Source organism: Micrococcus sp. 116 (assembly GCF_902506395.1).
Classification (GTDB): Bacteria; Actinomycetota; Actinomycetes; order Actinomycetales; family Micrococcaceae; genus Micrococcus; species Micrococcus luteus.
In genome coordinates this window covers 1,481,822-1,526,320 of record NZ_LR732370.1, presented here as the reverse complement: position 1 = coordinate 1,526,320, position 44,499 = coordinate 1,481,822, and the positions used below count along the sequence as shown (strand labels likewise).

Here is a 44,499-nt window from a genome sequence, read left to right as displayed (position 1 = left end):
CGCGTGCGCGGATCACGCGCGGCGGGCCCCCGGGGGCTTCGACGCGCGGTTCAGCGCGCTGTGGCGCGAGTACGAGTACCGGATCGACGACGCACCCGCCGCGCGTGATCCGCGCACGCGGGGCTTCACCCACTGGCACGGCGCCGCCCTGGACGATCGCCTCATGGCGCTGGAGGCCGACGCCGTCCTCGGACTGCACGACTTCCTGTCCTTCTGCCGGCCCCGCGCGGGTGCCACGACCATCCGCGAGGTCCAGCACCTGGAGGTGCGACGCGATGAGGACGGCGTCGTGCGCGTCCGGATCCGGGCCGACGCGTTCTGCCACAACATGGTCCGGGCGATCGTCGGGGCGCTGCTCCAGGTGGGGGAGGGGGCACGCGAGCCCGGTTGGCTCGCGCACCGGGTGGCGAGGCCGGCCCGCGACTCCGAGGTGCGCCTCGCCCCGCCCGGGGGGCTGACGCTGCACGCCGTCGGCTATCCCGACGAGGAGAAGGAGCTGCGCCGGCGCGCCGAGGACACCCGGGCGAAGCGGACCCTGTGAGCCGGGTGGCCCGCGGTGGCGGCTTTTGGCTCCGGGGCCCGCGTTCGGTAGGATGGGTGGACGTTGCGCATGCCCGCACCCGGATGCGTCGTGCCGCGAGTGGCTCAGTTGCATGGCCTTCAGCTCGCGCCGCACCCCCGGGGCATCGGGCCCGGACGCCTTCCAGCCCTCACCTGGGGGACCGGCGCGCACGGAGAACTGACAGCGCGAGCGCGCCGGAATCACGACCCGGCGGGCAGGTGCTGTGGACCACCACCGACCCTGAAGGCAGACAACGTGCGTACGTACTCTCCCAAGCCTGGCGACGCCGACCGTCAGTGGCACATCATCGATGCCACCGACGTCGTCCTCGGCCGCCTGGCCTCCCACACCGCCACCCTCCTGCGCGGCAAGCACAAGCCGACGTTCGCCCCCCACATGGACATGGGCGACTACGTCATCATCGTGAACGCCGAGAAGGTCGCCCTCACCGGCGCCAAGCTCGAGAAGAAGCGCGCCTACCGCCACTCGGGCTACCCGGGCGGCCTGAAGTCGCAGTCCTACGCCGAGCTGCTCGAGACCAACCCGGTCCGCGCCGTGGAGAAGGCCGTCAAGGGCATGCTCCCGAAGAACTCGCTGGCCGCCCAGCAGCTCTCCAAGCTGAAGGTGTACAAGGGCGCCGAGCACCCGCACACCGCCCAGCAGCCCCAGACCTTCGAGATCGGCCAGGTCGCCCAGTGACCCCGGCGGGCCACTGACGCAGACCTTCCCTGAGGAGAACCATGAGCATCAACGAGAACGACGACGTGGAGCTGACGAGCTACACCTCTGAGTCCACCGCCACCGCCGAGGCCCCCGCCGCCTCCGAGCGCCCGGCCCTGACCGTGCCCGGCTCCGCCGTCGGCCGCCGCAAGGAGGCCGTGGCCCGCGTGCGCCTCGTCCCCGGCTCCGGCCAGTGGACCATCAACGGCCGCGCCCTGGAGAACTACTTCCCGAACAAGCTGCACCAGCAGGAGGTCTCCGACCCCTTCACGCTGCTGGAGCTGACCGGCGCCTACGACGTGATCGCCCGCATCCACGGCGGCGGCCCCTCCGGCCAGGCCGGTGCGCTGCGCCTGGGCATCTCCCGCGCCCTCAACGAGATCGACCGCGAGCACAACCGCCCGGCGCTCAAGAAGGCCGGCTTCCTGACCCGCGACGCGCGCGTCATCGAGCGCAAGAAGGCCGGCCTCAAGAAGGCCCGCAAGGCCTCGCAGTTCTCGAAGCGCTGATCCTGCGCCGCACGGTGTCCCCACCGTGCCCCCGCCGACGCCCCGTCCCGCTCCTCACGAGCGGGGCGGGGCGTCCGCGGTCTCCGTGGGCCGGCGGCACCTGACCCAGAGGTAATATGAAGACGCATGGCGACGACGCCATGACGGGCCGCTCGCCCGTCCGGTGCGCGGTCCGGTCGAAGACACCCTCAGGAGCCGCCGTGGCCGAGAACACGAGTCCTACGCCCGACCCCCGCACCCGTGGCGAGCACGGCACGGAGCACACCGCGCAGGCCCCCTTCGCCGTGACCCGTGACGACGCCGCCGAGGTGGACGAGATCCGGGAGCTCGGCCGCAAGCTCGGCGGGGAGAAGAAGACCCCACCCCGGACCCGCAGGCCTGGCGTGAGGGCTACCCGTACAAGCCCAAGCTCAGCCTCAAGAGCGACGAGCGACACAAGCGTGAGCTGCAGATCGAGCTGCTGAAGATGCAGCTCTGGGTCAAGCAGACCGGCCAGAAGGTCCTGATCATCGTCGAGGGCCGCGACGCCGCCGGCAAGGGCGGCGCCATCAAGCGCTTCAACGAGCACCTCAACCCCCGCGGCGCCCGGACCGTGACCCTGGAGAAGCCCACGGAGGAGGAGGCCCCGCAGTGGTACTTCCAGCGCTACATCCAGCACCTCGAGTTCATGCGCGAGACCCCTGAGCTGGAGCGCATGCTCGTCAACTCCGGCGTGCACATCATCAAGTTCTGGTTCTCCGTGTCCCAGCGTGAGCAGCTCAACCGCTTCGCCGCGCGGGAGACCGACCCCGTGCGTCGCTGGAAGCTCTCGCCCACCGACCTGGCCTCCCTGGACAAGTGGGACGACTCCACGAACGCGAAGGAGGCCATGTTCTTCTACACGCACACGGCCGACGCCCCGTGGACCGTCGTGAAGTCGAAAGACAAGAAGCGCGCCCGCCTCGAGGCCATCCGCCATGTGCGGCACACGCTGCCCTACCCGGACAAGGACGAGCGCATCGTCCACCGCCCCGCCCCGCAGGTCTGCGGCCCGGCCAACGAGCTGGCCGAGTACGGGGAGGTCTTCGGCGGATCGTTCCCGCGCGTGCGCTGACCGGGCCGCACACGACGGCGCCCCTCATCTTCCGGTGAGGGGCGCCGTCGTGTGCGGGGGCGGGTGCGGGTTCAGCCGCGCTCCTCCTCCAGGTACTCCGGGGTGACGTGTGCGTCGTCGAAGAGGTTGTCCGCCCCGAAGTCCTCCGAGACGTGGTACTCGCCCGAGGCCAGGGAGAGGCGGACGTCCTCGCGCAGGATCGGCAGCTTGGCGTAGAACGCGTCGCCGCAGCAGCTGGTGGCGGTGACGTCGCGGTGGCCGATGATGCGGGACGGCGGCAGCTCGTACTGCTGGCAGATGTAGGCGGCGAGCGGCACCAGGCCGGCGTAGAGGCTCTGCGGCGGCGGGTTGAGCATGTACAGCCCCTCGCACTCGATGCCGAGCGCATACGCGTTGAAACCGAGCGCGTGGACGCCGAGCATGAACGTCTGTCCGCCCTCGAGCGCGTGCCGGGAGCCGTGGCGGCCCTCCATCGCGAAGCCGCCGCGGGAGACGGTGAAGTGCTGCCCGGTGTCGCCCCAGTCGTTCGCGGAGCCCATGTGCGCGTTCTGGATCACCTGCGCGATGCTCTCCGCCGCCTCCCGGGAGCCGTCCGTGACGTTCGGAGTGGTGGTGTGGTGGATCACCAGGTAGGAGGGGCGCTCGTTCAGGGTCTGCAGGTAGTAGTTGGGCTGCATGGCGCCCCACTGCGCGGTGGTGATGATGTCCGGGGCGGGCAGGCGGGTGGCCTGCTCGTCGCCCTCCGAGCTCTGCTCGGCCTGCTCATCACGCCCGCAGCCGGCCACGCCGGCGGCGATCGCCAGGCCCGTGCCGCCCAGCACGCTGCGGCGCGTCCAGGAACGGGAGGGCGGGGGCGGGGTCACGTCGGGCATGGATCGAGGTCCTTCGGGTTCGGGGCGGGGCCTCCCGGGCGGATGTGAGCGGACGGGCGCGGCCGCGGGGGCTCGACCGGTCCGATGCTACCGCCCCCCGGCCCGTTTCGTGACCCTCCCGTGATGCAGGCCGCAGGGGCGGCCCCTACACTGACTGATCATGTCGAGATTGTTCGGAACCGATGGCGTCCGTGGCCTGGCCAACGAGACCCTCACCGTGGAGTTGTCCGTCCAGCTGGCCCAGGCCGCCTCGCCCGTCCTCGGCGCGGAGGCCTTCGACGCCGGCCGACGCCCGGTCGCCGTCGTGGCCCGGGACCCGCGCATCAGCGGTGAGTTCATCGCGGCCGCCGTGCAGGCGGGCCTGGCGTCCTCGGGCGTGGACGTGTGGGATGCGGGCGTGCTGCCGACCCCCGCCGCCGCCTATCTCGTGGGGGACCTGGACGCCGACTTCGGCGTGATGATCTCCGCCTCCCACAACCCGGCCCCGGACAACGGCATCAAGTTCCTCGCGCGCGGCGGCGAGAAGCTGACCGACGCGCAGGAGGACGAGATCATCCGTCACCTCGAGGGCGTGACGCCGCGGCGGCCCCAGGGCGCGGACGTGGGCCGCGTGCGCGTCTTCGCGGACGCCGAGGACCGCTACGTCCTCCACCTCCTGCAGACCCTCCCGCACCGGCTGGACGGGCTCAAGGTCGTCTTGGACTGCGCACACGGTGCGGCCGCCGGCTGCTCGCCCGAGGCGTTCCGCGCCGCCGGCGCGGAGGTCGTCGTGATCGGCGCGTCCCCGGACGGGCTCAACATCAACGACGGCTACGGCTCCACCCACCTCGAGAAGCTCCAGGCGGCCGTGCGCGAGCACGGCGCGGACCTCGGCATCGCGCACGACGGCGACGCCGACCGGTGCCTCGCCGTGGACGAGCGCGGCGAGGTCGTCGACGGCGACCAGATCATGGGCGTCATGGCCGTGGCCCTCAAGGACCGCGGCGTCCTGCGGGACGACACCCTGGTCGTGACCGTCATGTCCAACCTGGGCCTGAAGCTGGCCATGGGCCGGGAGGGCGTCCAGCTCGTCGAGACCCAGGTGGGCGACCGCTACGTCCTGGCCGGCATGAAGCTCGGCGACTACTCGCTCGGCGGCGAGCAGTCCGGCCACGTGATCTTCTCGGACCACGCCACCACCGGTGACGGTGTCCTCACCGGCCTGCAGCTCGCCTCGCGCGTCGCCGAGACCGGCACCCCGCTCTCCGAGCTGGCCGCGGTGATGGACCGGCTGCCCCAGGTCCTCGTGAACGTGCGCGGCGTGGACAAGTCCCGCGCCGCCGAGGACGAGGCCGTCCAGGCGGCGGTCGCCGAGGCGGAGGCCCGCCTCGGCGAGACCGGCCGCGTGCTGCTGCGCCCGTCGGGCACGGAACCGGTCGTGCGCGTCATGGTCGAGGCCCCGGACGAGGAGACCGCCGGCCGGGAGGCCCAGGTGCTGGCCGACGTCGTGCAGCGCGAGCTGCGCCTGCACGACTGACCGGACCGATGACGTCGGACGCGGCCCCCCGGCCCCGCCGCTGGACCCTGTTCGCGGGGCTGCTCGCGGGGCTGGCGGTCCTGTGGTCGGCCGCGTTCCTCGCCGTGGACGCGCCCGTGTGTGCGCGGCAGAGCGCCCCCGTGGAGTGGTTGCCGTGCCTGGATCCGGACCGGCAGGACTCGGAGGTCGCCCCGGACGCCGGGTCCAGCGCGGACCGGACGACGTCGCGGCCCTGAGGGCACGGCCCCGGTGCCGCCGAGGGCATGAAGGAAGGGCCCGGGGCGACTCGCGTGAGTCGTCCCGGGCCCTTCGGCGTCGGACAGGGGGAGATCAGAGGGCGGTGGTCCCGGAGGTGGGGCCGCCGCGGCGCTCGGCGAGCAGGTCGCGGATCTCGGTGAGCACGGCGACGTCGGCGGGCACCTCCTCCTCGGCGGGGTCGATGCCGAGGCGGCGGTTGCGGGCCTCGACCATCTTGTTCATCGGCATCACGATGGCGAAGTACACGGCCGCGGCGATGAGCAGGAAGTTGACGATGGCGGTGAGCAGCACACCGAACTTCACGTCGTTGCCGTTGACCGTCAGCACGGCGAACGAGTCGAAGTTCGGCGAGCCCACGGCGGCGGCGATGAGCGGCATGAGGACCGCCTCGACGAGCGCGTTCACGATCTTGCCGAAGGCGGCGCCGATGATGACGGCGACGGCGAGGTCGAGGACGTTGCCCTTCATGATGAAGTCTTTGAATCCCTGGAGCATGGCGAGAATCCTACGTGTGACGAAGGCGGCGCGGTACAGCGTCGAGCGAGCCGTGCGTCTCAGTCCGCGTAGTCCGGCGCCGGAGGCAGGCCCCATGCGGTCTCGAGGACGCCGCCGACCGCCTCGACCCGGGCCGCCTCCGCGGACCCGACATAGCGCAGGTGCCAGGGCTCGTGGGCGAAGCCCGTCACGTCCTCGGCCCCGCCGGGGTAGCGGATGACGAACCCGTGCTCGGCGGCGTGCGCGGCCACCCAGCGGCCCGCGGCGGTGTCGCCGAAGCACGCTTCCAGGTCACACGCGGGGGTCGCGGCGTCGCCCACGTCCCAGGCCAGGCCGGTCTGGTGCTCGGAGTACCCCGGACGCGCCGAGACGCGGTCGGCCTCGGCGCGGCCCAGCTCGTCGACCCAGTGGCCGTACGTCCGGACCTGGTAGTCGTACGAGCGGTAGGCGCTCAGGGTGGTGAGGCGGTGGCCCGCCGCCGCGGCGGCATCCAGCAGGTCACCGGCCGCCGTCGCGGCCTCCGCCCGCAGGGACAGCTCGCTGCCGGGCACGGCCACCAGATCCGAGGGCGCCCAGTCGGGCGGAGCCACGGGGCGGGTCTTGTTCACGACGACGTCGAGGGCGGCCGGGTCGGCGTGCGTGCTCGACGACGGCGCCGTGCTCGAGGCGGCGCGGGACGACGCGGCCGCGCTCGCGGAGCCGGAAGCCGGCGTCGCCGAGGACGGGCCCGCGGCGGGCGTGCCGCAACCGGCCACGAGCAGCGCGAGCGCGGCCAGCGCGGCGAGAGGGAGGGTGCGACGCATGGGTCAGACCTTCCTCAGCAGCACGCGGGTCACCTCGTGTTGCGCGTTCTTCGTGAGCACCAGCCGGGCGCGCCCGCGGGTCGGGCGCACGTTCTGCTCGAGGTTCGGGCCGTTGATGGAGTCCCAGATGGACTCGGCCGTCGCCTGAGCCTCGGCGTCCGACAGGGAGGAGTACCGGTGGAAGTAGCTGCGCGGGTCGGCGAAGGCCCCCGAGCGCAGACCCATGAACCGGTCGATGTACCAGGACCGGATCCAGGACGCGCGCGCGTCCACGTACACCGAGAAGTCGAAGAAGTCGGAGACGGAGAGCCCGGCGGTGCCGTCGGCCCGGGTGCGCGGCGGGGCCAGCACGTTGAGTCCCTCCACGATCAGCACGTCGGGACGGTGCACCACCTGTTCCTCGCCCGGCACGATGTCGTAGGTGATGTGCGAGTACACGGGCGCGCGCACCTCCTGCGCCCCGGACTTGACGTCCGCCATGAAGCGCAGCAGCGCGCGGCGGTCGTAGGACTCGGGGAAGCCCTTGCGGGACAGGATGCCGCGCTCGTGCAGCACCGCGTTGGGGTGCAGGAAGCCGTCCGTGGTGACCAGCTCGACGCGCGGCGTCGTCGGCCAGCGGCGCAGCATCTCCTGGAGCACACGCGCCGTCGTCGACTTGCCGACGGCGACCGACCCGGCCACCCCGATCACGTACGGGGTGCGCCCCGTCCGCTCGCCGAGGAACGCGTTGGTCGCGCTGCGCAGGGCCGCGGAGGCCTCCACGTTGATGCTCAGCAGGCGCGAGAGCGGAAGGTAGACCTCGGCAACCTCGCGCAGGGACAGATGCTCGCCGAGGCCGCGCAGACGCTCCACGTCCGCCTGGTCGAAGGGCTGCGCCATCTCCGAGGCGAGACGGGCCCAGGTCTGGCGGTCCAGCTCCACGAAGGGGGAGCGCTGGTGGCCGTCGGGCACGGCGTCCGCGGGCTCCTCGGGGCCCACGAGGGGCAGCTCGGAGGTCGGGGGGGTGTAGGTCACCCGATCCATTATGGCCGCGGCCCGCCCGGAGCGGGCCCCCGCGTGACGTCACAGGGCCCGGATAGGATCGGCCCATGCGCGTTCTCGTGACCGGCGGTGCCGGATACCTCGGATCCCACACCGTGCTCACGCTGCTCGAGGCGGGCCACGACGTCCTCGTCCTGGACAGCCTGGTCACGGCGACGACGACGGCGCTCGAGCGCGTCGCCGAGCTCGCCGGGACGCGTCTGGGCGGGTCGCGGCTGCGCCTGCACGTGGCCGACATCCGCCGCCCCGAGGACTACCGCGGGGCGCTCGCGGACTTCGGCCCGGCCGCACTCGTGCACTTCGCCGGGCTGAAGTCGCCCACCGAGTCGATGACCCGCCCCGCCGCCTACTACGACGTGAACGTGGGCGGCACGGCCGCCGTCGCCGAGGCCGCGCTCGCGGCCGGCGCCCGCACGGTCCTGTTCTCCTCCTCCGCGACCGTGTACGGCGACCGCGCGCCGGTGCCGGTCGCCGAGGACGCCGCCACAGACCCGGTCTCGCCCTACGGGCACTCCAAGCTCATGGCGGAGCAGGTGCTGCGCGACGTCTGCGCCATGATCGACGGCGGCGGGCTGGCGATGCTGCGCTACTTCAACCCGGTCGGCGCGCATCCCTCCGGGCGGCTGGGCGAGGACCCGAGCGGGGTGCCGGCGAACCTCATGCCCTTCGTGGCGCGGGTGGCCTCCGGCGCGTACCCCGAGCTGCGGGTGTTCGGCGCGGACTTCGACACGCGCGACGGCAGCGCCGTGCGCGACTTCATCCACGTGATGGACCTCGCGGAGGCGCACGTGGCCGGGCTCGAATGGCTCGCGGCCCGGGTGGCGACCGGGGGCGGTACGACGACCCGGGTCTGGAACATCGGCCGGGGTGAGGGCGTCACCGTGTTCGAGATGGTGCGCGCCTTCGAGGCGGTCACGGGCGGCCGCATCCCCTACCGCGTGGTCGAGCGCCGGCCCGGGGACATCGCCGAGTCGTGCGCCGCCGTGGACGCGATCGGCGCCGAGGTGGGCTGGCACGCCCGACGCGATGTGACCGCGATGGTGCGGGACCTCTGGGCCTGGCAGGAGGCCAACCCCGCGGGGTTCTCGTCCCGGACGGAGTGACCCGGCCCGCCGTGCGCCGAAGTCGGGTCCGGCCCGGTATTCTCGTGCGCATGTGCGGAATCGTCGGATACATCGGCCAGCCCCAGTCGGATCGTGAGCACGGCGCTCTCGACGTCCTGATGGAGGGCCTGCGTCGTCTTGAATACCGCGGATACGACTCCGCCGGTGTGGCCGTGGTGGACGGCGGTCAGCTGTACCACCGGAAGAAGGCGGGCAAGCTCGCCAACCTCGCCGAGGAGCTCGCCGAGCACCCCATCCCCACCGGCCTCGTCGGGATCGGCCACACCCGGTGGGCCACCCACGGCGGCCCCACCGACCGCAACGCCCACCCGCATGTGGCGGACGAGGGCCGGCTGGCGCTCATCCACAACGGCATCATCGAGAACTACGCCGAGCTGCGCGAGGAGCTGCTCGCCAAGGGCGTCGAGTTCCTCTCCGAGACGGACACCGAGGTGGCCGCCCACCTCCTCGCCGACGTCTACCGGCACGCGGCCGGCCAGGACCTGACCCGCGCCATGCAGCTGGCCTCCCAGCGCCTCGAGGGTGCCTTCACCCTGCTGGCCGTGCACGTGGACCACCCCGACCGCGTGGTGGCCTCGCGCCGCAACTCGCCGCTCGTCGTCGGCCTGGGCGAGGGGGAGAACTTCCTGGGCTCGGACGTCTCCGGCTTCATCGACTTCACCCGCGAGGCCATCGAGCTCGAGCAGGACCAGGTCGTGACGATCACGGCCGACGCCGTCGAGATCTCGGACTTCCGGGGCGGCCCCGCCGAGGGCAAGCGCTTCACCGTGGACTGGGACGCCTCGGCCGCGGAGAAGGGCGGCTTCGAGACCTTCATGGAGAAGGAGATCCACGACCAGCCCCAGGCCGTGCAGGACACCCTGCTGGGCCGCACGGACGCCGCCGGCGCCCTGATGTTGGACGAGCTGCGGATCGACCCCGAGGAGCTCAAGGCCGTCGACAAGATCATCGTCCTGGCGTGCGGCACGTCCGCCTACGCGGGCACGGTGGCCAAGTACGCCATCGAGCACTGGTGCCGGATCCCCGTGGAGGTGGAGCTCTCCCACGAGTTCCGCTACCGCGACCCGATCATCGACCCGCACACCCTCGTGGTGTCCATCTCCCAGTCCGGCGAGACCATGGACACCCTCATGGCGGTCCGCTACGCCAAGGAGCAGGGCGCCCGCACCGTGTCCATCTGCAACACCAACGGCTCCACGATCCCGCGCGAGTCGGACGCCGTGCTCTACACGCACGCCGGCCCCGAGATCGCCGTCGCCTCCACCAAGGCGTTCCTGGCGCAGATCACCGCCGCCTATCTGCTGGGCCTGTACCTGGCCCAGCTGAACAAGAAGCTGTTCAGCGGCCAGATCAAGGACATCCTGGCGGACCTCGGGGCGATCCCCGACAAGATCGAGGAGATCCTCGCCGCCAAGGACCAGGTCAAGGAGCTCGCCCGCTCGATGGCCGACGCCACCTCCGTCCTGTTCCTCGGCCGCAACGTCGGCTACCCGGTGGCCATGGAGGGCGCGCTCAAGCTCAAGGAGCTCGCGTACATCCACGCCGAGGGCTTCGCCGCGGGCGAGCTCAAGCACGGCCCGATCGCCCTGATCGACGACGGCCAGCCGGTCTTCGTGGTCATGCCCTCGCCCCTGGACCGTCACTCGCTGCACGCCAAGGTGGTCTCGAACATCCAGGAGGTCCGCGCCCGCGGCGCCCGCACCTTCGCCGTCGCCGAGCGCGGCGACGCGGCCGTGCGCGGCCAGGCCGAGGTCGTCTTCGAGGTCCCCGAGACCCAGCCGATGCTCATGCCGCTGCTGACCACGGTCCCGCTGCAGATCTTCGCCCTCGAGCTCGCCACGGCGAAGGGCTACGACGTGGACCAGCCGCGCAACCTCGCCAAGTCCGTCACCGTCGAGTGACGCGCTCCGACTGAGCGACGACGGCGCCCGCCCCCTCTCCGGGGACGGGCGCCGTCCGCCTTCCGGGCTCCTGCGGCCCGCGCTCGTCCCCGTCGCAGCGGCGTCGCGGGCTAGAGTGTGACCACACCCGACTGGGTGACCTACGTCACACTTCCTGAAAGGACGCCTCGATGCGCCCCACCCGCCGCCAGTTCGCCCAGGGCATGGCCGCCGGCCTCGCCGGCCTCGCGCTGCCCTCCGCAGTCGCCTCCTCCGCCGTCGCCGCCCCGCAGGGTCCGAACCCTCGCTCCGGCCGTGGCCTGGACGAGCGGGCGATCCAGGCCGCCCTCGACGCCGTCGTGCAGTGGCCCGCCGTCGGCGCCGTCTGTTCCGTGGTGGGCCCGGACGGCCGCTTCGACACCGCCTCCGGCACCCGCGGCCTGCACGCGAACGCCCCGGCGCGGGCGAACTCGGTGGCCCGGATCGCCTCGGTCACCAAGGGCATGGTCGCCACCGTCGCCCTGCAGGAGGTCGAGCGCGGCACCCTGTCCCTGGACTCCACGATCGGCGACGTCCTCCCGGGCCTGTGGCCCGACGTCGAGGGCCGCGTCACCCTCTCGATGCTCCTGAACCACACCTCCGGCATGCCGGACGCCATCTGGGTGATCATGCGGGGCCAGTCCCTCTTCGAGCTGGACTTCGACGAGCTCGCGGACGTCGTCTCCCGCTCCTACGGCCAGCGTGAGCTCGTCGACCTGGCGAAGCAGGCCGACTGGTGGTTCGAGCCCGGCACCGACTACGGCTACTCCAACACGGGCTACGTGGTGGTGGAGATGATGGTCGAGGCCGTCACCGGCCGCCGGATGCCCGAGCTCATCCGGGACCGCGTCTTCCGCCCCGCCGGCATGCACCGCACCCGCCTCGAGCACGGCACCCTCGTCCGCGGCGCGGAGATGCAGGACGCGGCCGTGCGTCCGCACGAGGCCAAGGCCCTCGAGACCATCGATCAGTCGATCTTCGCCTCCGCCGCCGCGGTGAACACCACCGCCGCGGACGTCACCCGCTTCTATCAGGCCCTCATGCGGGGCGAGCTGGTCTCGCAGCAGACCGTGGACCTCATGGTCACCCCCGTCGGCCCGGCCGCCCAGGCCGGCTACGGCTACGGCCTGTTCCTGGTCGCGGACCCCGCGCCGGAGCACGCCGGCGAGGTGCTGGTCGGCCACGACGGCGCCGGCTTCGGCTCCGTCTCCCTGGCCCTGTGCTCCCGTGACGGCGAGCGTGCGTTCGCGTTCACCTACATCGGCCGGCCGTACTGGCAGGAGGGCTGGGACGAGGTGTTCGCGAAGGAGCTGGCGCTGATGCGCACCGCGTTCGTGGCCAATGCCGCAGACGCCCCGGCCTCCCGCGACCGCCTGGTCCGCGGCGGTGCCGCCGCCTCGCGCCGTGCCGTGGCGGACATGGCCGCCCGGGGCGCCCGACTCGTCTGAGCGGATCGACGTCCCGGGACGGTGTCCGCCCGCGCCAGTAGACTCCCCGAGGAGGCCCGCCGCACCCGGCGGGCCGCACGACGAGACCCCGGAGAGTCATGCACACAGTGGAGATCGGCCAGCCGTACCCCCTCGGGGCCACCGTGGACGAGACCGGCACCAACTTCGCCCTCGCGGTCTCCCGCGAGGTGGAGGCGGTCGAGCTGTGCCTCGTCGCCGACGACGGCACGGAGACGCGCATCCCCCTCGAGGAGCGGCACGGCACCACATGGCACGCCCACGTGGCGGGCATCGGGCACGGGCAGCGCTACGGCTACCGCGTGCACGGCCCCTGGGACCCCGCCCGCGGCCTGTGGCACAACCGGGCCAAGATCCTCGTGGACCCGTACGCGCGGGCGTTCACCGGCGACTACGAGTGGGGCCAGCAGCACCACTCGTACGACTTCGACGAGCCGGACCGCATCGACACCTCGGACAACCTGGGCACGAGCATGCTCGGCGTCGTCGTCGCCGAGGACTTCGACTGGGGCGATGACGCCCCACCCGCCGTCGAGCTCACGGACACGGTGATCTACGAGACCCACGTCAAGGGCATGACCAAGCTGCACCCCGCCGTCCCGGAGGAGCTGCGCGGCACCTACGCGGGCATGGCCCACCCGGAGGTGGTCCGCCACCTGACCGAGCTCGGGGTGACCGCCGTCGAGCTGATGCCCGTGCACCAGTTCGTCAACGACGCCACCCTGCAGGAGAAGGGGCTGAGCAACTACTGGGGCTACAACACGCTCGGCTTCTTCGCCCCGCACGCCGCCTACGCCTCCTCCTCGGAGGTGGGCGGCCAGGTCCGCGAGTTCAAGCAGATGGTGAAGGACCTGCATGCCGCCGGTCTCGAGGTGATCCTCGACGTGGTCTACAACCACACGGCCGAGGGCAACGACAAGGGCCCCATGCTCAGCCTGCGCGGGCTGGACAACGCCGGCTACTACCACCTCGTCGAGGGTGACGAGCGGCACTACATGGACTACACCGGCACGGGGAACTCGGTGGACCTCTCCAGCCCCAAGGCCCTCCAGCTGGTCATGGACTCCCTGCGCTACTGGGTCACCGAGATGCACGTGGACGGCTTCCGGTTCGACCTGGCCACCACCCTCACCCGGGTGGAGGGGGAGCAGGGCCCCGACATGTTCTCCGGGTTCTTCGACGTGGTCCGCCAGGACCCGGTGCTGCGCACCGTCAAGCTCATCGCCGAGCCGTGGGACGTGGGCTGGGGCGGCTACCAGGTGGGCAACTTCCCCGGCCTCTGGTCCGAGTGGAACGGCATGTACCGGGACACGGTGCGCGACTTCTGGCGAGGCGAGCCCGGCACGCTCGGCGAGTTCGCCACGCGCCTGACCGGCTCGGCGGACCTCTACGAGGGGGACGGGCGCAGCCCCGGCGCGTCCGTGAACTTCGTCACGGCCCACGACGGCTTCACGCTGCGTGACCTCGTCTCCTACAACGAGAAGCACAACGAGGCCAACGGCGAGGACAACAACGACGGCGACGCGCACAACCGCTCGTGGAACTGCGGCGTCGAGGGGGAGACCGACGACCCCGAGGTCGTGACGCTGCGCGCCCGCCAGCGCCGCAACTTCCTGGCCACCCTGCTGATCAGCCAGGGCGTGCCCATGATCAGCCACGGCGACGAGCTGGGCCGCACCCAGGGCGGCAACAACAACGTCTACTGCCAGGACAACGAGATCTCGTGGATCGACTGGTCCGCCATGGACGACTCGCTCGTGGCGTTCACCCGCGACCTGATCGCGCTGCGCCGTGACCACGCGGTGTTCCGCCGTCGCCACCACTTCGACGGTCGCCCCGCGGCCCGTGACATCGAGGCGCCCCTGCCGGACATCGTGTGGCTCGAGCCGGACGCGACCGCCAAGACGGAGGACGACTGGGGCGCCGAGGCCCGGTCGCTCGGCTTCTACCTCAACGGGCACACGCTCCCCCGCGGGGACGAGGACGGGGAGGGGCCCTACCGGGACTTCTACGTCCTCATGAACGCGTGGTGGGAGCCCGTGCCGTACACCCTGCCCGGGCCCACGTTCCCAGCCGAGTGGGAGGTCGTCGTGGACACCTCGTCCCACGTCGCCCCGAGCGGCTCGCACCCCCGCGTGCGTGCCGGGGACGTGCTCGAGGTCCAGGCCCGTTCCACCGTCGTGCTGCGGCAGGTCCCCGAGGGCGCATGAGCGCGCAGGCCGACCGGGGGCGCGTCCGCCGTGGGCTGCCGCGGTGGGCGCGGGCCCTCTGCGCCACCGTGGCGACCCTGGCGGCGCTGGGACTGGCCTTCGGCGCGGGATGGGCCACGCACGCCGTGACGGACCCGCACCCGGACGACGCACCGCGCGTGGACGCCCTCCTCGTCCTCTACAGCCAGCCCCGCGTCTACGACGCCGCGATCGAGCTCGCCGCGTCCGGTGTCACCGACCGGCTCTTCGTCTCCGCGTACCTGGGGCCGGACGGGCACGAGAAGCTGTGCGGCGGCCCGGAGGAGCGCGACCCGCGGCTGGAAGGCGTCAGCGTCGAGTGCTTCGCGCCCGATCCGGTGACCACCCAGGGCGAGGTCATCCACGCGGCCGACCGCATGCGCGAACTCGGCCTGCACCACCTGGGCGTGCTCACCTTCCACCAGCACGTGGAGCGTGCGCGGCTGCTGGCGGAGCGGTGCTTCACCCCCGAGGAGGGCCGTGTGTCCCTGTACGCGTTCGACGCCGGCTTCGACCGGCTCGGCCGCCTGCAGCACGGCGTCTACGGCGTGCTGGCCTACGGGAAGGCGATGCTCACGCCGGGCTGCGACCAGCAGCTGCCCGGCGTGCTGCAGTGGCCGCTCGACCTGGCCAAGCGACTGCGCGGGCAGCCCGTCGGGGACGAGGCCGGCGCCGTCGTCGTGGGCGCCCGGCGGGCTGCCCGCGCAGTCGCTTGGCCAGGTCGAGCGGCCACCGCAGCACGCCGGGCTGCGACCAGCAGCTGCCCGGCGTGAGCATGTGATCGTCGGCGTGGGGGTGGACGTGGTGGACGTCCCGCGGTTCCGGGCGCAGCTCGAGCGCACGCCGGCGCTGCGCGCACGCCTGTTCACCGAGGACGAGCGGGACCTGCCGCTGCGCTCGCTGGCCGCGCGCTTCGCCGCCAAGGAGGCGGTCGCCAAGGCCATGGGCGCCCCGCCCGGGATGATGTGGCACCACTGCTGGATCCCGCGCCCGGACCACGGCGACGGCCGCCCCACCGTGCACCTGACCGGCACCGTCCAGGCCCAGGCCGAGGCCCTGGGCATCACCCACTGGCACCTCTCCCTCAGTCATGACGGGGACGTCGCCACCGCCTACGTGGTCGCCGAACGCCGCGCGGCCGAGGAGGAGTCCGCATGACCGCCGATGACCTGACCCGCATCGCCGTGACCGGCTCGGCCGTGCGCACGGCCGAGGAGCCCCTGCTCGCGGCCGGGCGCGGCCCGGAGCTGATGCGCGCGGCCGCCTGGGCCCTGGCCGAGCACGCCGCCGCCCTGCTGCGTGAGCGCGGCCCCGTGGCCGGGGCGACCGTGGCCGCCCTCGTCGGCCCCGGCAACAACGGCGGGGACGCGCTGTTCGCCCTCGCCTTCCTGCGCCGCCGGGGCGTGGCCGCGGTCGCCGTGCCCGTCCGCCGGGACGACGACGGCGCCCCGCGCTGGCACGCCGAGGGCTGGGCTGCGCTGCAGGCGGCCGGGGGACGCCGCGCGGACGCGGTGCCGCCCGAGGCCGCGCTCGTGGTGGACGGCGTGCTCGGCACGGGCTTCACCGGCGAGTATGAGCTGCCCGCCGCGGCGCGCGCGCTGCCGGCGGAGGCGCTCGTGCTGGCGTGCGACGTGCCCTCCGGCGTGGACGCGGACACCGGCGAGGTGCGGGGGGAGGCCCTCCGCGCGGACGCGACCGTGACGTTCGGCGCCCTCAAGTCCGGTCTCGTCCTCGGGGAGGGGGCGGCGCGCGCGGGCACCGTGCACGTGGTGGACATCGGGCTGGGACCGCACCTGCCGACGTCGCCGGCCGCGCGGCTGGGCGTGATGGACGAGGCCGCCGCACGGACCGCCCACCCGGCCCCCGCAGCCAAGGCCCACAAGTACACGCGCGGCGTGGTGGCCGTCGTCGCCGGATCGGAGCGCTACCCGGGGGCCGCCGTGCTCGCGAGCGCGGGCACGCTGCAGACGGGCGCGGGCATGGTGCACCACGCCGGCCCGCAGACCACCCGGGACCTGGTGCTCGCCGCCCACCCCGAGGCGCTGGTCTCGGCGGAGGGGCCCGAGCCGTCGCGCGCGGACGCCTGGGTGGCCGGCCCCGGCCTGGACACCGAGCACGACGCGCGGCGGCGCTGGGCCGGCGTCCTCGCCGCGCTCGAGGAACGGCCGGAGGCGGCCCTGGTCGCCGACGCCTCGGCCCTGGACCTGGTCACCGCCGCCGAGCTGCGGTCGCTGCGCGCGGCCGGCACGCCCGTGGTCCTGACGCCGCACGCCGGGGAGTGGTCCCGGCTGCGCGAGCGCGTCCCCGCGGACGGCGACGACGCCGCCGACCCGCTCGCGGCGCTGCGGGCGTGGACCGCTGCGCACGGGGCCACCGTCCTGCTCAAGGGCCCGCGCACCCTCGTGGTCGCCCCGGACGGCGAGGCGTGGGTCGTGACCGGCGGCGGGCCCGACCTCGCGATGGGCGGCACCGGCGACGTGCTCTCCGGGGCGATCGGTGCCGTCCTGGCCGCGGACGTGGCGCGGCGCTCGCGGGCGCGCCGGGCCGGGGAGGATCCCGGCCCGGCGCCCACGGCCCGGCTCGCGGCCGCCGCCGCCTGGCTGCACGCCCAGGCCGGGGCCGACCAGGCCCGCGCCGGGCGGATCACCACGGCCACGCTGCCGACCGCGCTGGGCGCGCGCGTCGCGCGCCTGTGGTGGCCGGACGACGCCGAGCCGGAGGCCGTCCGATGAGCCTCGCCGACGTCAACCCGGCGGACACGGAGCGCGCCGTACGCATCGACCTGGCGGCCGTCCGGCACAACGTGGGCGTGCTGCGGGAGCGGATCCGGCGCCCCGACGGCAGCCGGCCGCTGCTGACCGCCGTCGTCAAGGCCGACGCCTACGGCCACGGCGCGGTGGCCGTCGCCCGCGCCGCCGCGGCCGCCGGCGCGGACCGGCTCGGCGTGGCCCACGTGCGCGAGGCCCTGGCCCTGCGCGCGGCGGGGGTGCCCCTGCCCGTGCTCGCGTGGCTGCACACCGGGGCCACGGACTTCGCCGCCGCGGTGGAGGCGGAGGTGACCCTCGGCGTCTCGGGCTGGGACCTCGACGCCGCCGCCGCCGCCGTCCGCGGGCTGCGGGCCCGCGGCGGGGCCGGACCCGAGGCCCGCGCGGTCCTGCACCTGAAGGCGGACACCGGCCTGGGCCGCCACGGCTGCACGCCCGAGCGGTGGCCCGCCTTCGTCGCGCGTGCCGCCGAGCTCGAGGCCGCGGGCCTCGTGCGGGTGGAGGGCGTGTTCTCCCACCTCGGCGTGGCGGACGAGCCGGACCGGGCCGCCGAGACCACGGCGCAGCTGCTGCGGTTCGAACGGATGGCCGCCGAGGCCGCCGAGACGCTCGGCCACCCGCTGCTGCGCCACCTGGCCAACACGCCCGCCGCCCTCGCCCGGCCGGACACGCACCTGGACATGGTGCGCGTCGGCCTGGGCCTGTACGGGCTCTCCCCGTTCGCGGACGTCACCGCCGCCGAGCTCGGGCTGCGCCCGGCCATGTCCCTCGTCACCGTCCTCGCCAACGTCAAGGCCGTCCCCGCCGGGCAGGGCGTGTCCTACGGATTCCGCCACGTCACGACGGAGCCCACCACCCTCGGGCTCGTGCCCGTCGGCTACGCCGACGGCGTCCCGCGCGTCGTCGAGGGCACGCGCGTCCAGGTCGGCGGCCGGACCGTCCCCGTGGTGGGCCGCATCGCGATGGACCAGTTCGTGGTGGACCTCGGCCCGGACGCCGCGGACGCGCCCGGCGACGCCGTCGAGCTGTTCGGACCGGCCTCCGGCATTCCGGTGGAGGAGTGGGCCGCGGCCGCCGGGACGATCAACTACGAGCTGGTGACCCGCATCGGAGGCCGCGTGGACCGTCAGCACGTGGACCCCACGTCGACCCAGGAGGCCCGCCCATGAGCGACCACGAGTTCCCCGCCCCCGGCCCGACCCTGCCCGAGCCCGTGCTGACGGCGACGGTCCCGCTCGAGGGCGCCGACGGCACCCGGGCGTTCGGCCGCGCCCTCGCCGGGGTGCTCCGCGCCGGCGACGTGCTGATCCTCACGGGCGACCTCGGCGCGGGCAAGACGACCTTCACCCAGGGGCTGGCCAGCGGATTCGGCGTGGCCTCCGGCGTGGTCTCGCCGACGTTCGTCCTCTCCCGCGTCCACCCCGCCCCGGCCGACGCCCCGGCGGGCACCCCGGACCTCGTGCACGTGGACGCGTACCGGCTGCGCTCGGCGGGGGAGCTCACGGACCTCGACCTGGACGCGAGCGTGGACCGCTCCGTGACCGTCGTCGAGTGGGGCCGGGGCATGGCCGAGTCCCTCGCCGGGTTCCCCGAGGACCCGGACGCCTCATGGCTGGACATCGAGATCGTCCGGGCCCGCGGGGGTGAGGACGCTCCCGCGGCCCCGGCGGGGGAGGGCGACGACGGCATCGTCACCGACTTCTCCGACGAGGACGGAGGCCAGGCCGAGGAGCTGCGCTCGGCCGTCGTGACCGGCCGCGGCCCGCGCTGGGCCGGCGTCGTGCTTCCGTAGACTGGCCGCCATGGCCCTGCTCCTCGCGATCGACTCCTCCGCCGCCGCCTCCGTCGCCGTCGTGCGGGACGGTGAGGAGCTCGCGCACTGGGCCACGGACGACACCCACGCCCACGCCGAGGTGCTCGCCCCCGCGGTGCAGACCGTGCTCGGCGAGGCCGGCGTCACCGGCACCGCGCTGGACGCGCTCGCGGTCGGCGTCGGCCCCGGACCCTTCACGGGGCTGCGCGCGGGTCTGGCGACCGCGGCCGCCCTCGGCCTGGCGTGGGACGTGCCCGTGCACGGGGTCCGCAGCCTCGACGCGCTCGCCCACGCGGCCGGCGTCGACGCCTTCCGCCACGGGATCGAGGAGTTCGTGGTCGCCACGGACGCCCGCCGCCGCGAGGTCTACTGGGCCCACTACGCGCAGGTCGGCGGGCAGCCGACGCTGCTGCACGGCCCCTTCGTCTCGCCGGCGGACGAGGTCACCCCGCTGCCCGTCTACGGCGCGGGGGCCGGGCTCTACCCCGAGGCGCTGCGCGCGGTGCCGGACTGGGAGTCGGCCACGCCGTCCGCCGTCGGGGTGGGGCAGGTGGCCGAGCTCGCCCTGCGGCGCGGCCGCGGCCTCGTGCCCGCCGAGCCGCTCTACCTGCGCGAGTCCGACGCCAAGGTCCCCGGCCCCCGCAAGCGGGCGGGCGCGTGAGCCCGGCCGAGCCGGCCCCGTCCGGTGACGGGAGCCCCGCCGAGGACGCGCACGGGCTGCCGCCCGGATACCTGCTGCGCCCCATGACCCTGTGGGACATCCCCGAGGTGCTCGCCCACGAGGCCACCCTCTTCCCGCTCGACGCCTGGCCCGCGCACTTCTACGAGGAGGAGCTCGCCCAGACCGGCCCCGCCGGCGGACGGGACGCGCACGGCCGCCCGCCCACCCGGGACTACCGCGTGGTCGTCCGCGACGTGGCCGCGCCCGGTTCCGCGGACGACGACGGCCCCGCCCCCGGCGAGATCGTCGGCTACGGCGGGATCATGGTGGTCGGCGACGTCGCCGACGTGCAGACCGTGGGCACCGTCGCCGCGGCGCAGGGAAGGGGGATCGGCGCGGCCCAGCTGCGCTGGATGGCCGCGGAGGCCACGGTGCGCGGCGCGAGCGCCCTCATGCTCGAGGTCCGGGCCTCCAACGCCGCCGCCCGGCGCCTCTACGTGCGCCACGGATTCGAGGAGCTGCACGTGCGCCGCCGCTACTACCCGGGCGGCGAGGACGCCGTGATCATGCGCAAGGCCCTGTGACCGGGCCGCTCACTAGACTGGAGCCCATGCCCACCGCCACCGCAGCCCCCCTCGTGCTCGGCATCGAGTCCTCCTGCGACGAGACCGGCGTCGGCGTCGTCCGCGGCACCGCCCTGCTGGCCCACGAGGTCGCCTCCTCCGTGGAGGAGCACGTGCGCTTCGGCGGCGTGATCCCGGAGATCGCCGCCCGCGCGCACCTCGAGGCCCTCGTGCCCACGATCCGCCGCGCCCTGGACGCCGCCGACGTCACCCTCGAGGACCTCGACGCGATCGCCGTCACCTCCGGTCCGGGTCTGGCGGGCGCGCTCATGGTGGGGGTCGCGGGGGCGAAGGCGCTGGCCACGGCCCTCGGCACGCCCCTCTACGGCATCAACCACCTCGTGGCGCACGTGGGCGTGGGCATGCTGGACGGCGTGCGGCCCGCACAGTGGGATGACCTGCCCGCGGACCTGGGCGCGCTGCTCGTCTCCGGCGGGCACACCGAGATCCTGCGCGTGGGCCGGATCAGCGCCGAGGTCGAGCTGCTGGGCTCGACCATCGACGACGCGGCCGGCGAGGCGTACGACAAGGTCGCCCGGCTCATCGGGGCGGGCTACCCCGGGGGCCCCGTGATCGACCGGCTCGCCGCCGAGGGCGACCCGACGGCCTTCCGCTTCCCGCGGGGGCTCACCGCGGGCAAGTTCGTCGGCAGCGCCGAGGAGCCCGGCCCGCACCGGCACGACTGGTCCTTCTCCGGGCTGAAGACCGCCGTCTCCCGCGCCGTGGAGCAGTTCGAGGCCCGCGGCCTCGAGGTGCCGCGCGCGGACATCGCCGCCTCCTTCCAGGAGGCCGTCGCGGACGTGATCACCGCCAAGGCCGTCCGCGCCTGCCGCGAGCACGGGCTCACCCACCTGATGCTCGGCGGCGGCGTCGCGGCGAACTCGCGCCTGCGCGCCCTGCTCGCCGACCGGTGCCGCTCCGCCGGCATCGAGCTCACCGTCCCGCCCGTGAACCTGTGCACCGACAACGGGGCGATGGTCGCCGCGCTCGGCGCACGCCTGGTGCGCGACGGCGTCGCCCCCTCCGACGCGTGGTTCGGCGCGGACCCGGGACAGCCGGTCGAGGTCGTCAGCGTCTGAGCGCGCCCGGCCTCTTGCCGCCACGCCCACGCGTTCCGTAGACAGGGCCCATGACCGGCCATGAGCACCCCCGCCCCGAGTCCACCTCCGCCGCCGTGGACGAGCAGATGCTGGAGGACTTCCTCAATCAGCACCTGCTCGGCTCCCGCTCCGGTGTGAAGGCGTTCCGCGCCGCCGAGCAGACCTGGGCCGGCACCTCGCAGGAGGCCGCGCTGCGCCGCCTCGGCGACGCCGTCCAGGACGACCAGGACCGCCTGGAGGCGCTCATCGGCGAACTGGGTCTCCGCACCCCCCCTCGTGGACCGGGCCGCCGGCGCGGCGGCCGAGGTCGGCGGACGACTCAACCCCGTGAACGCGCTGCGCACGCGCGGCTCCGGCTGGACGCAGATCGAACTGGACCTGCTGCAGGGCATGCTCCAGGCCAAGTCCGCGATGTGGCACGTCCTCGAACAGCTCGCGCCGCACCTGCCGGCGGTCGACGCCGCCGAGATGCACGCCCTGCGCCAGAGGACCGGCGACCAGCAGCGCGAGATCCAGCGCATCACCTCCGCCACCCTCGAGGGACGGTTCCTCAACGGCTGAGGCCCGGGCTACTCCTCGCCCGTCTGATGCTCCCCGGACCGGCCACCGTGCACCTCGGCAGGCAGCTCGTCCACCGGGGCGACGACGACGTCCTGCAGCTTCCAGTCCAGGGCGGCGATCGCGTCCCGCAGCGCGCAGCAGCGGCCCACCGTCACGTCCGCCCCCTCGTGCGGCACCACGAACATCTCCACGTGGAACACGTGGCCCTCATCCCGGACGCGGGCGCCCGCATGGCGCACCCACGGCTCCGCCCAGGCGACCCGCTCAGCACGGTCGATGAGCGGGTGCGGCCGGGCGCCGTCGATCGTGGCGGCGCGGCGATCCGCCAGGTTCGTGACGGCCTCCTTGAGGTTCTTCCAGCCGTCCAGCACGATGCTCACGCCCACGAAGATCGCCGCAGCGGAGTCCGCCCACCACCAGCCCAGGCCGATGCCGGCCACGCCGACGATGGTGGCCACGCCCGTCTGCCAGTCCGCCTTGTTCATGTCCGCGTCCGCGTACAGCACGCGGTCGTGGAGCTGCTCGGCCAGTTTGAGCTTCTTGTGGCCGAGGATCATGGGCCCGGGCACGGACAGGGCCATCACGGCCATCATGAACCAGCCCTGCCACACGGTATGCCCGAACAGGTCGAACGTGCCGATGGGCGGGTGCTCCGCCGTCACCAGGCCCAGGAGGGAGTCGCCGACGAGGACCACGCCCATCACGGACAGGGCGACGGCGGCCACGAGGTGCCCCACCCCGACGGACCGGTGAGAGCCGTAGGGCCGGGCCCGCGTCGGGGCCATGCGGGCCACGCGCAGGGCGACGAGGAACGCGATCGGCGGGATCAGGGAGAGCAGGTCCTCGATCCACGCGGCCCGCATGGCCTGCGAGGAGCCCATCACGAACGCCACGAGGACGATCGTGACCACGATCACCCCCAGCGTCGCCCATTCGAGCCGCTTGGCCTGCTGGACCACGCGCTCGATCTCCGGGGGCAGCTCCGTGGCGCCGAACCGGCGCCCGCTCGGCCCCGTCTCCCGGGTGTCCCGCCGCGTCATCGGGCCTCCTCCGCTGCGCGCTGGTCGAAGTACGCCTCGAGGGCCTTGAGCATCTGATTCTCACCCAGGGGCACGGCCATCACGAGCTTCACCGGCTCGCCGTCCGGACCCTCCGCCTCGGCGTAGTCGCGGGTGATGCTCGCGTGCGACGTCCACGGGGACGCCGAGGTCAGGCCGCCGGCCACCAGGTCAATGTCGCCCTTCTCCAGCGCGGTCATGAGCGCCTCCTCCCCGGCCACGGTCCACTCGACGCGTGCGTCGTGCGCCGCCGCGAAGCCGCGGATCAGGTCGGGCTCGGGGCCGACGGGCTCGGCGCCCGAGGCGTCCACGTGGGGCGGGTGGTGCACGACGCCGGCGCGCAGCACCCCGCCCGTGACGCGGTCCAGGGTGCCGTCCGGGTCGGCGGGGTAGCCGGAGGAGGTGCAGGCGGTGAACCCGAGGGCGACGCCCCCGAGCAGGCCCGTCAGGGCGGCCCGGCGGGTGATGGTCATCGTCCTCATTCCGTGGGCGAGTGCGAGCGGTGCCCGGCGTTGCCGAGGCCTTCGGCGCCGTCGAGATGGTCGAGCACGAGGCGGACCGCCTCCCGGGCGTCGGTGGTCTCGGACCAGCCGGTCGCGGCGCGCAGGGCCGTGGTGTCCATGATGGGCGCTGCCGCGGCCATGTCCACCCACCCCGGGTCGGTGGGCTGCAGCCGTGCCCGGTAGGTCAGCGCCGCGGCCGCTCGGAACAGGCCCACGGGCAACTCCAGGATGCGGCGCGCCCCGAGGACGGTGCCCATGGTGTGCGCGTCCAGCACGGGGTCGGCGGCCACATTGAAGGCCCCGCCCGCCCGGTGGGCGATCACGCGCCAGTACGCGTCCGCCACGTCCTGGGCCGTGAGCGCCTGGAATCGCAGGCCCCGCGGGAAGGGGAGCACCGGAGTGCGCAGGCGGGCGACCAGCCGGGCGGGGACGAGGTCGCCCAGGAAGTAGTCCTTGATCTCGGGCCCGGCCGCGGACTGGAAGATCAGCCCGGGGCGCAGCCGGGTCACCAGCAGCTCCGGGTGCTCGGCCTGCACGCGGTCGAGGATCGACTCGACCTCGGCCTTCTGCGCGGCGTAGTGCGAGGTGGGGACCCCGGTGGTGGGATGGGACTCGGGCACGGCGCGGCCCTTCGGCCCGGGCCCGTACGCGCCCACCGAGGACGCGTAGACCAGGTGGGGCACGCCCGCCTCGGCCACGGCCCGGAACACCCGCTCGTTGCCGGCCACGTTGACGGCGCGCAGGTGGTCGCGGTCGCGGTTGGGGCGGATCACCCACACCAGGTCGACGACGGCGTCGGCGCCGGCCACGATCTCGCGCAGCCGCCCCGCCGCCGTGGGCTCCGCCACGTCCAGGCGGTGCCACTCGACGCCGTCGTAGGGCGCTCCGGCCCGGTCCGGGCCGCGCCGGCTCACGCCCGCGATCGAGCTCACCTCGTCCGCGGCCTGGAGGCGGTGCAGGACAGCGGTGCCGACGTTGCCCGTCGCGCCCAGGACGACGATCCTCACGGCTTCAGGACCACCTTGATGCAGCCGTCCTCCTTCTTCTGGAACGTCTCATAGAGGGCGGGCGCGTCCTCGAGCGGGGCGGTGTGCGTGGTCAGGTCGAGCACGCCGAGGGGGTCGGACGGGTCGTCGAGCAGGGGCAGCAGGTCGTCCACCCAGCGACGGACGTTGCACTGGCCCATCGTCAGGGTGACCTGCTTGTCGAACAGGGTGAGCATCGGCATCGGGTCCTTCATGCCGCCGTAGACCCCGGAGAGCGACACCGTGCCGCCGCGCCGGACCGCGTCGATCGCGGTGTGGAGGGCGCTCAGGCGGTCGACGCCGGCGGTCTTCATGGCCGCCCGGCCGAGCGCGTCGGGCAGCAGGCCCACGGCGGTGTGGGCCGCATGCCCCGCCGGGGAGGCGTGCGCCTCCATGCCGACCGCGTCCACGACCCCGTCGGGGCCGCGGCCGCCGGTGCGCTCGCGGAGCACCTCGGCCTCGCCGCCGTCGGCGTCCAGGACCTCGATGCCGTGTCGGGCCGCCATCGCGCGGCGCTCGGGGACCGGGTCGACACCGATCACCCGGTACCCCAGGTGCACGCCGATGCGCGCCGCCAGCTGACCGATGGGGCCGAGGCCGAGCACCGCGAGCGTGCCGCCGTCGGGGACGTTCGCGTACTGGACCCCCTGCCAGGCGGTGGGGACGACGTCCGAGAGGAACAGCCACTGCTCATCCGGGCCGGTGTGCGGCACCTTCACGGGGCCGTAGTCCGCGTGGGGCACACGCAGCAGCTCGGCCTGTCCGCCGGGGACGGAGCCGTAGAGCCGGGAGTAGCCGAAGAGTGCGGCGCCGGAGCCCTGCTCCCGCACCTGGGTGGTCTCGCACTGGGACTGCAGCCCGCGCTGACACATCCAGCACCGCCCGCAGGAGATGGTGAAGGGCACGACCACCCGGTCACCGGGCCGGATGTGGGTGACCTCGGACCCGACCTCGCGGACGATGCCCATCGGCTCGTGGCCGATCACGTCCCCCGCGTCCATGAACGGCCCCAGGACCTCGTACAGATGCAGGTCCGACCCGCAGATGCCGGTCGAGGTGACCTCGATGATCGCGTCCGTCGGCTCCTGGATCCGAGGATCCGGGACGTCCTCGACGGTGACGTTGCGCTTTCCCTGCCATGTGAGTGCTCGCATGGTGGGACCGTAGCCGCGCCGGGCGGGCCGGCGGAAGCCTGGAGGCGCGGCGGGGCGGCCACCTCGCCGGGGGAGCGGCCGCTCAGCCGGTGCGGCCGTCCAGCGACGCGCGGGTGCGGGCGGCGGCGTCCAGCACGACCGCGCGCAACGGGGCCACCGCGTCATCCGTGTCCTCACCCGCGGCCGGCGGGCCGGCCAGGGCCTGTGCCTCCACGCGACGCTGACGCGCGGCGCCACCGTCGTCGATCATCGCCTGGACGCCGGCGAGCTCCGCCGCGCAGCCCAGCCGCTCGGCGACCGGGGTCAGTCGCTCGATCTCCGCCGGCAGGTGCTCCGCCAGCGGGACCTGGGTGCCCCGGGCGTCCACGATCACGGTGGCGTCCATGCCGTACCGGGCGGCGCGCCACTTGTTCTCCTGCACGTGCCACGGCGGCAGGACCTCGACCGTCTCACCGCGCTCCAGGCTCGCGGACAGGTCATCCACGAGGCACTGCGTGTAGGCGGTCACGGCGGCGATCTCCTCGAGCGTGGCCAGGCCGTCGCACGCGCGCATCTCCACCGTGCCCAGGCGGGGCACGGCCCGCACGTCCCAGCGGCACTCGGTGACGTCCGCGATCATGCCCACCTGCTCCATCTGGGCCACGCAGCGCTCGAAGCCCTCCCACTCCTGGAACTGGAACGGCAGGCCGGCCGTGGGCAGCTGCTGGAACAGGAGGGTGCGCTGGGACTGGTAGCCCGTGTCCGTGCCCGCCCAGAAGGGGGACGAGGCCGAGAGTGCGAGCAGGTGCGGCACGCGGTTGACCAGGCCGTTCACCACCGGCATGGCCTTGGAGACGTCGTCCAGGCCCACGTGCACGTGCACGCCGAAGATCAGCAGCTGCCGACCCCAGTACTGGGTGAGATCCAGCATGCGGTCGTAGCGCTCACTGGGCGTCGAGGGCTGCGCGATCGCGTCCGCGAACGGGTGCGTGCCCTGGCAGAACAGGGAGATGCCCCGCGCAGCCGCGGCGTCCGCCACACGCGCGGCGATCCGGCCGAGGTCCGCCGTCGCGGCGTCCACGCGCTCGTGCACGCCCGTGACGAGCTCCACCGTGTTCTGCAGCAGCTCGCTGGTCATGTGCGGGTTCACGTCGTCCTCGGCGAGGCCCTCGGTCGCATGCAGGGTGCGCAGCAGGTCCGGGGCCTCGGAGCGCAGCTCGCCGGACACGGCATCCACGAGCGCGAGCTCCCACTCGATTCCGAGAGTGGACTGCGCGGAGTCGGCGAAGGGCAGAGTCATGCCGCCCATCCTAGAAGCCCCGGCCCGGTCTGTGCCCGGTGTCCACGCTCCGGACCTAGGGTGTGGGGCATGGCCCGTCCCCGCCCCGCCTCCCGCTCGCCGCGCCCCACGGCCGCCGCCTCGGAGGCGGACGACACCGCCCTGGCCCCCGTCCTCGAGCCGGAGGGCCGCGCACTGCTCGACTCCCTCGCCGGGTACCGCGAGGCCGACGCGCTCGCGGTCTCCTCCCGCCTGCGCGCCGCGGGGCACCCGCCCGAGCGCGTGGCCGCCGCGCTGACCCAGGCCGCGCTGCGGTCCCGGGCGGAGGCCCGCCTCGGGCCGGAGGCGCGCCGGATGCTGTTCACGCGCGACGGCCTGGAGCAGGCCACCCGCCCGCTGGTCGCGGGCCTGCATGCGGACCGGCTGGCGGCCGCGGGGGCCCGGCGCGTCGCCGACCTCGGCTGCGGTCTCGGCCTGGACGCGCGCGCCTTCGCCGACCGGGGCCTGGACGTCGTGGCGGTGGAGCGGGACGCCGTCGTCGCCGCGGCCGCCGAGGTGAACCTGGCCGGCCTCCCCGGCGCGCACGTGGTGCACGGCGACGCCGTGGCCTGGGCCCGCGCCCACGTGCCCGCCGAGGCGGACGCGGTGTGGCTGGACCCCGCACGCCGTCAGGTCGGCGGGGGCGGGTCCGCGCGCGTGTTCGACCCCGAGGCGTTCTCCCCGCCCCTGAGCGTCGTGACGGACATCGCCGCGACGGGCGTCCCGGTCGGTGTCAAGCTCGGCCCGGGGCTCCCGCACGAGGCCGTGCCGGCGGGCGCCGAGGCCGAGTGGGTGAGCGTCGACGGCGACGTCGTGGAGGCCGCCCTGTGGTTCAACGCGGCGGCCCGCCCCGGGGTGCGGCGGGCGGCGCGCGTCATGACCGTCCGGGGCGGGGAGACGACGACGGCGCAGCTCGTCTCCGGCGCGGACTTCGGCGACTCGCCCGAGGTCGAGGCCGTGGGGGAGGAGGGCATGGCGGGGCTCGTCGGCGCGGTCCTGCACGAGCCGGACGGCGCCGTCATCCGGGCCGGACTCGTGACGGACCTGGCCGCGTCCTGGCCCGTGCCGACGCGGCAGCTGGACCCCCACCTGGCCTACCTCGTCGCGCCCGAGCCGGTGCGGGACGGCCTGGCCCGCGCCCATCGGATCGAGGCGGTGCACGGCTTCCACCTGGCCTCCCTGCGGCGCTGGGCGAAGGAGACCGGGGTGGGCCGGCTGGACGTGAAGAAGCGGGGCATCCGCGAGACGCCCGAGGAGGTGCGTCGCGCCGTCCTCGGCGGGGCGAAGCCGGGCCGGCGTGGCGGGGCCGGACGGCACGCCACCCTCGTGCTGGCGCGCGTGGGTCGGTCGCGGTTCGCCCTCGAGGTGACGCCGTTGGACTGACGGGGCTCGAGGCCGCGGGCCCCGGGCGGCGGGAGCCGTCGAACCCCCGTTGGGGGATTACGGCACCCTCGTGTACGGTATTCGACTGAGGCAAGGCTCACCTCCACGGGAGCGCGCCCACCACCCCGACTGCTCATCCCGGGGCAGCCCCGCCGCCCAGAAGGAGAACCATGCCGCGTTCCGTCAGCGCCCCCCGCCTCGCCCGTCTCGCCCTGACCTCGGTGGCGGCCCTCGCCCTCGTCGGCTGCTCCGCCGGCGGCGCGGCCACGGGCTCGTCCTCCGCGAGCGCCTCCGGCGAGTCCTCGGCCTCCGCGAGCGCCGCCGGCGGCTCCTCGGCCGCCTCGGGCGGCATCGCGGCCGGGGTCACCGTCACCGACATGTCCGGCGCCGAGGTCACCCTGCCGGAGGAGGTCGACTCCGTCATCGCCACGGACAACCGCACCTTCCGCACGCTGGACGACTGGGGCGTCGAGCTGTCGGCCGCGCCGAAGCAGATCATGTACAAGGGCGAGGGCGGGCCCTCCTACCTCCAGGACGACTCGGTCGCCGACATCGGCAACCACCGGGAGCCGGACATGGAGCTGTTCGTCACCGCCGAGCCGGACGTCGTGTTCAACGGCCAGCGGTTCAACGAGCGCAAGGCCGAGATCGACGAGCTGACCGGCGACGCCGCCGTCGTGGACACGGACTTCGACGTCACGCAGACCCCCATGGACGAGGGCCTGAAGGAGCTGACCACCCTGCTGGGCGAGGCCACCGGCCACGAGGCCGATGCCGAGAAGCTCATCGCCGACTTCGACGCCGCCACCCAGCGCGCCAAGGACGCCTACGACCCCGAGCAGACCGTCATGGGCCTCATCGCCTCGGGCGGCGAACTGTCGTACGTCGCGCCCAGCACCGGTCGCGCCATCGGCCCGTTCTTCGACATGCTGGAGCTGACCCCGGCCCTCGAGCAGTCGGGCACCGACAACCACCAGGGCGACGACATCTCCGTCGAGGCCATCGCGAAGTCGAACCCGGACTGGCTGATCGTCATGGACCGCGACGCCGCCATCGGCGAGGAGAACGCCACCGCCGCCGAGCTGATCGAGCGCTCCGAGGCCCTCCAGGACGTGACCGCGGTGAAGGAGGGCAACATCGTCTACCTGCCCGCCGACTTCTACGTCGCCGAGGACATCCAGAACCACACCACCGTCATGGAGGACCTCGCGAAGGCCTTCGAAGGCGCGCAGTGACTCTCGACGTGCGTCACCACGTCGCCGACGCCCCGCCCCGGCTCGAGGAGCCGGGGCGGGGCGACCGCGTGTGCTGGGTCCCGCCCGCCGTCCTGCGGCCCGAGCGCACCCGCTGGCAGCGCACCTGGCCGCTGCTGGTCGGCGTCGTGGTGACCGCGGCCCTCATCGTGGTCTCGCTGTTCGTGGGCGTGTACGACGTCGGCGCGGAGGGCGGACGCGAGATGTTCGCCATCACGCGCGTGCCGCGCACGGTCGCCCTCGTGCTGGCCGGCGCCTCGATGGCGATGTGCGGGCTGATCATGCAGCTCATGACGCAGAATCGCTTCGTGGAGCCCAGCACCACGGGCACCACCGAGTGGGCCGGTCTCGGCTTATTGGTGACCATGGTGCTCGTGCCGGGGGCGGGCCTGGTGACCCGGATGGCCGGGGCCATCCTCTTCGCCTTCGTCGGCACCCTCGTGTTCTTCCTCTTCCTGCGGCGTGTGCGCCTGCAGTCCTCCCTCATCGTGCCGATCGTGGGCATCATGCTCGGCGCCGTCGTGGGCGCCGCCTCGACGTTCCTCGCCCTCCAGACGGACATGCTGCAGCAGGTGGGCGCGTGGTTCGCCGGCTCGTTCACCTCCGTGGTCCGCGGCCGGTATGAGCTGCTCTTCCTCGTGCTGATCGTGTGCGTGGCGGTCTTCGTCATCGCGGACCGCTTCACCGTGGCCGGCCTCGGCAAGGACGTCGCCACGAACGTCGGCCTCAACTACGACGCCGTGATCCTCACCGGCGTGGCCATGGTGGCCGTGGCCACCGGCGTGGTCACCGTGGTGATCGGGGCCCTCCCGTTCCTGGGGCTCGTGGTCCCCAACCTCGTGTCCATGGTCCGTGGCGACAACCTGCGCACGAATCTGCCCTGGGTGGTCATGGTCGGCGTGTGGATCGTGATTGTCTGCGACCTGATCGGGCGCACCGTGATCGCCCCGTTCGAGGTGCCCATCTCGCTGATCCTGGGCCTCGTGGGCGCGATCGTGTTCCTCGCCCTGCTGCTGAGGCAGGCCAAGCATGGTTGAGCCGCTCGCGACCGCCCCGGGTCGCCTCCCCGCCCCGCTCGGCGGCGCCACCGCCGCCGGGCCCGTCGACGCCGACGCCCCGCGCCGGTCCGGCGCGTTCGTCACCGCCGCCGACCGCCGGAGGTATGCGGTCGTCGTCGCGGTGCTGGCCGCCGTCGCCGTGCTCTCCACCGCCGGGGTCCTGCTGTGGGGCAACGAGGCCGAGCCCGGCTCGCGCGCGTTCTGGATGATCGCGCGGATGCGCGTGGAGTCCCTGGGCGTGATCGGCATCGTGGCGCTGTGCCACTCCTTCGCGACCGTCAGCTTCCACACGGTGACGGGCAACCGCATCATCACGCCCTCGATCATGGGGTTCGAGGCGCTCTACACCGCCGTGTCGACCGCCGCCGTGTACGTGCTGGGGGCCGCGGGCGTCGCGGTGCTGACCGGGGTGGGACCGTTCCTCGCCCAGGCCGCGCTCATGGTGGCGCTGGCGACGGCCCTGTACTCGTGGCTGCTCTCCCGGCCCTACGGCAGCGTCCATCTGATGCTGCTCGTGGGCGTGGTGCTGGGCGGCGGGCTGGCCGCGCTGAGCACGTTCATGCAGCGACTGCTGGACCCGAACTCGTTCGACCTGCTGAGCGCGCGGCTCTTCGGCAACATCTCCAACGCCCGGACCGAGTACGTGGCGATCGCCGCGCCCATCGCCGTCGTCGTGTGCGCGCTGCTGTGGCTGCGCTCCCGCCGCCTGAACACGGTGGCGCTCGGCGCCGACGCCGCGACCAACCTGGGCCTGCACCACCGGCGCGAGCTCATGGTGACGCTGCTGCTGGTCTCCGTGCTGATGGCCATGACCACCGCGCTCGTGGGCCCGATGACGTTCCTCGGGTTCCTCGTGGCGACGCTGGCGTACAGCCTCGTCGACACCCACGACCACCGGTTCATCCTCCCGGTGGCGGCGCTGGCCGGGTACGCGGTGCTCACGAGCGCCTACTTCGTGCTGCGGCACGTGTTCTACGCGGGGGGTGCGGTCACGGTGGTCATCGAGCTGATCGGCGGCATCACCTTCCTGGTCGTCGTGATGAGAAAGGGACGTCTGTGATCGAGCTGCGCGGCGTGGTGAAGCGCCACAGCGATGAGGTGTGCATCGGACCCGTGGACCTGGACATCCAGGCCGGGGGAGTGACCGCGCTCGTGGGGCCCAACGGGGCGGGCAAGTCCACGCTGCTGACGATGATCGGCCGGCTGCAGGACGCCGACGCCGGGACGATCGCCGTGGGCGGGCACGACATCACCACGACGCCGTCCCGGAAGATCGCGCAGACCCTGTCCATCCTGCGGCAGGAGAACCACTTCGTGACGCGGCTGACCGTGCGGCAGCTCGTGGGGTTCGGGCGTTACCCGTACACGCGCGGCCGGCTGACCCTGGAGGACGAGCGGCACGTGTCCGACGCGATCGACTTCCTCAACCTCGGCCCGTTCGAGAACCGGTACCTCGACCAGCTCTCGGGCGGCCAGCGGCAGCGGGCGTACGTGGCGATGGTGCTGGCGCAGAACACCGAGTACGTGCTGCTGGACGAGCCGCTGAACAACCTGGACATGCAGCACTCGGTGCAGATGATGCAGCAGCTGCGCCGGGCCGCCGACGAGCTGGGCCGGACCGTGGTGATCGTGCTGCACGACATCAACTTCGCCGCCCACTACGCCGACCGGATCGTGGCCATGGGCGACGGCCAGGTGGTGGAGACCGGCACCCCGGCCGAGATCCTGTGCCCTGAGGTGCTGGAGCGGATCTTCAAGACCCCCTGCAGCGTGGTGGACGGACCGCACGGGCCGCTGGCCGTGTACTACTGAGCGGGGCGACGGTGAGGTCGGCCCGGGTCGGTCCGGGCGGGGGTCGGGTGCCCGGCCGACGCGAGCGTTCCGTGGGCAGAACCCGCCGGGTCTCGCCTTCCGGGGGCAGAACCCGCGTGTTTCCAGGTTCCGTGGGCAGAAGCACCCTCGCTTCTGCCCACGGAACCCCTGCGCATGGACGGCAGGGCCATACGCGACGACGACGTCAGGCATCCCAGCCGTTCGAGACCTGTGCCCGTCGTCTGAGGACGGCCTCGATCACCCGCGCGTATCCCTCGCCGACGTCCCGGCCCGTGACGTGCAGGGTCATCTGCCCACGCTCCGCGTAGTACTGGTCTCGCCGGGCGTCCCGGGCGTGTTGCTCGGCACTCCGGTGCACCTCGCCGTCGTACTGGAGGACGAGCCGGCAGTCCTCGAACCACAGATCGGCCTCGGGGGCGTCCCGCCGCCCGGGGTCGAACACGTGCTGCAGCGTCGGCTCGCCCAGCCCCGCCTCGACGAGCGCCAGCCTCAGCCGGGTCTCCTGCGGCGAGTCGGCACCCACCCGTACGCGCTCGAGCGCCGCCGTCGCCCGCGGTCTTCCGACGAACCGCCCGAGCGGCCGCATCGCCTCGTGCAGCGCGGTGACCGTGGTGATGGGAGGCCGCCGGCCGCGCGGGGACCAGGGGTGACGGACCAGGTGGTCACCCGCCGACACGAGGGATGCCTCGTCCCAGGGGTGGCCGATCGAGCACAGATCGAGCCAGGTCCGTTCCGGCGTCGTCACCCGTAGCCCGAGCACGGAGGTGACGTGGCCGGCGGGCAGGGGTCTGCGGTGCTCCATGACGCCGGGGATCCGCGCCCGTGCGGTGCCGCGGTGCAACGTGATCTCGACGGCGGCGCGTCGCGTGGCCCCGCCCGGGGGAAGCGGGAGGCCGTGGAGGTGCGCCGCCGTCTCGTGGGAGAGAACGGCGTCGGGACGGGACCGCAGGAGGGCGGTCAGCAGGTCGAGGCCGACCCCGTGGTGCGGCGGCGGGAGCCCGGCAGACTCCCAGGTGCGCAGCGGCATGTCACGGCGACGGTGGATGCCGCGGGCGAGGCGGAGGACGTCGGACCGCCGCACCCGGCTGGGCGGCAGACCGCGTTCGAGCACGTCGCGGGTGGTGAAGACGGGGACGAGGGGGAGATCGGGGGCGAAGGACATGGGTCGACCTTGACGCGGTCGGCCTGACGACGGCCGGGCGGGCCGCGTGTCTGTGCACACCAGCGCAGGGTGGGCCGGCTGTGCAGGACTCGGCGGCGGCCGGTTGTCCCGCCGGGACGACGTCGTCATGGCTCGGTGGGCAGAACTGCGAGGAGTTCCGCCCACGCAACATCCGTGGGCAGAAGAGAGGGCGCTTCTGCCCACGGAGATCGAAAACCTGCGGATGCTGCCCACGCGACGGGCGGGGGTGCGGTTTCTGCCCACGGAGGGTGGCGACTGGCTCCCCACGGCATCCCACCGCACCGCGCCCCGCGCCCTCCGCCCACGGCGGACGGCGGGGACACGGCTGGCACTCATGTTGAAGGAGTGCCAGAACCCGGAGTAGAGTGGGCACTGGCACTCGGGGGTACCGGGTGCCAATGCCCGAGGTGGACCGTCCGGCACCGCGACGACGGAGGGTCTGACGCCCGTGGCGCACCCGCAGACCACAGCATCAGCGGACCGGCGAGCCCGCCGGAGCCGCACGTCGACGAAGAAGGAGTGTGCAGCATGTCTGTCTCCATCAAGCCCCTCGAGGATCGCATCGTTGTCCGCCCCCTGGAGGCCGAGCAGACCACCGCGTCGGGCCTCGTGATCCCGGACACCGCCAAGGAGAAGCCGCAGGAGGGCCAGGTCGTGGCCGTGGGCCCGGGCCGGGTCGCCGAGAACGGCAACCGCGTGCCGGTCGACGTCGCCGAGGGTGACGTGGTGCTGTACTCCAAGTACGGCGGCACCGAGGTCAAGGTCGGCGGCGAGGAGTACCTGGTGCTCTCCGCCCGCGACGTGCTGGCCGTCGTCACCAAGTGACCCCGCCGCGACGGGCCCGGTGAGCGGCGCGCACCGCACCGGTGCGCGCGCCCCGGGCCCCTCGCGTCCCCGCACCCCCTGACTCCCTGAACGAAAGGAGCGTCCGTCATGGCCAAGCAGCTGGCTTTCAACGACGACGCACGCCGCGCCCTCCAGGCCGGCATCGACAAGCTCGCCGACACCGTCAAGGTCACCCTCGGCCCCAAGGGCCGCAACGTGGTGCTCGACAAGGCGTGGGGCGCCCCCACCATCACCAACGACGGCGTCACGATCGCCCGTGAGGTGGAGCTGGAGGACCCGTACGAGAACATGGGCGCCCAGCTCGCCAAGGAGGTCGCCACCAAGACCAACGACATCGCGGGCGACGGCACCACCACCGCCACCGTGCTGGCCCAGGCGCTCGTGAACGAGGGCATGCGCCAGGTCGCCGCCGGCGCCGCGCCGGGCGAGGTCAAGAAGGGCATCGAGGTGGCCGTGGCCGCCGTCGAGCAGCGCCTGCAGGAGAACGCCCGCCCGGTCGAGGGCCAGGAGGTGGCCCACGTGGCCGCCATCTCGGCCCAGAACGACGAGGTCGGCGAGCTGCTGGCCCGCGCGTTCGACACGGTCGGCACCGACGGCGTCATCACCATCGAGGAGTCCTCCACGACCTCCACCGAGCTGGACGTCACCGAGGGCATGCAGTTCGACAAGGGCTTCCTGTCCCCGTACATGGTCACCGACGCCGAGCGTCAGGAGGCCGTGCTCGAGGACGCCTACGTCCTGATCAACTCGGGCAAGATCTCCAACGTGCAGGAGCTGCTGCCCCTGCTGGAGAAGGTCCTGCAGGCCAACAAGCCGCTGTTCGTGATCGCCGAGGACGTCGAGGGCGAGGCCCTGTCCACCCTCGTGGTGAACAAGATCCGCGGCACCCTGAACGTCGTGGCCGTCAAGGCTCCGGGCTTCGGCGACCGCCGCAAGGCCATGATGCAGGACATCGCGATCCTCACCGGCGCCCAGGTCGTCTCCCCGGACCTCGGCATGAAGCTCGAGCAGGCCGACCTGGACGTGCTCGGCTCCGCCCGCCGCATCACCGTCACCAAGGACGAGACCACCATCGTCGACGGCGGCGGTGCGCCCGAGGACGTCGAGGCCCGGATCGCCCAGATCAAGGCCGAGGCCGCCGCGACCGACTCCGACTGGGACCGCGAGAAGCTCCAGGAGCGTCTCGCCAAGCTCTCCGGCGGCATCGGCGTGATCCGCGTGGGCGCCGCCACCGAGGTGGAGCTCAAGGAGCGCAAGCACCGCATCGAGGACGCCGTGTCCTCGACCCGCGCCGCCCTCGAGGAGGGCATCGTGGCTGGCGGCGGCACCGCCCTCATCAACGCGCTGACCGTGCTCGACACCGACGCCGACGTCCAGGCCCTGACCGGTGACGCCGCCGTGGGCGTGGACATCGTCCGCAAGGCCCTGAAGCAGCCGCTGCGCTGGATCGCCCAGAACGCGGGCGAGGACGGCTACGTGGTGGTCTCCAAGGTCGCCGAGCTGGAGCCGAACCACGGCTTCAACGCGAAGACCGGCGTCTACGGCGACCTGATCGCCGACGGCGTGATCGACCCGGTCAAGGTGACGCGCTCCGCGCTGGCCAACGCCGCCTCCATCGCGGCCCTCGTGCTGACCACCGAGACCCTCGTGGCGGACAAGCCCGCCGAGGAGGACGAGGCCGACCACCAGCACTGACCCCTGAGTCGGCCCTGACGCGGCCGGCTGTCGACGACGGCCCCTCACCCGCCCGGGTGAGGGGCCGTCGTCGTCCGGGCGGGAGACGCCGGCCGTCCGGGGTGCCCTCTAGGGTGTGCCCATGGACACACCCACGCCGCCCCGTCCCACCGGGTCCCACCCGACCCGGACCCCGGCCCGGCCCCGGCTGCGCCGCTTCGTCCGCGAGTTCTCCTATCCGCACGGCATCCACCCGGCCCTCGTGCCGGGCGTGTCCGTGGAGGACCGCCGGGTGCGCTACGGCGTGGACCGGGTGATCCTCGCCGTCGTCGGCCTGCTGGTGGTCGGCTTCGTGGTGTGGGGTGTGCTGCAGCCGGACGCCGTGCTGGCCGTCTCGAGCGCGGCCCTCGACTGGGTGATGGTCCACGCCGGCTGGCTGTTCGTCCTGCTGGCCATCGGGATGGTGGTGTTCCTGCTGGTCCTGGCGTTCTCCCGGTACGGCGAGATCCCGCTGGGCCTGGACGGGGAGAAGCCCGAGTACTCCACGGCGAGCTGGTCGGCCATGCTCTTCGCGGCCGGCATCGGCATCGGCATCATCTTCTTCGGCCCGTACGAGCCGCTGACCTACTACCTGGCCCCGCGCCCGGGGGCGTACGAGGCGGGGAGCGAGGAGGCGGTGACGGGCGCGCTGGCCCAGGCCGCGCTGCACTGGGGCGTGAACGCGTGGGCGATCTACGCGATCGTCGGCCTGTCGGTCGGCTACGTGTCCTACCGCCGGGGCCGGGTGCCGCTGATGAGCTTGATCATCGCGCCGCTGTTCGGCGACTCCCAGCGCAGCGACTCGGTCGGCGCGCGCCTGATCGACGGGCTCGCGATCATCGCCACATTGTTCGGCACGGCGGCCTCGCTGGGCATCGGCGCCCTGCAGATCGGCCGCGGCGTGGAGATCGTCTCGGGGTGGTCGGCGCCGGGGAACACGGTGGCGCTGGGGATCATCGTGGTGCTCACGATCGGCACCATCTTCTCGGCGGTGTCCGGTGTGGCCCGCGGCATCCGGTGGCTGTCCAACATCAACATGCTGCTCGCCCTCGGGCTGGCGCTGTTCTTCTTCGTCGTCGGCCCGACGGCGTTCCTGCTGAACATCGTGCCCGGCGTCCTGATGGACTACGTCTCCTCCGCCCCGGACGCCCTCGGCGCCTCGATGGCCGAGGGGGAGGACATGCAGGAGTTCCTCTCCAGCTGGACGATCTTCTACTGGGCGTGGTGGGTCAGCTGGGCCCCGTTCGTGGGCGTGTTCATGGCGAAGATCTCGAAGGGCCGGACCATCCGCCAGTACGTCCTCGGCGCCCTGTTCATCCCGGCCGCGGTGATCGTCGGCGCGTTCACGATCATCGGCGGCACCACCATCTGGCTGCAGCGGACGCAGGGCTCCGTGGCGCTGGACGGCACGGCCGCCTCGCTGCCCGCGCCGGCGGAGATCTTCTGGGTGGTCCTGGACCAGCTGCCCGGCGGCGGGCTGGTGGCCCCGGTCGTGATCGTCATGCTGGCGGTCTTCTTCATCACGACGGCGGACTCCGCCTCGATCGTGAACTCGCAGCTCTCGCAGCGCGGCGCCCCGGCCCCGCGCCGCACGATCACGGTGTTCTGGGCGCTGTGCATGGCGGGCATCGCGGTCGTGATGCTGCTGACCGGCGGCGACACCGCGCTCACCGGCCTGCAGAACCTCATCACCATCACGGCGCTGCCGTTCACCGTGGTGCTCGTCCTCATGGCGGTCGCGCTCCAGCGCGAACTGGCCAACGACCCCTTCGCGATCCGTGACCGGTACCAGCGGGCCGCCGTCGAGAAGGCGACGGTGCGGGGCCTGGTGGAGTACGGGGACGACTTCGCGTTCACGGTGGAGCGCACCCCGCCGGGCAGCTGGTACGCGGCCGGCGAGGGGTTCGACTCCACCGCCGCGGAGATCACCGACTGGTACCGCCGCACGGACGAGGACGGGAACCCCGTGGACGACGACTACGTGCTGGGCGAGTACCTGGACGAGGGGGACGGGGACGGCGCGGACGGGCCCGCCGGAGCAGGCCCGTCCGGCCGCTGACTCAGGCGCGCGGCTCCGGGGTGCCGACGAGCTGGGCGCGGGAGTCGGCGGTCGCGTGGGCGCGGGCTTCGACGATCTCCTCCTCGTCCTCGCCGAAGATGTCGCCGCGTGGGGCGTCGTAGCGGTCCCGGTCGAGGATGCCCTCCTGGGAGGCCACGAGCGCGGGGATGAGGGCCTGGCCGGACACGTTGAGGGCGGTGCGGCCCATGTCCACGATCGGGTCGACGGCCAGGAGCAGGGCCATGCCCTCGAGGGGCAGCCCGGCGGTGGACAGCGTGAGCGTGAGCATCACGGTGGCGCCGGTGGTGCCGGCGGTCGCGGCCGAGCCCAGCACGGACACGAGTGCCACGAGGGCGTACTGGCTCAGGCTCATGTCGATCCCGTAGAACTGGGCGATGAACACCGCGGCCACGGCCGGGTAGATCGCGGCGCAGCCGTCCATCTTGGTGGTGGCGCCCAGCGGGACGGCGAAGGAGGCGTAGCCGGTGGGCACGCCGAAGTTGCGCTCGGCCACCCGCTGGGTGACGGGCAGCGTGCCGAGGGAGGAGCGGGAGACGAAGCCGAGCTGGAACGCCGGCCACACGCCGGTGAAGAACTGCTTGACGGAGAGCCCGTGCAGGCGCGCCAGCACCGGGTACACCACGAGCATCACGAGGGCCAGGCCCACGTAGATCGCCACCACGAACTTGGCCAGCGTGCCCATCGTGGACCAGCCGTACGAGGCCACGGCGTTGCCCAGCAGGCCGATGGTGCCGATCGGGGCCAGGCGGATGATCCACCACAGCAGCTTCTGGATGATCGCGAGCACCGAGCGGGAGAACGTGAGGAACGGGGCGGCCTTCTCGCCGACCTTGAGCGCGGCCACGCCCACGACGATCGCGATCACGAGGATCTGCAGCACGTTGAACGTGGGGGAGGAGGCGAGCGCGCCGTCCTCGCCCGCCGTGGTCTTGACGGTCAGGCCGAGGAAGTTCGCCGGCACCAGGGAGGTCAGGAAGTCGAGCCAGCCGACGTCCTTGGCCTGGTACGACGCCGGCGCGGTCTGGCCGGTGCCCACGCCCGGCTGCAGCACGACGCCGACGGCGAGGCCGATGAGCACCGCGATGAGGCTCGTGATGGCGAACCACAGCAGGGTCTTGGCGGCCAGGCGGGCCGCGTTGGTCACCTGGGCCAGGTTGGCGATGGAGGCGACGACGGCGAAGAAGACCAGCGGGACGACCGTGGCCTTCAGCAGGCTGATGTAGATGCTGCCGACGGTGGCCAGCGTCTCGCCGAGCCAGGTCGGGTGCTCGGAGGTGTGCCCCGTCGCGCGGGCGATCAGGCCCAGGACGAGGCCGAGGACGAGGGCGGCGGCGATCTGCCAGCCGAAGTTCGACGTCCAGGCGGGGAGCCGGCGTCGGGGCGCCGGTGCGGGGGAGGACTGTGCGGTGCTCATCCGGGGAGGTTAGGCGGTCTAATACCATGACGCCGAAACGGATTGCTCCATGTGACGTCGTGGTGACGTCCGTCTCGCCCCCGCGTGGCCCAGCGCGGGGGTCCTGTGATGTGGCCCGCACCCGGGTCGCCGGTTTGACCCCCGGGCATAGAATCGCGGAAACACCCGTCCCGAAAGGCGCCTTCGTGACCAACACCAGCACCGGTCCCAGCCCCGAGCCCGTCCACTCCTCCTCGGATCCCTTCGGCTTCTTCGGCCTCACCTATGACGACGTCCTGCTGCTGCCCAACGCCACGGACGTGATCCCCGCGGACGCGGACCCGGGCACCCGGCTGACCCGCAACATCCGCTTGAACATCCCCATCGTCTCCGCGGCGATGGACACCGTGACCGAGGCCCCGCTGGCCATCGCCATGGCCCGCCAGGGCGGCATGGGCATCATCCACCGCAATCTGTCCATCGAGGACCAGGTCCGCCACGTGGACACCGTGAAGCGCTCCGAGTCGGGGATGATCAAGGACCCCGTGACCATCGGCCCCGACGCCACGCTCGCCGACCTGGACGAGCTGTGCGCCCAGTACCGCGTCTCGGGCCTGCCGGTGGTGGCCGAGGACATGACGCTGCTGGGCATCATCACCAACCGCGACACCCGCTTCATCCCGCGCGAGGAGTGGGCCACCCGCACGGTGGACACCGCCATGACCCGCATGCCGCTGATCACCGCGCAGGAGGGCGTCTCGCGCGCCGAGACCATCCGCCTGTTCTCCCAGAACCGCGTGGAGAAGCTGCCGCTCGTGGACGATGCGGGCCGCCTGACCGGCCTGATCACCATCAAGGACTTCGACAAGGCGGAGCAGTACCCGGACGCCGCGAAGGACGACGAGGGCCGCCTGCGCGTCGGCGGCGCCGTCGGCTTCTTCGGCGACGGCTGGGAGCGCGCCATGGCGCTCGTCGAGGCGGGTGTGGACGCCCTCGTGGTGGACACCGCGAACGGCCACACGCACGGCGTGCTGGACATGATCGCGCGCCTGAAGAAGGACAAGGCGGCCGCGCACGTCGACGTCATCGGCGGTCAGGCCGCGACCTACGCGGGCGCCAAGGCGATCGTCGACGCCGGCGCGGACGCCGTGAAGGTGGGCGTGGGCCCGGGCTCGATCTGCACGACCCGTGTGGTGGCCGGCGTCGGCGTCCCGCAGATCACCGCCATCTACGAGGCGGCCAAGGCCACGCGCCCCGCGGGCGTCCCGCTGATCGCCGACGGCGGTCTGCAGCACTCCGGTGACATCGGCAAGGCCCTCGTGGCCGGCGCCGACTCGGTGATGCTCGGCTCCCTGCTGGCCGGCACGGCCGAGTCCCCGGGCGACCTCGTGTTCTACCAGGGCAAGCAGTTCAAGACCTACCGCGGCATGGGCTCCCTGGGCGCCATGCAGACCCGCAACGGCACGCGCTCCTTCTCCAAGGACCGCTACTTCCAGGCGGACGTGCCGGACGAGGACAAGCTGATCCCCGAGGGCATCGAGGGCCAGGTGCCCTTCCGGGGCCCGGTCGCCTCGGTGGTCCACCAGCTCGTGGGCGGCCTGCGCCAGACGATGTTCTACACGGGCGCGTCCACGGTGGCCGATCTCAAGGAGAACGGCCGCTTCGTGCGCATCACCGCGGCGGGCCTGAAGGAGTCCCACCCGCACGACATCATGATGACCGTCGAGGCCCCGAACTACCGTTCGCGCTGACCCGCACGTCGGGTCCGGGGGGAGCCCCCGGACGGGGCGGCGCCGACGACACGGTCGGCGCCGCCCCCGTGGCGCCTGGGCTAGGCTGGCCCGGTGACGAACCAGATTGAGATCGGCCGCGGCAAGCGCGGCCGCCGGGCCTTCTCCCTCGACGACGTGTCCGTGGTGCCCGCGCGGCGCACCCGGGATCCCCAGGACGTCAGCCTCACGTGGCGCATCGACGCCTACACGTTCGACATGCCCGTGATCGGTGCGCCCATGGACTCCGTGATGAGCCCCGAGACCGCCATCGCGATGGGGCGGCTGGGCGGTCTCGGCGTCCTCAACCTCGAGGGCCTGTGGACCCGCCACGAGGACCCGCGCCCGCTGCTCGAGGAGATCGCCGCCCTCGAGGCCGGCCCGGCCGGGACCGAGGCCACCCGCAAGCTGCAGGAGGCCTACGCGGCCCCCATCCGCCCCGATCTGATCACCGAGCGCCTCGCGCAGATCCGCGAGGCCGGCGTCGTCGTCGCGGGCTCGCTCACCCCGCAGAACACGCAGGAGTTCTACCGCACCGTCGTGGCGGCGGGCGTGGACCTGTTCGTCATCCGCGGCACCACCGTCTCGGCCGAGCACGTCTCCTCCACCCAGGAGCCGCTGGACCTCAAGCAGTTCATCTACGAGCTGGACGTGCCCGTGATCGTGGGCGGGGCGGCCGGCTACACGCCGGCCCTGCACCTGATGCGCACCGGCGCGGCCGGCGTGCTCGTCGGCTTCGGCGGCGGCGCGTCCACCACCACGCGCCGCGCCATGGGCATCCGCGTGCCGATGGCCACGGCCATCTCGGACATCGCCGAGGCGCGCCGCGACTACATGGACGAGTCCGGCGGCCGCTACGTGCACGTGATCGCCGACGGCGGCGTCTCCACCTCGGGGGAGATCGTCAAGGCGATCGCCATGGGCGCGGACGCGGTCGTCCTGGGCGCCGCCCTGGCCCGCGCCACCGACGCCCCCGGCGGCGGCTGGCACTGGGGCCTCGAGGCCGCCCACCCGGAGCTGCCGCGCGGGCACCGCACCCACGTGGGCCAGGTGGCTCCGCTCGAGGAGGTCCTGTGGGGGCCCGGCCGCCACGCGGACGGCACGTCCAACCTGATGGGCGGCCTGAAGCGCGCCATGGCCACCTGCGGCTACACCGAGCTCAAGGACTTCCAGAAGGTGGAGGTCCTCGTGACCCCCACCCAGACCGTCTGATCCCCGCCGCCGCATGGCGGCACCCCCGACCGGAAGAGTTGATACGGCGTGCTGCGCACCGCCCTCAAGCCCGTCTGGCTGGCCACCCTGGTGCTGGCCCTCGTGGCGGCCGCGGTCTTCGTGGCGCTGTCCAAGTGGCAGTTCGAGTCCGCGGAGACGAACGCACCGCCGCCGCGCACCCAGACCGAGCACGCCGTGCCGTTCCTGGAGCACGTGCGCCCCTACGAGGCCCTGCTCGGCTCGCAGGCCGACCAGGTCGTCACGGTCGAGGGGGAGTTCGTGCCCGGCACGGACGTCCTGGTCGGCCCGCGCCTGCTGAACGGCCGCGACGGCTACTGGACGGTCACGGCCCTGCGGGTGGCCGGCGCCCCGGACGGCGAGGTCGTCCCGGTGGTCCGCGGCTGGTCGGCCGACGCCGACGTCGTGGACCCCGCGCCCGCCGGGCAGGTCACCGTCACCGGGCGCCTGCTGCCCCCGGACGGGCCGCTGCCGCGCGAGGCCGCGGCCGAGGACACGGCCGACCGGCTCCTGTACCGCAGCCTGGCCCCGGCCCAGCTGGTGAACGTGTGGGACGAGCCGTCCTACGCGGCGTACGTCGCGGCGTTCCAGATGGTCGACGCCGCGGGCGCCGAGACGGGCGCGGCCGGCCCCGGCGGGCTCGAGCCGGTGTGGGTGGCCCCGCAGCCGGAGGAGACCCAGATCATCTGGCTCAACGTCTTCTACGCCGTGGAGTGGATACTGTTCGCCGGCTTCGCCCTGTTCCTGTGGTGGCGGTTCGTCCGCGACGACCACCTCCGGGACGAGCACGAGCGCCGGCTCGACGAGGAGTGGGCCACGCAGTGGCGCGCCGAGGAGCTCGAGCGGCGCCGGGCGGCCGCGCGCGAGGCCAAGGAGCGGGCCGTCGCGGCGCAGGCCGCGGCGCACCCACGCCAGGACCACGACGACGACGGGGCCGCGCGCCCCGACCCCCGCGACCCGGGCCCCCGTGGGCCCCGAGAGGAGCAGAGCCGATGAGCACCCAGCGCCCCGGCCCCCAGCCGGTGGACCCGGCGAGCCTGCCGGATCCCGAGGACATCACGGAGGCCGACCTGCCCGAGCCGCCCCCGCGGCCGGGCCGGGAGCAGCGCCGTTTCGCCGGCACCCAGCAGCAGATCCGCTCCGCCACCCGCCTCTACGTGGTGTGCGCGTGGATCACCGGCATCATGCTCCTGCTGCTCGTGGCGGAGATGGTGCTGAAGTACGGCATGCACGTGGAGCTCTACGCGGGCGGCACCACCGTGGACGGGGACGCCAACGGCCTGGGGCTGCACCCCACGGACAGCGTGACCGGGGGAGTGAACCTGTCCCTGTTGATCCTCATCGCCCACGGCTGGATGTACGTGGTGTACCTGCTCGCCTCGTTCCGCCTGTGGTCCCTGATGCGCTGGGAGCCGCTGCGTCTGCTGGCGATGGCCGGCGGCGGCGTCGTGCCGTTCCTGTCCTTCGTGGTGGAGAAGCGCATGACCCGCGTGGTCCGGGACGAGCTGCACCGCTTCCCGGACGCCGCGCGGCGCTACTGAGCGCCTCGACTATCCTGGACGGGTGACGCAGAACGCCCCCCACCCCGACAC

General features: G+C 73.4%; 40 protein-coding genes and 2 pseudogenes. 31 read left to right on the top strand and 11 right to left on the bottom strand.

The annotated features are described in order from the left end of the window. The 4 genes and pseudogenes from CITRIK5_RS07015 to CITRIK5_RS07000 form a co-directional block, all read left to right on the top strand. Positions 1 to 541: pseudogene (locus tag CITRIK5_RS07015) on the top strand (tRNA pseudouridine(38-40) synthase TruA); the annotation flags it as partial. Between the two features lie 276 nt (positions 542 to 817). Then, positions 818 to 1,261, top strand: coding sequence for a 50S ribosomal protein L13 (gene rplM / locus CITRIK5_RS07010; RefSeq protein WP_002857519.1), 444 nt, complete (start codon positions 818 to 820; stop codon positions 1,259 to 1,261). Positions 1,262 to 1,302: 41 nt separating this feature from the next. After that, positions 1,303 to 1,791, top strand: coding sequence for a 30S ribosomal protein S9 (gene rpsI, locus CITRIK5_RS07005; RefSeq protein WP_036381561.1), 489 nt, complete (start codon positions 1,303 to 1,305; stop codon positions 1,789 to 1,791). A gap of 140 nt (positions 1,792 to 1,931) precedes the next feature. Continuing rightward, positions 1,932 to 2,884 (top strand): annotated as a pseudogene (locus CITRIK5_RS07000) (polyphosphate kinase 2). A gap of 71 nt (positions 2,885 to 2,955) precedes the next feature. On the opposite strand, the gene CITRIK5_RS06995 reads toward CITRIK5_RS07000, so the two are convergent. Then, the gene (locus tag CITRIK5_RS06995; RefSeq protein ID WP_063190069.1) at positions 2,956 to 3,756 is read right to left on the bottom strand and encodes a peptidoglycan recognition family protein; all 801 of its coding nucleotides are present in this window, start codon (positions 3,754 to 3,756) and stop codon (positions 2,956 to 2,958) included. 160 nt (positions 3,757 to 3,916) lie between these two features. Between CITRIK5_RS06995 and glmM the strand changes: the two genes are divergently transcribed. Next, complete coding sequence (gene glmM, locus CITRIK5_RS06990; RefSeq protein WP_029248315.1) at positions 3,917 to 5,272, top strand: phosphoglucosamine mutase; 1,356 nt, start codon at positions 3,917 to 3,919, stop codon at positions 5,270 to 5,272. A gap of 8 nt (positions 5,273 to 5,280) precedes the next feature. Continuing rightward, a complete protein-coding gene (locus CITRIK5_RS06985; protein ID WP_010080407.1) occupies positions 5,281 to 5,508 on the top strand; it encodes a hypothetical protein in 228 nt (75 codons plus the stop codon). A gap of 94 nt (positions 5,509 to 5,602) precedes the next feature. On the opposite strand, the gene mscL is transcribed toward CITRIK5_RS06985, so the two are convergent. From mscL to coaA, 3 genes are read right to left on the bottom strand one after another with little or no spacing between them, the layout of a single operon-like run. Continuing rightward, entirely contained in the window at positions 5,603 to 6,025 is a 423-nt protein-coding gene (gene mscL, locus CITRIK5_RS06980) for a large conductance mechanosensitive channel protein MscL (RefSeq protein ID WP_063190071.1), read from the bottom strand. A 59-nt stretch (positions 6,026 to 6,084) separates the two neighbouring features. Further along, positions 6,085 to 6,828 (bottom strand): M15 family metallopeptidase, encoded by a 744-nt coding sequence (locus tag CITRIK5_RS06975; protein WP_186313104.1) that lies wholly within the window; start codon positions 6,826 to 6,828, stop codon positions 6,085 to 6,087. 3 nt (positions 6,829 to 6,831) lie between these two features. Next, complete coding sequence (coaA, locus tag CITRIK5_RS06970) at positions 6,832 to 7,842, bottom strand: type I pantothenate kinase (protein WP_036383009.1); 1,011 nt, start codon at positions 7,840 to 7,842, stop codon at positions 6,832 to 6,834. A gap of 74 nt (positions 7,843 to 7,916) precedes the next feature. Here coaA and galE point away from each other — a divergent pair, with 74 nt between their 5' ends. The 13 genes from galE (at position 7,917) to CITRIK5_RS12200 (ending at position 22,129) form a co-directional block, all read left to right on the top strand. Further along, positions 7,917 to 8,972 (top strand): UDP-glucose 4-epimerase GalE, encoded by a 1,056-nt coding sequence (gene galE / locus CITRIK5_RS06965; protein ID WP_144825608.1) that lies wholly within the window; start codon positions 7,917 to 7,919, stop codon positions 8,970 to 8,972. Between the two features lie 50 nt (positions 8,973 to 9,022). Further along, positions 9,023 to 10,894 carry a glutamine--fructose-6-phosphate transaminase (isomerizing) gene (gene glmS, locus CITRIK5_RS06960; protein WP_063190073.1) on the top strand — a complete coding sequence of 624 codons (1,872 nt, stop codon included), beginning with the start codon at positions 9,023 to 9,025 and terminating at the stop codon, positions 10,892 to 10,894. Positions 10,895 to 11,064: 170 nt separating this feature from the next. After that, positions 11,065 to 12,360: a serine hydrolase gene (locus CITRIK5_RS06955; RefSeq protein ID WP_159228152.1), complete on the top strand. Its 1,296-nt coding sequence runs from the start codon at positions 11,065 to 11,067 to the stop codon at positions 12,358 to 12,360. Between the two features lie 98 nt (positions 12,361 to 12,458). Continuing rightward, a complete protein-coding gene (gene glgX, locus CITRIK5_RS06950; RefSeq protein WP_159228151.1) occupies positions 12,459 to 14,588 on the top strand; it encodes a glycogen debranching protein GlgX in 2,130 nt (709 codons plus the stop codon). Then, positions 14,585 to 15,379, top strand: coding sequence for a hypothetical protein (locus CITRIK5_RS06945; protein ID WP_236557159.1), 795 nt, complete (start codon positions 14,585 to 14,587; stop codon positions 15,377 to 15,379). The genes glgX and CITRIK5_RS06945 overlap by 4 nt, the downstream gene beginning before the upstream one ends. A gap of 4 nt (positions 15,380 to 15,383) precedes the next feature. Beyond that, on the top strand, positions 15,384 to 15,764 hold the full coding sequence (locus CITRIK5_RS06940) for a holo-ACP synthase (RefSeq protein ID WP_036338002.1): 381 nt from the start codon (positions 15,384 to 15,386) through the stop codon (positions 15,762 to 15,764). Further along, positions 15,761 to 17,338, top strand: coding sequence for an NAD(P)H-hydrate dehydratase (locus tag CITRIK5_RS06935; protein ID WP_159228149.1), 1,578 nt, complete (start codon positions 15,761 to 15,763; stop codon positions 17,336 to 17,338). The genes CITRIK5_RS06940 and CITRIK5_RS06935 overlap by 4 nt, the downstream gene beginning before the upstream one ends. Continuing rightward, positions 17,335 to 18,540 carry an alanine racemase gene (gene alr / locus CITRIK5_RS06930; RefSeq protein ID WP_159228148.1) on the top strand — a complete coding sequence of 402 codons (1,206 nt, stop codon included), beginning with the start codon at positions 17,335 to 17,337 and terminating at the stop codon, positions 18,538 to 18,540. The genes CITRIK5_RS06935 and alr overlap by 4 nt, the downstream gene beginning before the upstream one ends. After that, positions 18,537 to 19,163 (top strand): tRNA (adenosine(37)-N6)-threonylcarbamoyltransferase complex ATPase subunit type 1 TsaE, encoded by a 627-nt coding sequence (gene tsaE, locus CITRIK5_RS06925; RefSeq protein ID WP_144825604.1) that lies wholly within the window; start codon positions 18,537 to 18,539, stop codon positions 19,161 to 19,163. Before alr ends, tsaE begins: the two co-directional genes overlap by 4 nt. Before the next feature lie 10 nt (positions 19,164 to 19,173). Continuing rightward, complete coding sequence (tsaB, locus tag CITRIK5_RS06920; protein WP_159833405.1) at positions 19,174 to 19,845, top strand: tRNA (adenosine(37)-N6)-threonylcarbamoyltransferase complex dimerization subunit type 1 TsaB; 672 nt, start codon at positions 19,174 to 19,176, stop codon at positions 19,843 to 19,845. Next, complete coding sequence (locus tag CITRIK5_RS06915) at positions 19,842 to 20,429, top strand: GNAT family N-acetyltransferase (protein WP_159833403.1); 588 nt, start codon at positions 19,842 to 19,844, stop codon at positions 20,427 to 20,429. Before tsaB ends, CITRIK5_RS06915 begins: the two co-directional genes overlap by 4 nt. A 26-nt stretch (positions 20,430 to 20,455) precedes the next feature. Beyond that, positions 20,456 to 21,547, top strand: coding sequence for a tRNA (adenosine(37)-N6)-threonylcarbamoyltransferase complex transferase subunit TsaD (gene tsaD, locus CITRIK5_RS06910; RefSeq protein ID WP_159833401.1), 1,092 nt, complete (start codon positions 20,456 to 20,458; stop codon positions 21,545 to 21,547). A 297-nt stretch (positions 21,548 to 21,844) separates the two neighbouring features. Further along, a complete protein-coding gene (locus CITRIK5_RS12200; protein ID WP_236557158.1) occupies positions 21,845 to 22,129 on the top strand; it encodes a hypothetical protein in 285 nt (94 codons plus the stop codon). A gap of 8 nt (positions 22,130 to 22,137) precedes the next feature. Here the strand turns inward: CITRIK5_RS12200 and CITRIK5_RS06900 are convergent, their stop codons facing one another. The 5 genes from CITRIK5_RS06900 to CITRIK5_RS06880 form a co-directional block, all read right to left on the bottom strand. Next, positions 22,138 to 23,169, bottom strand: coding sequence for a cation diffusion facilitator family transporter (locus CITRIK5_RS06900; protein ID WP_159833399.1), 1,032 nt, complete (start codon positions 23,167 to 23,169; stop codon positions 22,138 to 22,140). Then, positions 23,166 to 23,660 carry an ABC transporter substrate-binding protein gene (locus tag CITRIK5_RS06895; RefSeq protein ID WP_159833397.1) on the bottom strand — a complete coding sequence of 165 codons (495 nt, stop codon included), beginning with the start codon at positions 23,658 to 23,660 and terminating at the stop codon, positions 23,166 to 23,168. Before CITRIK5_RS06895 ends, CITRIK5_RS06900 begins: the two co-directional genes overlap by 4 nt. Before the next feature lie 5 nt (positions 23,661 to 23,665). Next, on the bottom strand, positions 23,666 to 24,697 hold the full coding sequence (locus CITRIK5_RS06890) for an NAD-dependent epimerase/dehydratase family protein (RefSeq protein WP_159833395.1): 1,032 nt from the start codon (positions 24,695 to 24,697) through the stop codon (positions 23,666 to 23,668). Further along, positions 24,694 to 25,869 carry an alcohol dehydrogenase catalytic domain-containing protein gene (locus CITRIK5_RS06885; protein ID WP_144825585.1) on the bottom strand — a complete coding sequence of 392 codons (1,176 nt, stop codon included), beginning with the start codon at positions 25,867 to 25,869 and terminating at the stop codon, positions 24,694 to 24,696. Before CITRIK5_RS06885 ends, CITRIK5_RS06890 begins: the two co-directional genes overlap by 4 nt. A gap of 82 nt (positions 25,870 to 25,951) precedes the next feature. After that, the gene (locus tag CITRIK5_RS06880) at positions 25,952 to 27,148 is read right to left on the bottom strand and encodes a glutamate--cysteine ligase (protein ID WP_044659442.1); all 1,197 of its coding nucleotides are present in this window, start codon (positions 27,146 to 27,148) and stop codon (positions 25,952 to 25,954) included. 69 nt (positions 27,149 to 27,217) lie between these two features. Between CITRIK5_RS06880 and CITRIK5_RS06875 the strand changes: the two genes are divergently transcribed. The 5 genes from CITRIK5_RS06875 to CITRIK5_RS06855 all read left to right on the top strand — a co-directional run bounded on the left by CITRIK5_RS06875 (position 27,218) and on the right by CITRIK5_RS06855 (position 32,672). Next, on the top strand, positions 27,218 to 28,549 hold the full coding sequence (locus CITRIK5_RS06875; RefSeq protein WP_098094631.1) for a THUMP-like domain-containing protein: 1,332 nt from the start codon (positions 27,218 to 27,220) through the stop codon (positions 28,547 to 28,549). Positions 28,550 to 28,719: 170 nt separating this feature from the next. Then, positions 28,720 to 29,784, top strand: coding sequence for a siderophore ABC transporter substrate-binding protein (locus tag CITRIK5_RS06870; RefSeq protein ID WP_102708506.1), 1,065 nt, complete (start codon positions 28,720 to 28,722; stop codon positions 29,782 to 29,784). After that, complete coding sequence (locus CITRIK5_RS06865; protein ID WP_084776545.1) at positions 29,781 to 30,839, top strand: ABC transporter permease; 1,059 nt, start codon at positions 29,781 to 29,783, stop codon at positions 30,837 to 30,839. The genes CITRIK5_RS06870 and CITRIK5_RS06865 overlap by 4 nt, the downstream gene beginning before the upstream one ends. Then, positions 30,832 to 31,920: an iron chelate uptake ABC transporter family permease subunit gene (locus tag CITRIK5_RS06860; protein WP_044659445.1), complete on the top strand. Its 1,089-nt coding sequence runs from the start codon at positions 30,832 to 30,834 to the stop codon at positions 31,918 to 31,920. Before CITRIK5_RS06865 ends, CITRIK5_RS06860 begins: the two co-directional genes overlap by 8 nt. Next, entirely contained in the window at positions 31,917 to 32,672 is a 756-nt protein-coding gene (locus CITRIK5_RS06855) for an ABC transporter ATP-binding protein (RefSeq protein ID WP_036315901.1), read from the top strand. The genes CITRIK5_RS06860 and CITRIK5_RS06855 overlap by 4 nt, the downstream gene beginning before the upstream one ends. Positions 32,673 to 32,877: 205 nt before the next feature. Here CITRIK5_RS06855 and CITRIK5_RS06850 read toward each other — a convergent pair whose 3' ends face one another. Then, on the bottom strand, positions 32,878 to 33,855 hold the full coding sequence (locus CITRIK5_RS06850; protein ID WP_070708754.1) for a hypothetical protein: 978 nt from the start codon (positions 33,853 to 33,855) through the stop codon (positions 32,878 to 32,880). Between the two features lie 549 nt (positions 33,856 to 34,404). On the opposite strand from CITRIK5_RS06850, the gene groES reads away from it, so the two are divergent. The 3 genes from groES (at position 34,405) to CITRIK5_RS06835 (ending at position 38,494) form a co-directional block, all read left to right on the top strand. Then, positions 34,405 to 34,701 carry a co-chaperone GroES gene (gene groES, locus CITRIK5_RS06845; RefSeq protein ID WP_002857590.1) on the top strand — a complete coding sequence of 99 codons (297 nt, stop codon included), beginning with the start codon at positions 34,405 to 34,407 and terminating at the stop codon, positions 34,699 to 34,701. A 108-nt stretch (positions 34,702 to 34,809) separates the two neighbouring features. Continuing rightward, positions 34,810 to 36,417, top strand: coding sequence for a chaperonin GroEL (groL, locus tag CITRIK5_RS06840; protein WP_159833393.1), 1,608 nt, complete (start codon positions 34,810 to 34,812; stop codon positions 36,415 to 36,417). Positions 36,418 to 36,538: 121 nt separating this feature from the next. Beyond that, positions 36,539 to 38,494: a BCCT family transporter gene (locus CITRIK5_RS06835; RefSeq protein ID WP_159833391.1), complete on the top strand. Its 1,956-nt coding sequence runs from the start codon at positions 36,539 to 36,541 to the stop codon at positions 38,492 to 38,494. A 1-nt stretch (position 38,495) separates the two neighbouring features. Here the strand turns inward: CITRIK5_RS06835 and CITRIK5_RS06830 are convergent, their stop codons facing one another. Further along, on the bottom strand, positions 38,496 to 39,929 hold the full coding sequence (locus CITRIK5_RS06830) for a dicarboxylate/amino acid:cation symporter (RefSeq protein ID WP_061867093.1): 1,434 nt from the start codon (positions 39,927 to 39,929) through the stop codon (positions 38,496 to 38,498). Between the two features lie 185 nt (positions 39,930 to 40,114). Between CITRIK5_RS06830 and guaB the strand changes: the two genes are divergently transcribed. The 4 genes from guaB to CITRIK5_RS06810 all read left to right on the top strand — a co-directional run bounded on the left by guaB (position 40,115) and on the right by CITRIK5_RS06810 (position 44,448). Then, a complete protein-coding gene (gene guaB, locus CITRIK5_RS06825; protein ID WP_063190103.1) occupies positions 40,115 to 41,659 on the top strand; it encodes an IMP dehydrogenase in 1,545 nt (514 codons plus the stop codon). A 93-nt stretch (positions 41,660 to 41,752) separates the two neighbouring features. Then, entirely contained in the window at positions 41,753 to 42,889 is a 1,137-nt protein-coding gene (locus CITRIK5_RS06820) for a GuaB3 family IMP dehydrogenase-related protein (protein ID WP_002857600.1), read from the top strand. Between the two features lie 48 nt (positions 42,890 to 42,937). Next, positions 42,938 to 43,903 carry an SURF1 family protein gene (locus tag CITRIK5_RS06815; protein WP_159833389.1) on the top strand — a complete coding sequence of 322 codons (966 nt, stop codon included), beginning with the start codon at positions 42,938 to 42,940 and terminating at the stop codon, positions 43,901 to 43,903. Next, positions 43,900 to 44,448: a DUF3817 domain-containing protein gene (locus tag CITRIK5_RS06810; protein ID WP_141844125.1), complete on the top strand. Its 549-nt coding sequence runs from the start codon at positions 43,900 to 43,902 to the stop codon at positions 44,446 to 44,448. The genes CITRIK5_RS06815 and CITRIK5_RS06810 overlap by 4 nt, the downstream gene beginning before the upstream one ends. Positions 44,449 to 44,499: the final 51 nt, after the last annotated feature.

Excerpts from the sequence above, each read along its gene's own strand:
- CITRIK5_RS06900 (WP_159833399.1), bottom strand. The coding sequence starts at position 23,169 with ATGACGCGGCGGGACACCCGGGAGACGGGGCCGAGCGGGCGCCGGTTC.
- groL (WP_159833393.1), top strand. The coding sequence starts at position 34,810 with ATGGCCAAGCAGCTGGCTTTCAACGACGACGCACGCCGCGCCCTCCAG.
- rpsI (WP_036381561.1), top strand. The coding sequence starts at position 1,303 with ATGAGCATCAACGAGAACGACGACGTGGAGCTGACGAGCTACACCTCT.
- CITRIK5_RS06955 (WP_159228152.1), top strand. The coding sequence starts at position 11,065 with ATGCGCCCCACCCGCCGCCAGTTCGCCCAGGGCATGGCCGCCGGCCTC.
- galE (WP_144825608.1), top strand. The coding sequence starts at position 7,917 with ATGCGCGTTCTCGTGACCGGCGGTGCCGGATACCTCGGATCCCACACC.
- CITRIK5_RS06975 (WP_186313104.1), bottom strand. The coding sequence starts at position 6,828 with ATGCGTCGCACCCTCCCTCTCGCCGCGCTGGCCGCGCTCGCGCTGCTC.
- CITRIK5_RS06875 (WP_098094631.1), top strand. The coding sequence starts at position 27,218 with ATGGCCCGTCCCCGCCCCGCCTCCCGCTCGCCGCGCCCCACGGCCGCC.
- glmS (WP_063190073.1), top strand. The coding sequence starts at position 9,023 with ATGTGCGGAATCGTCGGATACATCGGCCAGCCCCAGTCGGATCGTGAG.
- tsaE (WP_144825604.1), top strand. The coding sequence starts at position 18,537 with ATGAGCGACCACGAGTTCCCCGCCCCCGGCCCGACCCTGCCCGAGCCC.
- glgX (WP_159228151.1), top strand. The coding sequence starts at position 12,459 with ATGCACACAGTGGAGATCGGCCAGCCGTACCCCCTCGGGGCCACCGTG.
- CITRIK5_RS06945 (WP_236557159.1), top strand. The coding sequence starts at position 14,585 with ATGAGCGCGCAGGCCGACCGGGGGCGCGTCCGCCGTGGGCTGCCGCGG.
- groES (WP_002857590.1), top strand. The coding sequence starts at position 34,405 with ATGTCTGTCTCCATCAAGCCCCTCGAGGATCGCATCGTTGTCCGCCCC.
- CITRIK5_RS06995 (WP_063190069.1), bottom strand. The coding sequence starts at position 3,756 with ATGCCCGACGTGACCCCGCCCCCGCCCTCCCGTTCCTGGACGCGCCGC.
- glmM (WP_029248315.1), top strand. The coding sequence starts at position 3,917 with ATGTCGAGATTGTTCGGAACCGATGGCGTCCGTGGCCTGGCCAACGAG.
- tsaD (WP_159833401.1), top strand. The coding sequence starts at position 20,456 with ATGCCCACCGCCACCGCAGCCCCCCTCGTGCTCGGCATCGAGTCCTCC.
- alr (WP_159228148.1), top strand. The coding sequence starts at position 17,335 with ATGAGCCTCGCCGACGTCAACCCGGCGGACACGGAGCGCGCCGTACGC.
- mscL (WP_063190071.1), bottom strand. The coding sequence starts at position 6,025 with ATGCTCCAGGGATTCAAAGACTTCATCATGAAGGGCAACGTCCTCGAC.
- CITRIK5_RS06830 (WP_061867093.1), bottom strand. The coding sequence starts at position 39,929 with ATGAGCACCGCACAGTCCTCCCCCGCACCGGCGCCCCGACGCCGGCTC.
- CITRIK5_RS06935 (WP_159228149.1), top strand. The coding sequence starts at position 15,761 with ATGACCGCCGATGACCTGACCCGCATCGCCGTGACCGGCTCGGCCGTG.
- CITRIK5_RS06810 (WP_141844125.1), top strand. The coding sequence starts at position 43,900 with ATGAGCACCCAGCGCCCCGGCCCCCAGCCGGTGGACCCGGCGAGCCTG.
- CITRIK5_RS06885 (WP_144825585.1), bottom strand. The coding sequence starts at position 25,869 with ATGCGAGCACTCACATGGCAGGGAAAGCGCAACGTCACCGTCGAGGAC.
- CITRIK5_RS06895 (WP_159833397.1), bottom strand. The coding sequence starts at position 23,660 with ATGACCATCACCCGCCGGGCCGCCCTGACGGGCCTGCTCGGGGGCGTC.
- tsaB (WP_159833405.1), top strand. The coding sequence starts at position 19,174 with ATGGCCCTGCTCCTCGCGATCGACTCCTCCGCCGCCGCCTCCGTCGCC.
- CITRIK5_RS06850 (WP_070708754.1), bottom strand. The coding sequence starts at position 33,855 with ATGTCCTTCGCCCCCGATCTCCCCCTCGTCCCCGTCTTCACCACCCGC.
- CITRIK5_RS06835 (WP_159833391.1), top strand. The coding sequence starts at position 36,539 with ATGGACACACCCACGCCGCCCCGTCCCACCGGGTCCCACCCGACCCGG.
- CITRIK5_RS06870 (WP_102708506.1), top strand. The coding sequence starts at position 28,720 with ATGCCGCGTTCCGTCAGCGCCCCCCGCCTCGCCCGTCTCGCCCTGACC.
- CITRIK5_RS06880 (WP_044659442.1), bottom strand. The coding sequence starts at position 27,148 with ATGACTCTGCCCTTCGCCGACTCCGCGCAGTCCACTCTCGGAATCGAG.
- CITRIK5_RS06985 (WP_010080407.1), top strand. The coding sequence starts at position 5,281 with ATGACGTCGGACGCGGCCCCCCGGCCCCGCCGCTGGACCCTGTTCGCG.
- CITRIK5_RS06860 (WP_044659445.1), top strand. The coding sequence starts at position 30,832 with ATGGTTGAGCCGCTCGCGACCGCCCCGGGTCGCCTCCCCGCCCCGCTC.